At 65.7% G+C, this 52026-nt stretch carries 41 protein-coding genes and 1 pseudogene (1 of these 42 running past the window's edge); 15 read left to right on the plus strand and 27 right to left on the minus strand.

Going from position 1 to position 52026, the window contains the following annotated elements; all coding sequences use genetic code 11:
- The 4 genes from recB to E0702_RS05880 form a co-directional block, all read right to left on the minus strand.
- On the minus strand, positions 1-94 hold the 5' portion of the coding sequence (gene recB / locus E0702_RS05865) for an exodeoxyribonuclease V subunit beta (protein ID WP_132042044.1). 3995 nt of this gene lie to the left of the window's left edge; the window shows 94 of its 4089 coding nt (coding positions 1-94); the start codon lies at positions 92-94; its stop codon lies off the left edge, out of view.
- Complete coding sequence (gene recC, locus E0702_RS05870) at positions 91-3798, minus strand: exodeoxyribonuclease V subunit gamma (protein ID WP_132042045.1); 3708 nt, start codon at positions 3796-3798, stop codon at positions 91-93. The genes recB and recC overlap by 4 nt, the downstream gene beginning before the upstream one ends.
- A gap of 155 nt (positions 3799-3953) precedes the next feature.
- Entirely contained in the window at positions 3954-4541 is a 588-nt protein-coding gene (locus E0702_RS05875) for an NADPH-dependent FMN reductase (protein WP_132042046.1), read from the minus strand.
- Positions 4542-4626: 85 nt separating this feature from the next.
- Positions 4627-5316, minus strand: a complete 690-nt coding sequence (locus E0702_RS05880; protein ID WP_132042047.1) for a pirin family protein — start codon at positions 5314-5316, stop codon at positions 4627-4629.
- Between the two features lie 254 nt (positions 5317-5570).
- Between E0702_RS05880 and E0702_RS05885 the strand changes: the two genes are divergently transcribed.
- Positions 5571-6221 carry a flavin reductase family protein gene (locus E0702_RS05885; protein WP_132042048.1) on the plus strand — a complete coding sequence of 217 codons (651 nt, stop codon included), beginning with the start codon at positions 5571-5573 and terminating at the stop codon, positions 6219-6221.
- Positions 6222-6226: 5 nt separating this feature from the next.
- A complete protein-coding gene (locus E0702_RS05890; RefSeq protein WP_132042049.1) occupies positions 6227-6556 on the plus strand; it encodes a hypothetical protein in 330 nt (109 codons plus the stop codon).
- Positions 6557-6602: 46 nt separating this feature from the next.
- Here the strand turns inward: E0702_RS05890 and E0702_RS05895 are convergent, their stop codons facing one another.
- The 5 genes from E0702_RS05895 to E0702_RS05910 form a co-directional block, all read right to left on the minus strand.
- Complete coding sequence (locus E0702_RS05895) at positions 6603-8120, minus strand: malonate--CoA ligase (protein ID WP_132042050.1); 1518 nt, start codon at positions 8118-8120, stop codon at positions 6603-6605.
- 53 nt (positions 8121-8173) lie between these two features.
- On the minus strand, positions 8174-8662 hold the full coding sequence (locus E0702_RS05900; protein WP_132042051.1) for a methylated-DNA--[protein]-cysteine S-methyltransferase: 489 nt from the start codon (positions 8660-8662) through the stop codon (positions 8174-8176).
- Positions 8663-8799: 137 nt separating this feature from the next.
- Positions 8800-8928, minus strand: a complete 129-nt coding sequence (locus E0702_RS19905; protein WP_237561934.1) for a putative transporter small subunit — start codon at positions 8926-8928, stop codon at positions 8800-8802.
- 63 nt (positions 8929-8991) lie between these two features.
- Positions 8992-10695 (minus strand): sodium:solute symporter family protein, encoded by a 1704-nt coding sequence (locus E0702_RS05905; RefSeq protein ID WP_132042089.1) that lies wholly within the window; start codon positions 10693-10695, stop codon positions 8992-8994.
- A 484-nt stretch (positions 10696-11179) separates the two neighbouring features.
- The gene (locus tag E0702_RS05910) at positions 11180-12115 is read right to left on the minus strand and encodes a DMT family transporter (RefSeq protein ID WP_132042052.1); all 936 of its coding nucleotides are present in this window, start codon (positions 12113-12115) and stop codon (positions 11180-11182) included.
- 122 nt (positions 12116-12237) lie between these two features.
- On the opposite strand from E0702_RS05910, the gene E0702_RS05915 reads away from it, so the two are divergent.
- A complete protein-coding gene (locus E0702_RS05915; RefSeq protein ID WP_132042053.1) occupies positions 12238-13134 on the plus strand; it encodes a LysR substrate-binding domain-containing protein in 897 nt (298 codons plus the stop codon).
- A gap of 77 nt (positions 13135-13211) precedes the next feature.
- Positions 13212-14696: a protein adenylyltransferase SelO gene (locus E0702_RS05920; protein WP_132042054.1), complete on the plus strand. Its 1485-nt coding sequence runs from the start codon at positions 13212-13214 to the stop codon at positions 14694-14696.
- Positions 14697-14830: 134 nt separating this feature from the next.
- Here the strand turns inward: E0702_RS05920 and katG are convergent, their stop codons facing one another.
- Together katG and E0702_RS05930 are read right to left on the minus strand one after the other, a co-directional pair.
- Positions 14831-17011: a catalase/peroxidase HPI gene (gene katG / locus E0702_RS05925; protein WP_132042055.1), complete on the minus strand. Its 2181-nt coding sequence runs from the start codon at positions 17009-17011 to the stop codon at positions 14831-14833.
- A gap of 290 nt (positions 17012-17301) precedes the next feature.
- Positions 17302-18249 (minus strand): LysR family transcriptional regulator, encoded by a 948-nt coding sequence (locus E0702_RS05930; protein WP_132042056.1) that lies wholly within the window; start codon positions 18247-18249, stop codon positions 17302-17304.
- 253 nt (positions 18250-18502) lie between these two features.
- On the opposite strand from E0702_RS05930, the gene E0702_RS05935 reads away from it, so the two are divergent.
- The 4 genes from E0702_RS05935 to E0702_RS05950 all read left to right on the plus strand — a co-directional run bounded on the left by E0702_RS05935 (position 18503) and on the right by E0702_RS05950 (position 24743).
- Positions 18503-20002 (plus strand): CoA-acylating methylmalonate-semialdehyde dehydrogenase, encoded by a 1500-nt coding sequence (locus E0702_RS05935; protein ID WP_132042057.1) that lies wholly within the window; start codon positions 18503-18505, stop codon positions 20000-20002.
- Between the two features lie 171 nt (positions 20003-20173).
- Positions 20174-23290, plus strand: a complete 3117-nt coding sequence (locus E0702_RS05940) for a DUF3427 domain-containing protein (protein ID WP_132042058.1) — start codon at positions 20174-20176, stop codon at positions 23288-23290.
- A gap of 102 nt (positions 23291-23392) precedes the next feature.
- Positions 23393-23980: a peroxidase-related enzyme gene (locus E0702_RS05945; RefSeq protein ID WP_132042059.1), complete on the plus strand. Its 588-nt coding sequence runs from the start codon at positions 23393-23395 to the stop codon at positions 23978-23980.
- 106 nt (positions 23981-24086) lie between these two features.
- On the plus strand, positions 24087-24743 hold the full coding sequence (locus E0702_RS05950) for a DsbA family oxidoreductase (RefSeq protein WP_132042060.1): 657 nt from the start codon (positions 24087-24089) through the stop codon (positions 24741-24743).
- Positions 24744-24911: 168 nt separating this feature from the next.
- Here E0702_RS05950 and E0702_RS05955 read toward each other — a convergent pair whose 3' ends face one another.
- The 8 genes from E0702_RS05955 to E0702_RS05990 form a co-directional block, all read right to left on the minus strand.
- Positions 24912-26210, minus strand: a complete 1299-nt coding sequence (locus E0702_RS05955) for a TRAP transporter large permease (protein WP_132042061.1) — start codon at positions 26208-26210, stop codon at positions 24912-24914.
- A complete protein-coding gene (locus E0702_RS05960) occupies positions 26207-26719 on the minus strand; it encodes a TRAP transporter small permease (protein WP_132042062.1) in 513 nt (170 codons plus the stop codon). Before E0702_RS05960 ends, E0702_RS05955 begins: the two co-directional genes overlap by 4 nt.
- 61 nt (positions 26720-26780) lie before the next feature.
- Positions 26781-27770 (minus strand): TRAP transporter substrate-binding protein, encoded by a 990-nt coding sequence (locus E0702_RS05965; protein WP_132042063.1) that lies wholly within the window; start codon positions 27768-27770, stop codon positions 26781-26783.
- A gap of 65 nt (positions 27771-27835) precedes the next feature.
- On the minus strand, positions 27836-28414 hold the full coding sequence (locus E0702_RS05970) for a peroxidase-related enzyme (RefSeq protein ID WP_132042064.1): 579 nt from the start codon (positions 28412-28414) through the stop codon (positions 27836-27838).
- The gene (locus E0702_RS05975) at positions 28411-28941 is read right to left on the minus strand and encodes a CMD domain-containing protein (RefSeq protein WP_132042065.1); all 531 of its coding nucleotides are present in this window, start codon (positions 28939-28941) and stop codon (positions 28411-28413) included. The genes E0702_RS05970 and E0702_RS05975 overlap by 4 nt, the downstream gene beginning before the upstream one ends.
- Positions 28942-29032: 91 nt before the next feature.
- The gene (locus E0702_RS05980) at positions 29033-30487 is read right to left on the minus strand and encodes an NAD(P)-binding domain-containing protein (protein WP_132042066.1); all 1455 of its coding nucleotides are present in this window, start codon (positions 30485-30487) and stop codon (positions 29033-29035) included.
- Positions 30484-32202 (minus strand): aminotransferase class V-fold PLP-dependent enzyme, encoded by a 1719-nt coding sequence (locus E0702_RS05985; RefSeq protein WP_165927491.1) that lies wholly within the window; start codon positions 32200-32202, stop codon positions 30484-30486. Before E0702_RS05985 ends, E0702_RS05980 begins: the two co-directional genes overlap by 4 nt.
- Entirely contained in the window at positions 32132-32599 is a 468-nt protein-coding gene (locus tag E0702_RS05990) for an Lrp/AsnC family transcriptional regulator (protein WP_202597180.1), read from the minus strand. Before E0702_RS05990 ends, E0702_RS05985 begins: the two co-directional genes overlap by 71 nt.
- Positions 32600-32757: 158 nt before the next feature.
- Here E0702_RS05990 and ilvD point away from each other — a divergent pair, with 158 nt between their 5' ends.
- Positions 32758-34443: a dihydroxy-acid dehydratase gene (gene ilvD, locus E0702_RS05995; RefSeq protein ID WP_132042067.1), complete on the plus strand. Its 1686-nt coding sequence runs from the start codon at positions 32758-32760 to the stop codon at positions 34441-34443.
- A 12-nt stretch (positions 34444-34455) separates the two neighbouring features.
- On the opposite strand, the gene E0702_RS06000 is transcribed toward ilvD, so the two are convergent.
- The 7 genes from E0702_RS06000 to E0702_RS06030 all read right to left on the minus strand — a co-directional run bounded on the left by E0702_RS06000 (position 34456) and on the right by E0702_RS06030 (position 43160).
- Positions 34456-35943 (minus strand): PhnE/PtxC family ABC transporter permease, encoded by a 1488-nt coding sequence (locus E0702_RS06000; protein ID WP_132042068.1) that lies wholly within the window; start codon positions 35941-35943, stop codon positions 34456-34458.
- Between the two features lie 2 nt (positions 35944-35945).
- A complete protein-coding gene (locus E0702_RS06005; RefSeq protein ID WP_132042069.1) occupies positions 35946-36599 on the minus strand; it encodes an ATP-binding cassette domain-containing protein in 654 nt (217 codons plus the stop codon).
- On the minus strand, positions 36599-37465 hold the full coding sequence (locus E0702_RS06010; protein WP_132042070.1) for a putative selenate ABC transporter substrate-binding protein: 867 nt from the start codon (positions 37463-37465) through the stop codon (positions 36599-36601). Before E0702_RS06010 ends, E0702_RS06005 begins: the two co-directional genes overlap by 1 nt.
- A gap of 135 nt (positions 37466-37600) precedes the next feature.
- A complete protein-coding gene (locus E0702_RS06015) occupies positions 37601-40693 on the minus strand; it encodes a molybdopterin dinucleotide binding domain-containing protein (RefSeq protein ID WP_132042071.1) in 3093 nt (1030 codons plus the stop codon).
- Complete coding sequence (gene nrfD, locus E0702_RS06020; RefSeq protein ID WP_132042072.1) at positions 40686-41867, minus strand: NrfD/PsrC family molybdoenzyme membrane anchor subunit; 1182 nt, start codon at positions 41865-41867, stop codon at positions 40686-40688. The genes E0702_RS06015 and nrfD overlap by 8 nt, the downstream gene beginning before the upstream one ends.
- Positions 41851-42627, minus strand: a complete 777-nt coding sequence (gene dsrO, locus E0702_RS06025; RefSeq protein ID WP_132042073.1) for a sulfate reduction electron transfer complex DsrMKJOP subunit DsrO — start codon at positions 42625-42627, stop codon at positions 41851-41853. The genes nrfD and dsrO overlap by 17 nt, the downstream gene beginning before the upstream one ends.
- Positions 42628-42881: 254 nt before the next feature.
- The gene (locus E0702_RS06030) at positions 42882-43160 is read right to left on the minus strand and encodes an XRE family transcriptional regulator (RefSeq protein ID WP_132042074.1); all 279 of its coding nucleotides are present in this window, start codon (positions 43158-43160) and stop codon (positions 42882-42884) included.
- Positions 43161-43385: 225 nt separating this feature from the next.
- Here E0702_RS06030 and E0702_RS06035 point away from each other — a divergent pair.
- The 6 genes and pseudogenes from E0702_RS06035 to E0702_RS06060 all read left to right on the plus strand — a co-directional run bounded on the left by E0702_RS06035 (position 43386) and on the right by E0702_RS06060 (position 51004).
- Positions 43386-44828, plus strand: a pseudogene (locus E0702_RS06035) (APC family permease).
- Positions 44829-45074: 246 nt separating this feature from the next.
- Positions 45075-46055, plus strand: coding sequence for a glutarate dioxygenase GlaH (gene glaH, locus E0702_RS06040; RefSeq protein ID WP_132042075.1), 981 nt, complete (start codon positions 45075-45077; stop codon positions 46053-46055).
- Positions 46056-46157: 102 nt separating this feature from the next.
- Entirely contained in the window at positions 46158-47354 is a 1197-nt protein-coding gene (lhgO, locus tag E0702_RS06045) for an L-2-hydroxyglutarate oxidase (protein ID WP_132042076.1), read from the plus strand.
- Between the two features lie 156 nt (positions 47355-47510).
- Positions 47511-48473 carry a TAXI family TRAP transporter solute-binding subunit gene (locus E0702_RS06050; protein WP_132042077.1) on the plus strand — a complete coding sequence of 321 codons (963 nt, stop codon included), beginning with the start codon at positions 47511-47513 and terminating at the stop codon, positions 48471-48473.
- A complete protein-coding gene (locus E0702_RS06055) occupies positions 48442-48990 on the plus strand; it encodes a DUF1850 domain-containing protein (RefSeq protein WP_374708634.1) in 549 nt (182 codons plus the stop codon). The genes E0702_RS06050 and E0702_RS06055 overlap by 32 nt, the downstream gene beginning before the upstream one ends.
- Positions 48991-49000: 10 nt before the next feature.
- Positions 49001-51004 (plus strand): TRAP transporter permease, encoded by a 2004-nt coding sequence (locus E0702_RS06060; protein WP_132042078.1) that lies wholly within the window; start codon positions 49001-49003, stop codon positions 51002-51004.
- A gap of 100 nt (positions 51005-51104) precedes the next feature.
- Here E0702_RS06060 and E0702_RS06065 read toward each other — a convergent pair whose 3' ends face one another.
- Positions 51105-51821: a hypothetical protein gene (locus E0702_RS06065; RefSeq protein WP_132042079.1), complete on the minus strand. Its 717-nt coding sequence runs from the start codon at positions 51819-51821 to the stop codon at positions 51105-51107.
- Positions 51822-52026: the final 205 nt, after the last annotated feature.

The following is a 52026-nucleotide window of genomic DNA, read 5'->3' on the forward strand; positions in this document are numbered from 1 at the left end:
TGCCGGTGCCGGCGCTGGCCTCGATCAGCCGACTGCCGGTGAGCGGCAGATGGATCGGGTCCAGGGTCGGGGGCGTCTGGTCCTGTGGGGTCATGTCCTGTCTCCTTTGCCCTTTCCGGTGCTTCCCCTGGTGCTCTTCCCTTTCGGCTTCTTCACCGCACGCAGCAGCGGGGCGTAGAGCCGTTCGGCCAGCTCGGCGAAGCCCATGGGGTCAGACCCCATGATCTCGGGGTCTGACCCCATGGGCGATAACGCGTCACCCAGCATGATTTCCAGCTGCGGCCACTGGCGCATCAGATAGGCATCACGGCCGCGCTCGCCATGATCGTCGTTGAAGCCGCTGCCGTAGTAGGCGGTGACGAGGGCTCTCCAGGCCTTGGCGTCCTCATCGCCTGCCTCACCGGCGAGGCAGCGTTGCATGGCCTGGGGCGTGCCGCCCTTCTCGAGCCAGGCGAAGGCGGCATCCCGGGCCAGCGGCAGGGGCATGGCCATGCCGTGCTGCCAGGCGGCGACGATGGTTGTCAGGTGCGCGCGGGCCTTCTCGGCGGGCAGCGGAGCGAGGGTGCCACCACCGGCGCGGGAGAGCAGCCGAGTGGTCATGGGCCCTTCCAGCTGGCCGGCGAGATGGGCGACCCAGGGGGTGAGCCAGTGCTTCCAGTGGTACCTGCCCTTGTTGACCAAGCTGCTGGTGGTGAGCAGCACCCGGCAGCGCTCCATGGCATCGTTGACCCGCAGCTCGCCCAGCCAGTCCTCCAGTGCCGGGGCGTCGCCCGGTGTCTCACGGAGGTCGAGCGAGATGTCCAGCGGCTCCTGCATGGCGTGGGGCCACTCCTCGAGCACCTGACGATACTCGGAGAAGAGACTCTCCATGGGCTCGACGAGCTCGTCACGCATGCGCTCGGCGAAGCCGCCCATGGCCAGGCGCCCCTCGCGTTCCAGGCGCTCCAGGGTGGCCAGCATGGCGGGCTCATGAGGCTCACCGACCTCCACCGCCGCGCGGCTCGCCTCGATCAAGGCATTCTGCAGCTGCCAGCGGTCGAGGCCATCCAGGGTGAAGGGTTCGCTGTCGAGGGACTCGGTGGCCTCGGTGTCGAGGTGGACCTTGAGCCGAGTGTTGTAGAAGGCCTCCACCGGTGCCTTGAGGAAGTGGCCGAGCTGGGCCAGGGTCAGCGGATTCTCCTGGTGGAATGGCGCCAGCGGTGTCGCCGTGGTCGAGTCGGCCTCGGGCTCGGCGTCGGAGCGATGCAGCTCGCGCCACTCGTGGGCATAGGTGGCAAGCCCCGAGCCCTCGCAAAAATAGTCGATGCTGAAGGGTTGCAGCGGGTGTTCGGTGGTCAGCGCGGCCAGCAGGGCGTCGCCGCTGGCCTTGTCCTCGCTTCCGGCCAGGCGCCAGCCCCGGGCGAGATGATCGCGCAGCTGGCCGAGCAGCACCGAGGGAGGCTGCTCCGTGTTGTCGATGATGCTGCGTCCCACCCAGCTGATGCTCAGCCGGTCGCGGGCCGAGAGCAGCGCCTCGAGGAACAGGTAGCGGTCGTCCTCCCGGCGCGAGCGGTCGCCGGGGCGGTAGTCCTGAGCCATCAGGTCGATATCCAGCGGGCGCTGTACTCGCGGGTAGTCGGCATCGTTCATGCCCAGCAGGCAGACGTGGCGGAAGGGGATGGCGCGCATCGGCATCAGGGTGGCGATGTTCACCGCCCCGGCCAGGAAGCGCTGGGAGAGGCTCGCCTCGTCGATCTGGGCAAGCCAGTGCTCGCGCACCACCGAGAGCGGCAGGGGTTCGCTGAGCTCGGCCTCCTCGGCGCTCTCCTGCCAGCTTTCCAGTGCCTGCTCGAGTCGCGTCAGCGCCATCAGGTCCTGGTCCGAGTCGGCCAGGAAACAGGCCTCCAGCAGGCCGCGCAGCCGCTCGCCCCAGGTGGCCACATCACAGGGCTCGGCCAGGGTGCGCCACTGGGTTTCCAGGGTATCGACAAGGTCAATCAGCGGGCCGGCCAGAGCCGCCTCCAGTCCGCCGATATCGTCATAGGGTTCCACATCCTGCCAGGGCCCCTCGGCGGCATTTCCCACCGCATAGCCGAGCAGCAGCCGGCGCAGGCCGAAGGACCAGGTGTTGGCGGTGAGGCCCTCCGGCAGGTCGAGGCTCTGGCGCTGATGGGCGTCGAGCCCCCAGCGGATGCCGGCACCCTCGATCCAGCGGCGCAGGGTGGGCAGGCCACTCTCCGGGATGCCGAAGCGTGCACGCAGCGCCGGCACCTCCAGCAGGTCGAGCAGGTCGCTTACCGAGAGGCGCAGCTCCGGCAGACGCAGCAGCGACTCCAGGGCGATCAGCAGCGGCAGGCGGTGACGGCTGGCCTGGTCGGAGAGGGTGAAGGGGATATGGCGCGGATCGTCGGCGTCGAGGCGACCGAATACCGCCTGCACCGCGGCGGCGTACTGGTCCACGTCGGGCACCATCACCAGGATGTCGCGAGGCTTGAGGGTCGGGTCCTCGCTGAAGGCGGCGAGCAGCTGGTCGTGAAGGATCTCCACCTCACGCAGGGCGCTGTGGGCCACCTGAAAGCGCAGCGAACGGTCGCGGGCCGGGTCCACCACAGGCCAGGTGTCGCGGGTCTCCTGGAGAGGGCGCAGTTCGAGGATATCGTCCTGCAGCTGGCGAAGCAGGCTGGGACCCATCTCCCGGGAGGCCACCGCTGTCTCGCTCTCGCCCAGGGGGGATTCGAACAGGTCGATGCGCAGTGACTCGCCCTCGAACAGACGACGATAGACCTGGGCCTCGTCGAACTCATCCAGCAGGCGCAGGTAGTCGCGGCCCTGCTTGCCCCAGGCGGCCAGCAGCGGCTGGGCATGCAGATGCAGCTCGGTCTCGGCCAGATCCGCCGGCATGCCGGGGCGCCGCTGCTGGCGCCGGCGCTCCGCGCGAAGGAGGTCCTTGTGCTCGATGATATCCGCCCAGTAGTGGCGGCAGGGGTTGTGCACGCAGAGCAGCACCTGGCTGACCCGCGCCATGGCGGCCAGCGCCTCGAGGGTCTGGGCGGGCAGCGAGGAGATGCCGAAGACGATGACCCGGCGGGGCAGGCCGTGCGGACGATGCGTTGTGTCGAGCTCCTGGCATGCCGCCAGAAAGCGCTCGTGCACCGCCGCGCGGCTCGAGGCGAGGCCCGCCTCGCCATGGGCCCTGGCGATGTCTTCGCGCAGTACCCGCCACAGCTCGGCCTGCCAGCACTGCTCCTCGGCGAGGGGGCGCGCCTCGCCCCGGGCGGAGATCAGCACATCCTCCCCCTTCGCCCAGGCGGCGAGCCAGTCGGCGCGATAGACCTGGTACTGGTCGAAGAGATCCGCCAGGCGCTCGGCGAGCTGATGGCGCTTGCGCAGGTCGTCGTCGCCTTCCAGGAAGCGGGCCAGCGGCGCGAAAACGGGGGAGTCGAGCAGGGTCGGCAGCAGCCGCATCAGCCGCCACACCAGGCGCGGCTTGTCGAAGGGGGAGACCGTCGGCACGGCGTCTTCGCCTTCTCGTTGGGTGAGAACGGCCCGATAGACCTGCCACAGGAAGCGCGCGGGCAGGGTCACGTCCAGGGCCGCGGCGATCCCGGCGCCACCCTGGTCGCGGTCCTCGGCGAGCGCCAGCTTCAGCCACTGGCTGATGCCGTTGCTCTGCACCAGGATCGTCTCGTTCTCCAGTGGCGCAAGCGGGTGGCGGCGCATCCATTCGACCGCCAGGCCTCGCAGGGCCTCCAGGCGGTTGCCATGGATCACCATGAACCCGGGAGTAAGCTCGGTTTCCTGGAAGAGGCATGAGGGCATGGCGAGTCCTTCGCGACGATAGGCGGGCCCTCATGGTGCCGTAAATCGGCAGGGGCATGAAGCGAGTCACGCCCCCGCCGATGTCGCGCTGTTTCGAAAAGGGGCGAGGCACGGGCCTTGCAGTTCGTCATGGCCCGATTGAGTGTCTCGTCAGGCTAGCGGGCTTGGGGGCTCAGCGCCTTTTCTCCCGCCTGAAGCTGCCGGGTCCAGTCGCCCAGGGCCGTTACCAGCTTGGCGATGAACTCGCGGGTGGTCTCATCGGCAAGACGGCCTTCGGCATCGAAGCGTTGATGGGCAGAGGAAATCATCACTTCCGGCTTGTTCACGCAGTGCATGTCCAGGGCGACCATGGTACGCCGCAGATCATATTGCGCACGCACCCCGCCCAGCAGGCTCATGCTGGCGCTCATGATCGCGGCGGGCTTGCCGGCGAATGGCTGGGGCCGTTCGCGAGAGACCCAGTCGATGGCATTCTTCAGCACACCGGACATCGAGTAGTTGTATTCCGGCGTGGCAAACAGCAGCGCGTCGGCCTCCTTGATCTGCTCCGCGAGCCTGGCCACGGCAGCGGGGACTTCCTGATCACGCTGGTCCTGGTCATAGAGGGGGATCCGTGACAGATCGGCGAACTCGATGCTGATGTCGGCAGGGGCCGCTTCCCTGGCCGCACGAAGTGCCGCGGTATTGTAGGAATCCTTTCGCAGGCTGCCGGAAATGGCGAGAACCTTGAGCGTGTCAGTCATGAAGCCTCCCTAAACGGTCGTGAATGCATTCGGGGTCGATCCAGCGGTAGTCGGTGACACCGCTGGTCGACACTATCCCGATGCGTCATGCGAGATCAAACAGCAGGACCTCCGAGGCCTCGATACCGGTCACGTCGATGGACTCGCCGGGCTCGAAGGCGGCGGCGTCGCCGGCCGAGAGCCGCTGGCCGTTGACCTCGGCTTCGCCGCGGACCACATGTAGCCAGGCATGGCGTACTGTCGGTGTCGCAGCCTGTTCGCCGGCATCGAACAGTCCGGCATGGAGGTTGACGTCCTGGTTGATGCTGACCGAACCATCGCGGCCCGCTTCGGAAACGACCAGTTGCCACTCACCCTGCCGCTGCTCTTCCGGAAAGCGCTTCTGCTCGTAGCTGGGAGCGATACCCTGCAGCTTCGGCTCGATCCAGATCTGCAGGAAGTGAAGCTCCTCACTCGAGGAGTTGTTGAACTCACTGTGCACCACACCGGTACCCGCCGACATGCGCTGCACATCACCGGGGTGCATGACCGCCCCATTACCCATGCTGTCCTTGTGGGCCATGCTGCCCGACAGCACGTAGGAGATGATCTCCATGTTCCGATGTGGGTGGGCACCGAAGCCGGCCCCGCCCTGGACTCGGTCTTCGTTGATGACACGCAGCTTCCTGAACCCCAGATGGTCGGGGTCGAAGTAGTCGGCGAACGAGAAGGTGTGTCGGGAGCGTAACCAGCCGTGATTGGCATGACCACGTTCATTGGCGCGTCGCAGGATCATCTTGTACCTCCTGGAGTGGTGAGATAAGTCGGATGGAGAGCGTCGTTGCGGGCTCGGTCCCGTAGCGATGTGTGCATGTTAGTTGTTCATTTTAATCGATTGAAAGCGGCATTTTTTGCATTAAAATTTCGATTTATACGAAAATTTTGATCCGAGTGTTTCAGCTTGCGCTGCCAGTCACATTCCCTTCAGGGGCGGGACGCACTCCGGAATGGGGTACCATCGGGAACAGGTTCGATAACGGGGATACGGTCATGAGTGACTATCTGCTGGAAGAGCAGGAACTAAGCGCCGCGAAGATCTACCGGCTGTTTTCGGGCAGCATCTGTCCCCGGCCCATCGCCTGGGTCTCGACTCTGGACGGTCAGGGCAATGCCAATCTGGCACCCTTTTCCTTTTTCAATGTCGTCAGCGTCAACCCGCCGGTGCTGGGGTTTTCGCCCCTGCTAGATGGAGACGCCAACCCCAAGGACACCATTCGTAACCTGGAGCAGGTGGGTGAGTGTGTGGTGCATATCAGCGGTGAGGGATTGGTGCAGGAGATGAATGCCACCAGTGCGGGACTCGAGCACGGTGATGACGAATTCATCCATGCCGGACTCGAGAAGGTGGCCATGGCAGGCGTTTCGGTACCCAGGGTGGCCGGGGCACCGGTGGCCTTCGGCTGTCGGCTGCGCGAGATCATCCGCTTCGGTGATCAACCACTGGCCGGCAACCTGGTGCTCGCCGAGGTGGTGTCGATTCATGTCGACGATGCCGTATGGGATGGCCGGCACGTCAGCGTCGAGGGGCTGCGCCCCCTCGGGCGAATGGCCGGCAATGATTACGCCCGCTGCAGCGACCGCTTCGCGGTGGAGCGCCCTGCCTCGGGTAGCGCCATGAGCTCCCAGCAGCGCGGCGGTTAAGCCGGATGGTGAGCTCGACGCCACTCACAACGCCTGACGGTCGCTATATCGTCGTTCGTGGCCGGCTGTGGCGCTGCAGTGACCCCTCCCTGCCGGAATCCCAGCGCAAGGATGAGGTACAGCGGCTGATGAAGGCCCGTCGCGATGTCGGCCAGGCCCGCCGCACCGGTGACACCCGTGCCGAGCGCGAGGCACGTGAACGGGTCGATGCTGCAAAGCGGGCGCTGGGCGAGCGCGGCCCGGTGTGGTGGGAGGACAATGCGCCGGACTATACTCGGCGCAAGGTCGAGAACACTCCCTATGCGGACTGGTTCGCTGGCTTGGGGGCTAGGTGAGGATGCCCCCCGTTTGGCTCAAGCCTGAGGCCGGCAGGAGCGCCCCTCAGCGGTAGGTGTCATCGAACTGCTGGCGCAGCTGGTTCTTCTGCACCTTCCCCATGGTGTTGCGGGGCAGGCTGTCGATGAAGAACACCCGCCTGGGCTGCTTGTAACGGGCCAGCCGCCCCTCGAGATGACCGAGCACTTCAGCCTCGTCGAGACTGGCCCCGGGCTGGAGTACCACCACGGCGGTAACGCCCTCGCCAAGATCGGGGTGGGGCAGGCCGATCACCGCCGACTCCACCACGCCTGCATGCTCGTCGATGACCTCTTCTACCTCCCTGGGGTAGACATTGAAGCCACCGGAAATCACCAGGTCCTTGTCACGGCCGACGATCTGCACGTAGCCATGATCGTCGATCATGGCCAGGTCGCCGGTAATGAAGAAATCGTCATCCAGCAGCTCCTCACGGGTCTTCTCGGGCATGCGCCAGTAGCCGATGAAGACGTTGGGGCCGCGCACCTGCAGGATGCCGATCTCGCCATCGGCCACTTCCCGGCCGGTCTCGCGATCGATGATGCGGATCTCCACCCCCGGTAGCGGCCGACCCACGGTGCCGGCCCGGCGCGCGCCATTATATGGGTTGGAGATGTTCATGTTGGTCTCGGTCATGCCGTAGCGTTCGAGGATGGCGTGACCGGTCTTCTCCTCGAAGGCATGGTGGGTCTCGGCGGTCAGCGGTGCCGAACCGGAAACGAACAGTCGCATCCTGGCGGTAACCTCGGGAGTCAGGCGCGGGTCTGCCACCAGGCGGGTATAGAAGGTGGGTACCCCCATCAGCACCGTGCCGTGGGCCATCGCCTCGACGATCATGTCGGCATCGAACTTGGCCAGGAAGAGCATGCTGGCGCCCGTCATCAGGATGACGTTGCAGGCCACGAAGAGGCCGTGGGTGTGGAAGATCGGCAGGGCGTGGATCAGTCGGTCCGTTTCGTTGAAGTGCCATGCCTCGGCCAGGGTGGCGGCATTCGAGCCGAGGTTGCGGTGGGTGAGCATGGCTCCCTTGGAGCGCCCGGTGGTGCCGGAGGTGTAGAGGATGGCGGCCAGATCATTCTCGTCGCGGGGCTCCACGCCTTCTCGCGGGGTAGCCGCGGCGGCCGCTTCCATCAGGCTGCCGTCGGCGGCGGTGCCCAGGGTCTGTACCGCAGGGCAGCCGGTCTCGGCGGCGAGAATGCGCGCCTCTTCCACGGCGGCGGGGCGACAGACGAACAGCGCCGGCTCGGCATCACCGAGGAAGTAGCGGATCTCGTCCCCGGTGTAGCCGGTATTGAGCGGCAGATAGACGGCGCCGATGCGCAGGGTAGCCAGGTAGAGCAGAATCGCCTCCGGGCTCTTGTCGACCTGCACCGCCACCCGGTCGCCGGGCGTCACGCCCAGCTCGATCAAGGCGCCGGCCAGGCGTGCACTCATGGCCAGCGCATCGGCGTATGAATAGTCGCGCCCCTCGCGGGTGGTGATGAAGTCGGCGTCGCCACGCTCGTGCATGCGGCGGGCAAAGGTCTCGAACAGGTTGTGGCTCATCCTGGTCACGGCTCCCTGAGTTGTTGTCATCCGATTTTGTTGCCGCCGCCGCATCACAGCCGCATCGGCACCTCGCCCGCCTCGAAGGCGAGCAGCCAGCGCTTGCGACCGATGCCGCCTGCGTAGCCGGTCATGCGACCGTCACTGCCGATCACCCGGTGGCAGGGCACCACGATGGAGATAGGGTTTCTGCCATTGGCGGCGCCTACCGCGCGCTGGCCGCCCTTGCTGCCCAGCTGCTCGGCGAGTTCACCGTAGTTGCGGGTCTCGCCATAGGGAATCTTCTCGAGAGCGGACCACACCCGGCGCTGGAAGTCGGTGCCCGAGGGGGACAGCGGCAGGTCGAAGTCGCGGCGGGTGCCGGCAAAGTACTCGGCCAGCTGCTCGCGGGCCTGGTCGGTCAGCGGGCCGGGGTGGGGCGGTTCGGTCTCGGTATCGACGAAATCGATCTCGGTGATGCCGGTTGCATTGGCGCGAAGGCGAATCAGGCCGAGGGCGTCGGCCGCCGGTGGGCGATAGTAGTCGAGGGTGTCGCGGCTCATGGGGTGCTCCTGGCAGTGCGAAGGCCTCCCCGGAGTCTACCCGCTTTGATGGGGGGGACTACAGAGTGAAACGGCCCCGCGGGCAGCTCGTGCGCGCGGGGCCGTTGCGAGTGATGCCTGAACATCACCTCTGGGCGTTATACCAGTTCGCGATTCTCTTCGCGCGCCTGGCGACGATCGCGGATCACGGCGCGGCAGATCAGTGCCAGTACGCCCAGGGTCAGGGCGGGCCAGATCAGTACATAGAAGGCAAACAGCGTAGTCATCATCGGTCTCCTCTGGATGAGGTCGGCGCTGCCGGCCTCATCCTCGTGGTTGATGGGTGGATATCAGCGCTGGGTGGCGAGGCCGGCGGCGGCAGGTGCTTCTTCCGGTGCCGCGGTCGGCTTGTCGTTCTGTGCCGAGTCGCTGTAGTTGCCCACCCGTTCGGCGATGGTGTCGAAATCGAAGCGCTCGCGGCTGCTCAGGCTCATCACCACGCAGACCAGGGTGCTGGTGCCGTAGGCGGTCAGTGAGGCCAGCAGCACGGTGTAGTCGCGCAGGAAACCGGTGGCGAAGATCAGCATGGCGATCAGCGCCAGGGTGCCGGCGATAAAGCCGACGGTGCGGCCGAAGAAGCCGAATGCCATCAGGCCGATGATCACGCCACCACCGATGCTGGCCAGCAGTTCGAAGAACAGGCCGCCGGGACCGGCCAGGTCGACCAGCTCGAAGCGCGCGACACAGAACAGCACCATGGCGACCAGTACCGAGACGGTAAAGGCCTGGTTGGTAATGCGGTCCCAGAAGCAGCTGGCGATCACCGGGAAGACAATGGCCCCCCACAGGGCACCGACGAAGACCAGCATCACCAGGATATCCAGCGAGAAGCTGGCGAAGACGATGCCGACGACCGTGGCGGTGATCATGGTCAGCCGGCCCACCAGCAGCATGCGCTGAGGATCCACCTTGCCGCGGGCGATATTCTTGCCGTAGACGTCGGCCATCATGATCGCCGACAGTGCCGAAAGGTCGGAGTCGGCGGTGGAGGAGAGCGAGCCGATCACCAGGATAAAGAACAGCGCGATGAAGATTGGCGGCAGGTAGCCGGAGACCATCTGCGGGATCAGGTTGTTCATGTTGCCGTTCAGCGGCTCCATGCCCAGCGTCAGTGCCATCAGGCCGATCATGCCCAGGCCGATGACGATGGCGCCGTACCCCACGGTGGCGGTCAGGAAGGTCGGCTTGATGTGGTCTTCGTTCACCGCGAACAGGCGCTGGGAGATGGTCTGGTTGCCGATGGCATAGGCCAGCACGGCGACGAAGAAGGGCGCGCCCTGGTTGAGGATGGCGTCGCTGGAGAAGAAGTTGGTCTGCTCCGCGGTCAGGTTGTCGAGACCGGCGACCAGCTCGGAGGGGCCGCCCATGGCGAAGAACACCGCGGGAATGATCACGATGGCAATGGCCATGAGCGCCACCAGCTGGGCGAAGTCGGTGAGTACCGAGGCACGAAATCCCGACCACAGGGTATAGAGCAGCACGCCGACACCGGAGATGATCACGCCGGCCTGGAAGGAGAGCGGGGAAAGCACCGAAACCAGCGCGCCGGCGGCGGTGAAGTTGACCATCAGGCTGATGATGCTGCCCAGCACGTTGGAAAACGCCAGGATCAGCTGGCTGGAGCTGCCGTGACGGGCGTGGATCAGCTCGCCCAGGGTGGCGGCGTTGGGGGCGAGCTTCCTGAAGCGCCGGCCGAACGGGTAGATGAACAGGATCATCAGGGCACCCCACAGGCCATAGTGGATGGGGCCCGAGACGCCATAGGTGTAGCCCGAGGTGGCGGCGGCGTAGAAGGAGGCGGCCCAGATCCAGGTGGCGGTCATGCTGGCGGCGCCGATGCCGAACCCGATGCGATGGTTGGAGACCATGAACTCGTCGGCACACTCCTTCTTCTTGCGGATGCCGAGCGTGAGCAGGTAGGTGCCGCCGTAGAAGGCCAGCAGCAGCAGGATCACGGTCAGGGTGGAGAATTGGTATAGAGATTCGCTGTTCAAGGGCAGTCCCTCGGTGGGTGGATAGAACACGTCCTGGGCACTTCTTGTCGGTGCTGTCAGCAGGACGCAGTGGGTCGAGCCGGGCAAGATCCGAACGATAGACAGGGGCTTGCGCGCACAGGAGGTCCTGGGCGGCGGCAGCGGCGCTGTAACGGGTGGTCGGCTCTATGGCGGCAGGCGAGTGCCGCGACAATACGGTATTACCCCAGCGCGGGGGGAGCAGGTGGAGGGCGTGACGGCATGCGCCTGCCCTTGTTGGCAAAGTGTAGCGACATGGATTCCTTCTCTTTCGATAACGTCATCGACGATCGGCCGAGGTAACGGCGATCCAGTCTGCGATGAGGCAAGACCAGGTGGGCGGGGCGCAGGGGCCATCGCCCGTCAGAGAGCCGCTGGAGGCACGGTGGCCTGATCCAGGGCCCACTTACCCTACCCACACAAGCGGGATATGTCCAATCGGTCTCGAATCAGAAGGCAATTGTGCTCAGCTACGCCGAAAAGCTCGCCTGAAGAAGGAGGGGGCCACGCGCTTCGGCTCCGCGGCGGCGACCACGCTGCCCGCGACCACCAGCACGGCCGCCAGCGGCAGTCGCCAGTACGGTACGCTGACGCCCGCCAGTACCAGGAAGAGGGTGGCCACCACCGGCACGCCATGGGCCAGGTTGCCGACGCGGTGGGCCAGGGGATCGCGCATGGCGCGGTCCCAGGCCAGCATGGCCAGCCCGTAGGGGCCCAGCCCCAGGGCGACGACGATCACCAGGGTGTCCCTGGCGGGCAGGGCGATGGTGCCCTCCAGGGCCAGGCTGGCGGTGCCGGTCAGCAGGCTGGCGATCAGCAGCAGGTGTGGCATGCGATCCCCCAGGCGCCAGGCCGCGACCTGTCCCGCCAGGGAGTAGAGCGCCCAGCACAGCGCGCCCAGCGCAGCCAGCAGGTAGCCCACCCAGGAACCGGAGGCACCGCCGTTCAGTGCCTGGGGTCCCACCAGCAGCGCGGCGCCGGAGAAGGCCAGGCTGGTACCGAGCAGACAGTTCCCCGGCAGGCGGCCCAGGGCTCGCCACTGACTGGCCAGCAGAAACAGCACCGGCCAGGTGTAGAGAATCAGCGCGACCTGTTCGGCCGGCGCCCGGTTGAAGGCAGCGAAGCAGGCGCCTACCGCACCGGCGGTCAGTAGTGGCACGCCCAGGTAGACGACCCCCCCCTCCAGCGGACGCAGAGCGGCATCCCGGTGGCGGCGACGGCGTGCCATGGGCAGGGTGCCCAGCGCACCGGCCAGCAGTGCCAGCGCCGAGAGGCGCAACGGCGGCAGGTCGCCCGCCTGATTGGCCAGCAGCGGTACCAGCGCCCACAGCAATACCGCCAGCGCCGCGGCGCTACCGCCGAGCCAGGGAGAGTGTGTGAGGTGTGGGCGCTGAAGTTGCATGGTCGCGGCCTCCCGTGAAGCGTGGATGGAGTCAGGCTGGATGTTGACCCCATGCTAGCCGTGCCATACTCATCACAATATCGATCTTAATTGATCATTCTCATCAAGAGGATTGATGAATCATGCGTGCCCCGACCCTCGACCTCGCCCTGCTGCGTACCCTGGTGGCGGTGGCCGATACCGGCAGCGTTACCGCCGCCGCAAGGCGCCTGGCCTTTACCCAGTCGACCGTGAGCATGCAGCTCTCGCGCCTGGAGGCGGTGCTCGAGGTGTCGCTCCACGAGCGGCAGGGGCGGCGCATCCGTTTCACCGCCGAGGGGGAGCGGCTGCTGGAGCATGCCCGACGGCTGCTGGCGCTCAACGACGAGGTGCTGGCCGACATGCGTACACGGCGTGTCACCGGCGAGCTCAACCTGGGGATTCCCGAGGACTATGCTCCGCTGCTGACGGCGGTGTTCTCCTGGTTTCATCAGCTCTATCCGGATGTCGGTCTGCAGGTCACCTGCGGCGTCAGTGCCGAGCTGGTGGAGCGCGTGCGTGCCGATGAACTCGACCTGGCGCTGGTCACTCGTCAACGCCGTTCGCCGGGCGGCGAGGTGATCCGCCGTGAACCGCTGACCTGGGCGGTGGGGCTGGAGCGTCAGCCACCGCTCTCCGACCCCCTGCCGCTGGCGCTCTATTCGCCCGGCGCGGACCTCTTTCGTGAGTCGGCGGAGGACGCTCTGGCCGCCGCGGGTCGCGACTGGCGGGTGGCCTATACCAGCCAATCCATGGCCGGGCTGGCACCGGTGGTACAGGCGGGTCTGGCCATCGTGGTGGTCACCCGCAGCATGCTCGGGCCCCAGCTGCGTGCCCTGGACGAATCCAGTGGAATGCCGCCGCTGCCGGCCGTGGAGCTGGCTCTGCATCGTGCCGCCCGCCGCCCGACCGAGCCCGCCCGGCGCCTGGCCGAACTGATCCGTGAAGAGCTGGCGCCGGCCAGAATGAGCTGGGTCAGCCGGGACGAGTTGGGTCGATAGGGAGATGTCCGAGCGTTATACTCGGGTATTTACTCCTCTCTTTCCCCCGGCCACGCTGGCCCGCGACTGGAGCCGCCATGTTTCCCGAGTTCACACTGCGCTTCGCGCGCCTGCCCGAACGTTTCTATCTGCGCTTCGATCCCGTGCCGGTGCCCGAGCCTCGACTGGTCGCCTTCAATCGGCCGCTGGCGGAGGCGCTGGGCTTCGATCTCGACGCCTTCGAAGCGCAAGGCGCCGCCCAGTGGCTCTCCGGCAATCGTGTGCCACAGGGCGCCGAGCCCCTCGCCCAGGCCTATGCGGGCCACCAGTTCGGGCACTTCAACCCGCGTCTCGGCGACGGCCGGGCGGTGCTGCTCGGCGAGGTGACCGATCGCCAGGGACGCCTGCGGGATATTCAGCTCAAGGGCGCCGGCATGACCCCCTTCTCACGGGGTGCCGACGGGCGTGCACCGCTGGGACCGGTGCTTCGCGAATACCTGATCAGCGAGGCGATGCATCGGCTCGGGGTGCCCACCACCCGGGCGCTTGCCGCGGTGACCAGCGGCGAGCGGCTGTTTCGCCGCGTGCCGGAGCCGGGGGGCGTGCTGACCCGGGTGGCGGCGAGCCATCTGCGGGTTGGCACCTTCCAGTACTTCGCCGCACGTGATGACGGTGAGGCGGTGCGAATGCTGGCCGATATGGCCATCGAGCGGCACTATCCAGGCCTGCTGACCGCCGAGCAGGGCGAGAGCGAGGGCGAGCGTTATCTGGGGCTGCTGGAGGCGGTGGCCGATCGGCAGGCGTCGCTGGTGGCGAAGTGGATGGGGCTCGGCTTTGTCCACGGGGTGATGAATACCGACAACTGCACCATCTCCGGGGAGACCATCGACTACGGGCCTTGCGCCTTCATGGAGGCCTATTCGCCGACCATGGTGTTCAGCTCCATCGACGAGCAGGGGCGCTACGCCTATCGCAATCAGCCGTGGATCGCCCAGTGGAACCTGGCGCGACTCGCCGAGACCCTGATCCCGCTGATCGACGATGATCAGGAGTCGGCGGTCGCGAAGGCCACCGAAGTGATCAAGCGCTATGAGCCGCACTACGAGGCCGAATGGCTGGCGGTGATGCGTGCCAAGCTGGGGCTGGAGCGGGAGGAGGAGGGCGACCGTGAGCTGGTCGAGGCCCTGCTCGAGGCGATGCAGGCCGGGCGCGCCGACTTCACCCTGACCTTTCGTCGCCTGAGCGAGGCGGTGGAGCAGGATGCTCCCGCGCTGTTCGAACTGTTCGAGACCGGCGACGGCCTGGCCGCCTGGCTGCCGCGCTGGCGCGAGCGCCTGGCTCGGGAGTCGGCCGATGCCGGCGCGATCGCCGTGCGCATGAATGGCGTCAACCCGCTCCATATCCCGCGTAACCATCAGGTGGAAAGGGTGATTGCCGCCGCCGTCGAACACGCTGACTTCGGCCCCTTCGAGGTTCTGGGTGAGGTGCTGGCCGACCCCTTTGTCGAGCAGCCCGGTCGAGAGGAGTATGCGCAGCCTGCCCCGTCCACCGAGCGAGTCTTTCGGACCTTCTGCGGGACCTGACCCCATTGCCAACAGGCAGAAACAGAACGCCCGGGGCTTGGCACCCCGGGCGTCTCTTTATTCAGGCCTCAGGTCTCAGTCATCAGGCCTCAATCATCGACCGAACCGGGCGAAGCGCCCGGCGCGGGGCACGATCAATGCTGGAGCGGCTCCAGGTCGAAGCGGTCGGCGTTCATCACCTTGCACCAGGCAGCCACGAAGTCATTCACGAACTTGGCCTCGTTGTCGTCCTGGGCGTAGACCTCGGCGTAGCTGCGCAGGATGGAGTGAGAGCCGAACACCAGGTCGATGCGGCTGGCGGTCCACTTCACCCGGTCGCTCTGGCGGTCGCGGATCTCGTAGATACCGTTGCCGGCGGGCTTCCAGGCGTTGGCCATGTCGGTCAGGTTGACGAAGAAGTCGTTGGTCAGCTGGCCCTCGCGGTCGGTGAGCACGCCATGCTTCGTTCCGCCGTGGTTGGTGCCCAGCATGCGCATGCCGCCGATCAGTACCGTCATCTCCGGCGCGGTCAGCCCCATCAGCTGGGCGCGGTCGAGCAGCAGCTCCTCGGGCTTGACCGCATAGTCCCTCTTCAGCCAGTTGCGGAAGCCATCGGCCACCGGCTCCAGCGGCTCGAAGGAGTCCGCGTCGGTCATCTCCTCGCTGGCATCGCCACGGCCGGGGATGAACGGCACCAGGATATCGTGGCCGGCGGCCCGGGCGGCCTGTTCGATGCCGACGCTGCCACCCAGCACGATGATATCGGCCAGGCTGGCACCGGTCTCGGCGGCGATCTTTTCGTAGACCTCGAGCACCCTGGCCAGGCGCTGTGGCTCGTTGCCTTCCCACTCCTTCTGGGGGGCCAGGCGGATGCGGGCACCGTTGGCACCGCCGCGCATGTCGGAGCCGCGGAAGGTACGCGCGCTGTCCCAGGCGGTGCTGACCATCTCGCCGATCGAGAGGCCGCTCTCGGCGATCCTCTTCCTGGCCTTCTCGATGGAGTAGTCAGTACTGCCGGCCGGTATTGGATCCTGCCAGATCAGGTCCTCCTGCGGAGCGTCCGGGCCGATGTAGCGGGTTCTGGGCCCCATGTCGCGGTGAATCAGCTTGAACCAGGCGCGGGCGAAGCACTCCTTGAAGTACTCGGGATCCGCCATGAACTTCTCGCAGACGGGCCGGAAGTCGGGGTGCATCTTCATCGCCATGTCGGCGTCGGTCATGATCGGGTTGCGGCGAATGGACGGGTCGCTGGCGTCGACCGGCTTGTCCTCCTCCTTGATGTTCACCGGTTCCCACTGGTTGGCGCCGGCGGGGCTCTTCTTCAGCTCCCACTCGTAGCCGAATAGCAGGTCGAAGTAGCCCATGTCGAACCGGGTCGGGTTCGTGGTCCAGGCCCCTTCGATGCCCGAGGTCACGGCGTTGGCGGCCTTGCCGCCCATATTGGGGTTGGTCCAGCCCAGACCCTGCTCCTCGACACCTCCGGCCTCGGGCTCCGGACCCAGCGCATCGGCGTCGCCGTTACCGTGACACTTGCCCACGGTGTGTCCTCCGGCAGTCAGGGCGGCGGTCTCCTCGGCATTCATGGCCATGCGAGCGAAGGTTTCCAGCACCTGATCGCCGGTCTTGATCGGGTCCGACTGGCCGTTGACGCCCTCGGGGTTCACGTAGATCAGGCCCATCTGCACCGCGGCCAGGGGGTTTTCCATGGTCGCGGGATTCGAGACATCTTCGTAGCGCTCATCGGAGGGCGCCAGCCACTCCTTCTCGGCACCCCAGTAGATGTCCTTCTCCGGGTGCCAGATGTCCTCGCGGCCGAAGGAGAAGCCGAAGGTCTTGAAGCCCATGGATTCATAGGCCACGTTGCCGGCCAGGATGATCAGGTCGGCCCAGCTGATCCGGTTGCCGTACTTCTTCTTGATCGGCCACAGCAGACGGCGCGCCTTGTCCAGGCTGGCGTTGTCCGGCCAGGAGCTGATGGGCGCGAAGCGCTGGTTGCCGGTGCCGCCGCCGCCGCGGCCGTCGGCAATGCGGTAGGTGCCCGCCGCGTGCCAGGACATGCGGATGAACAGGCCGCCGTAGTGCCCCCAGTCGGCCGGCCACCACGCCTGGCTGTCGGTCATCAGGGCGTGCATGTCCTTGTTCAGCGACTCGAAGTCGAGCTTGCGCACCTCCTGGCGGTAGTCGAATGTCTCGCCCATCGGATCGGTCTTGCGATCGTGCTGGTGCAGGATGTCCAGGTTCAGGCTTTCCGGCCACCAGTTCATGTTGTCGCGCCCCGTGGCGGTATTGCCGCCGTGCATGACCGGACACCTGCCTGACTGCTGTTGATCACTCATCTGCACTTCCTCCTGCCAAGGGTGTTGAGACGCTGCCAGCTCTGAGAGGACGGTGGCATCCCGGATGAGGTAACGCGCTGTCACCTCTCGACCACGGTCACTCGGTGGGCTGACTCGCTCCCTGTTCTCCTCTACAAGTTAGTCGCTGTTGGTACATAAGCACCAAGCGAGATTGCCGACCAGGATGATAGACAATCCCTATAACGATGCGGTGGCCGCGCGAGTGGCACTGCCGGGGGCCGGCAAGGAGGCTCCGGGCCTGCCGCGACGCAGCCCCATGGCAAGGCGCCTCAGCCGGCGTCGGTCGCGGGGATCACCATCTCCTTCGCCTTCCCCATCAGAAAGGCGCGGTTGGCCTCCAGCGCCTCGCGCAGGTAGTCCCACAACAGGCGCACCCTGGCCAGCCGGCGCTGCTCCTGGCGGGCGGTGATCCAGAACTGGCGGTCCACCGCGACCTCCTGCTCCAGCACGTTACACAGGGAGGGTGTGGTGCTGGCCATGAAGCAGGGCAGGATGGTGAGCCCCGCGCCGTGGACGCAGGCGGCGTGCTGGGTGGTCACACTGGTACTGCGCATGGCGAAGTGGGGCGGCTTGCCGATGGCCGACGGCTCGAGCAGCGGCTCCAGATAGCTGAGCTGTTCGCTGAAGATCAGGTCGTCGACATAGCCCACCAGGCGGTGGGCACTCAGCTCGGCGAGATGCCGTGGCGTGCCGTGGCGGGCCAGATAGCCTTCGCTGCCATAGAGCCGCAGGCGATAGTCACATAGCCGCGAGATCACCAGGCCCGGGCTGACCGGGCGCTCCACGGTGATCGCCAGGTCTGCCTCGTGGCGGCTCAGATTGACCACCCGGGGCAGGGCGAGCAGATCGAGGGTGATCCCCGGATGGCGCTCGCAGAAGGCCGAGAGCAGGGGGGCGATCACCCAGGTGCTGAAGCCTTCGGTCACGCCGAGGCGGATCTGACCGCTGATCTGGTGGTTCTTGTCGGTAAGGCTCTCGCCGGCCTCGAAGGCGTGACGGGCCATCTCCTCGGCGTGGGCGAGCAGCTGCTGGCCGGCCTCGGTAAGGTGATAGCCATGGGTGCTGCGCTCGAAGAGCTGGGTGTTGAGCTTCTGCTCGAAGCGCCGCGTGCGCCGCGACAGGGTGGAGTGGTCCAGGCCCAGGCGTCGAGCGGCATCGGTAAGCCGCTGGCTGCGGGCGACCTCGAGGAAGATCTGGATGTCGTGCCAGTCGAGCATGATGGCTCCCCGTCGCATGGCTTGCTTGTGCATTAATGCACAAGCAATGTGCCCGAGTACCCGTTGTCACGCCATGCGACCTGTGGATAGACTCATCTTCATCAACTTGCGTGTATTTCTACACACAAAGTCTAAAGACGGATGATGGCAACGGCCGTTGATGCGGCCCACAACGACAAGCCTTCCTCCGCCAGCCACAGCATGACGCCGGCACGACCCGGTGCCGGTAGCGACAATCCCGAGGAGCACGCCCATGTCAGTCCGCGAAATCCCGATGTACATCGACGGCCAGCCCATCCAGTCCGCCAGCCAGGAGTGGCGCGATGTGGTCAACCCCGCGACCCAGGAAGTGGTGGCACGGGTACCGTTCTGTACCGCCGAGGAGGTGGAGCGTGCCGTGGCCAGCGCCAAGGAGGCCTTCAAGACCTGGCGCAAGGTGCCGCTCGGCAAGCGCATGCGCATCATGCTCAAGCTGCAGGCGCTGATCCGCGAGCATACCGATGAGCTGGCCGCGCTGATCACCGAAGAGCACGGCAAGACCCTGCCCGATGCCGTCGGCGAAGTGGGCCGTGGCCTGGAGGTGGTCGAGCACGCCTGCTCGATCACCTCCCTGCAGCTGGGCGAGCTGGCCGAGAATGCCGCCAACGAGGTGGATGTCTACACCATGCACCAGCCGCTGGGTGTGGGCGCCGGCATCACCGCCTTCAACTTCCCGATCATGCTGCCCTGCTTCATGTTCCCGCTGGCCATCGCCACCGGCAACACCTTCGTGCTCAAGCCCTCCGAGCAGGATCCCAGCTCCTCCATGCGTCTCGTCGAGCTGGCCCACGAGGCGGGCGTGCCGGCCGGCGTGCTCAACGTGGTTCACGGTGGCCCGGACGTGGCCAACCAGATCGCCGACCACCAGGACATCAAGGCGCTCTCCTTCATCGGCTCCACCCACGTGGGCTCGCTGCTCTACAACCGCGCCGCGGCCGCCGGCAAGCGCATGCAGTCGATGATGGGCGCCAAGAACCACTGTGTCGTGATGCCGGATGCCAACCGCAGCCAGGCGATCAACAACCTGCTGGGCTCCGCCTTCGGTGCCGCCGGCCAGCGCTGCATGGCCAACTCCGTGGTGGTGCTGGTGGGCGAGGCGCGCGAGTGGCTGGACGATATCGTCGAGGGCGCCCGCAACATGAAGGTGGGCCCCGGCACCCAGACCGACGCCGATCTCGGTCCGCTGGTCTCGCCCCAGGCCAAGGAGCGTGTCGAGCGCCTGATCACTGCCGGCGAGAAGGAGGGCGCCAGGCTGGTGGTCGATGGCCGCGGCTATGAGGTGGAAGGCTACCCGAACGGCAACTTCGTCGGTCCGACCCTGTTCGCCGACGTGACCCCGGAGATGACCATCTATCGTGAGGAGATCTTCGGACCGGTGCTCTGCGTGGTCAACGTCGAGACCCTGGACGAGGCGATCGAGTTCATCAACGCCAACCCCAACGGCAACGGCACCTCGATCTTCACCAACTCCGGCTGGGTGGCGCGACGCTTCGAGACCGATATCGATGTAGGCCAGATCGGCATCAACGTGCCGATCCCGGTGCCGGTCGCCTACTTCAGCTTCACCGGTTCGCGTGCTTCCAAGCTCGGCGACCTGGGCCCCAACGGCAAGCAGGCCATCGCCTTCTGGACCCAGACCAAGACCGTCACTGCTCGCTGGTTCGAGCCCGAGAACGTCTCCAGCGGCATCAACAGCACCATCTCTCTGGGCTGATCCCTTCGGCGCAGTGAACGGCGGCCCCGTCTCGAAAGAGGCGGGGCCGCTTGCGTTCAAAGTAGACGCTGGCAGCGAACCCAGTAAGTGGCCCGGCTCGGGCTCGCAGTGAGGGTGGACCCTATAGCTGCTACCCTGGGTAGCCGTCGACAGGGCAGGGAGAGGAACACCATGGAACGGTTACCGGAAGGTCTCTATGAGCGGCTTCTCGATGAAGAGCTAAGGGAACAGTTGGACGCCCAGCCTGATCTCAAGCCAGTGTTGCGGAAACTCGATGATGAGACGGCTCCCCACGCCTACGCTCAGTTCCTCGGCCGGCTGCTTCAGCAAGCCTTGCGAATCGTCGATGACGACCATCGCCTTCCACTTGTTAATCGCCTTATCGAGCTGATATCGGCCACCGATGGTCTCGACTATCTGGCGCGAAAGAAACTGCTGGAGACGGATAAGCCGGTGCTTGGCGAGCTGGTGCAGGGAGCCCAGCGTCTGCCCCGACCGGCTACGCCATTAGCGACCAGCGCTCTGTTGACCGGGCTGGGTCATGATCCGCCCTTGGAGCACGAGCTTCGCGCCGAAATGGCCACGGCCGATGGCGTCGATATCCTGGTGTCATTTATCAAGTGGTCAGGGTTAAGGCTGTTGATGCCCGCCTTCGAGCACTTGGCCGATCGAAATATACCGGTTCGCCTGATTTCCACCAGCTATATGGGGGCCAGTGACCCGACGGCGCTGGAGTGGCTGACCCAGCAGTCCAATGTCACCGTGCGTGTCTCATACGATACCGGTGGCACGCGACTTCACGCCAAGGCCTATCACTTCCGGCGTGCCAGCGGCTTCTCCACCGCCTATATCGGTTCCGCGAACATGTCTCACTCGGCGATGACCCAGGGGCTTGAGTGGACCGTCAAGGTTACCGCCCAGGACATGCCGCATATTCTTGAGCGCTTCGAGGCGGAGTTTGCCGCCTATTGGGAGAGCGACGAGTTCGAAGCCTATACCCCAGCTGATTTCCTGCGGTTTCGGCGTGCGATCGCGGCCCATAAAGAACGCGCGCAGAGAGGGGCAACGTTCTTTGCCGATATCACACCACGGCCTTTTCAGCTCAGAATTCTTGAGGCGATCGATGCCGCACGCCAGCGCGGCTCGTATCGTAATCTGGTGGTCGCGGCCACCGGTACCGGCAAGACGGTGATATCGGCGCTGGATTACCGGCGGATCTGCGAGCGAGAGGGGCGTCAGGTGCCTCTGCTATTTGTTGCCCATCGCAAGGAGATCCTGGAGCAGGCTCAGTCTTGTTACCGCACCGTGCTTCGCGACCAGAACTTCGGTGAGCTCTGGGTCGGTGGGTACGTGCCGACGGAACATCGTCATTTATTTGCCTCGGTTCAAATGCTGAACAGACAGCGGCCATGGGCATCATTGGGGGCCGACCACTTCCACTATGTGGTGATCGACGAGGCCCATCATGAGACCGCCAGCAGCTATCGGGCACTCCTCGAGGAGCTTGAGCCGGCCGTGCTGCTTGGGTTGACGGCCACGCCCGAGCGAATGGATGGAAGCAGCATCCTGCCGGACTTCGATGGCGATTTTGCTGCGGAGATTCGACTCCCCGAGGCCCTCGAAGAGAAACTGCTGTGCCCCTTTCACTACTTCGGGGTCAGCGATAGCGTCGATCTCAGCGATGACAGCCTGTGGCGTAACGGCCGATATGATGCTCGTCAGCTGGAAAATCTGCTTACCGGAGACGACTTCCGAGCCAAGCAGCGGGTGGATACGGTTGTGCAGGCTTTGGAGCGTTATCAGCCCGACCTGCACAGTGTGCGCGCCGTAGGGTTCTGTGCCGGGGTACGCCACGCCGAGTATATGGCGGAGTGCTTCAATCGGCTGGGCGAGGCGTACCGTGCCGCCGTGATTGTTGGTGACACGCCGACCGAGCTGCGCGCCGAGCGGCTGCGCGAGTTCCGCGAGGGAAAACTCCCCTTTCTCTTCACCGTCGATGTACTGAGTGAAGGGGTCGATGTTCCCGATATCAACCTAGTGATGTTCTTGCGTCCTACCGAGAGTCTGACGGTGTTTCTGCAGCAGCTGGGTCGTGGTCTTCGCCATGCGCCAGGTAAAGAGTGCCTCACCGTCCTGGACTTCGTTGGACAAACCCATCGTCGCTACCGACTGGATACTCGGTTTACGGCCTTGCTAACCGGGCGGCGCCAACGCCTGGATCGAGAGGTGGAAGCCGACTTTCCCAGCCTACCGCCCGGCTGTAGCATCCAACTCGAGCGGGTAGCGCGAGAGCGGGTGCTTGGCAAAATCCGCTCGGTACTGGCCGACCTCAACCATTATATTCCCGAGACTCTGCGTACCTGGTCGGAAGAGGTGGGGCAGCCGCTCACCTTCGGACGCTTCCTGGAGGCAACCGGGCTGACGCCTGTCCAGGTGCTGTCACGCCGTAGCTGGTCCGAGTGGAAGGCGTTGGCGGAGCGGCGAGCGATGCCCGAGGACCCTGATCTCGATCAGGCGCGCAAGTCGCTGCCGCGTATCGCACTGCGTAGCGACCCCGAACTGCTCACGGCCATCGAAACCCTGGGGCAACCCGAGGGCGTCGAGGAGGCGCTGGGGCGCTACGACACCGCGCAACAGACGGCGTTGCACTACCTGCTGTGGGGAAGGAAGGGCGGTCTGGTGGGCGTCGACACTCTCGAGCAGTCGCTGCACAAGTGGCGTGATAACCCCAGTGTGGCGGCAGATGCCGCCGAAGTGGCTGCCTGGCGTCGCGGCCACCAGCAGGTGCCGCTGCGTCCCCTTAATGACCTTCCGTTCGACTGTGGGCTGCTATTGCATGGCGCCTACGGGATGGCAGAAATCAAGGCAGCACTTGGCCTAGCAAGCTTGGAGAAGCCGGGCTCGACAGGCGTGGGGGTGATCCATGCTAAGGAGATTCGCGCCTATATCCACCTGGTGACCTTCCAGAAAGATGACAGCGATTTTTCCCCCACGACGCGTTATCGCGACTACCCCATCAGCCGTACGCTACTTCACTGGGAGAGCCAGTCGAACACCACGCAGCTTAGTTCTACGGGGCAGAACTACCTTCATTTTCAAGAGCGTGGCTATACCATTCTCTTCTTCGCACGCTTGACCAAGCGAATCGAGGGCGAGACGGCACCCTTTATCTTCCTGGGGCCAGCTAAGGCATTGACGAGCCTTCAGGGGGACCGGCCCATCGCCATGACCTGGGAGTTGGCCCACCCCATGCCGGCCGGGATGTTCGAGGAGGCGAGGCCGGCATAGCCGAGGCCTCGACAAACCGCATGCGACTTTGGCAGGCGTGTTGACGTTAACGTAAGCTGATATCGTGAGCGAGGCGACAACAACCACAAACCAGGACTCACCATGACCAGTTCAATCAGCCGCTTCCCCGTACCGGAATCGATCCACGACCTTCCCGACGATATCCGCGACGCCATCCTGGCGGTGCAGGAGAAGGCCGGCTTCGTGCCCAATGTCTTCCTGATGCTGGCGCACCGCCCGGCCGAGTTCCGCGCCTTCTTCGCCTACCATGACGCCCTGATGGAGCGTGAGTCCGATACGCTGACCAAGGCGGAGAAGGAGATGATCGTGGTGGCCACCAGCGCCCGCAATCGTTGTCTCTACTGTGTGGTGGCCCACGGCGCCCTGGTGCGGATCTACAGCAAGGACCCGTTGCTGGCGGACCAGGTGGCGATCAACCATCGCACCGCGCCGATCAGCGAGCGGCATCGCACCATGCTCGACTTCGCGATGTACTGCAGCCTGGAGGTGGGGGAACTTACCGAGGAGTGGGAGACTCGCCTTGAGTCGGCCGGCTTCACGCGTGACGACATCTGGGATATCGGCGCCGTCGCCGCCTTCTTCGGCCTCTCCAACCGCCTGGTCACCCTGACCGGCACGCCACCCAACGAGGAGTTCTACCTGATGGGGCGGGTACCGCGGGAGAAGTAGGCCGCGAACTCCAATAATTGATTGGCGCGATCTATAGGCTGGTAGGCTAATCGTCGAAAAGGGTCATATACCGGGCGAACAATCAGTTATTGGAGGTGTAACGGTCATGAAGAAGATCGATATAGATATTGTTTCGGATATAGCCTGCCCCTGGTGTGCCATCGGCTATGCTCGCCTGGAGCTGGCCATGCAGCGGCTGGCGGCAGAGTTCTCGTTCACGATCCGCTGGCACGCCTTCGAGCTGAATCCTGAGCAGAGCGGAGAGGGGGAGCCGATCCTGCCGGCGCTGGCGCGCAAGTATGGGCGCAGCGAGGAGGAGATGCGCGCGTCTCAGGGGCAGATGATGACCATCGCGGAGGAGCTCGGCATCAACTTCGCGAAGCTCCAGGAGCGGCGCACCTGCAACACCTTCGATGCCCACCGGCTGGTGAAGTGGGCCGGTGAACAGGGCGAGGCCACCGCCATGAAGCGGGCGCTGTTCGAGGCCTATTTCGGCAGGGCGGAAGATGTCTCGGACCCCGATGTACTTGTCAGCTGCGTTGAGGCCGCGGGGCTGGCCCCGGAAGGCGCCCGGGAAGTGCTTGCGTCGGGCCAGTACGCCGATGCCGTGCGCGAGGATGAGGCCCGCTATCAACAGGCCGGTGTCTCGTCCGTGCCGGCCTACATTATCAACGAGAAGTACCTGATTGCGGGGGCTCAGGAGCCCGACACGCTGGTGAGTGCGCTGCAGGAGATCGCCGCGGAGTCGCCATGGTCGCGATAGTCGGCAGCGTGCGGTTATTGCACTGACGCGGCCCTGAGGACGGCCCTTGGCGTTATCCGGTCGGCACCGATAACCGGCCTGGTATCTGTAGCCCCCTGAAACCAACGACGCCCTGCCGGGGATAACCGGCAGGGCGTCGCTGGTGTCAGGGGTGCCGCAGGACGGGGGTCAGCGACCGCCGAACGCCTCGGGCATGATCGTCTGGGGCAGGATCAGGAACAGGTCCGGAATCAGGATGCCGGCCAGAATGATCAGCATCACCAGGCCGATCAGCGGCAGGATGGCGACGAAGGCCCTGGGGGTGGAGACCTCACCGATCTGGCTGGCGATCAGCAGGCAGATGCCGTAGGGCGGCGTCACCAGGCCCAGGGTCAGCGACAGGATCACGATCAGCGCCATATGGATCTGGTTGATGTCGGCGGCCACGCAGATGCTCTGAATGATCGGCAGGAAGATGATCACCGCGGTGACCGGGCTGAGCACGGTACCGATGATCAACATGAAGGCCATGATCATCAACATGATGCCGATGCGCGCGTCGGTGACCGAGAGGATGAAACGGGCCACCTCGTCGGCAATGCCGAGATAGGAGATCAGCCAGCCCATGATGCCGGCGGCGGCCACGGCGAACATCGGCAGCGAGTAGGCGATCACCGACTCGGCGAGGATGCCGGGCAGGGCGCGCAGGCGGATGGCGCGGTAGAACACCACCGCCAGCAACAGGCCCACCAGCACCGCCACCGAGGCCGCCTCGGTGGCGGTGAACACTCCGGCGGTGATGCCACCCAGCACCACGATGGGCAGGATCATCGGCGGGGCGGCCACCAGACCGGTGCGGGCGACCTGGCGCAGCGAGAACTCGCTCTCCGCCTGCAGGTTGAGCCGCCGGGCCACGCTGTAGGCGTAGCCCATCTGGGCCAGGCCGATCAGCAGCCCCGGTACCACGCCGCCCAGGAACAGCGCGCCTACCGAGACGTTGCCGAAGGCACCGTAGATTACCATCAGGATCGACGGGGGGATGATGCCGCCCAGCACCGAGGAGGCGGCGGTCAATGCCACCGCGAAGGGTGAGGGGTAGCCGGCCTTCTTCATGGCCGGGATGAGCACCGCGCCGACGCTGGCCGTGTCGGCGGCCGCCGAGCCGGAGAGGCTGGCGAACATCATCGACACCATGACGTTGATATGCCCCAGGCCGCCGCGGATATGGCCGACGGTGCTGTCGGCGAAGCGCAGCAGACGATCGGTGATGCCGCCGTCGTTCATCAGCCGGCCCAGCAGCAGGAAGAAGGGGACCGCCAGCAGCGGGAAGGAGTTGATGCTGGCGAACATCTGGTTGACCACCGAGGTCAGCGGAATATCGAGCTGCCAGATGGTGATGATGGAGGCCAGGCCGATGGCGAAGGCGATGGGGACGCTCAGCGCGATCAGCAGCAGGAAGCTGGCGATAAGCGTGACGATGGGACTCATGAGCAGGTGCTCTCCTCGGCTGCGGTGGACGTCGAGGCGGGTCGACCGATCAGGGCGCGAACATCCTCGTGGAGCACCTCGAGGGAGAACAGCGCCATGGCCACCCCGGCGATCGGCATCGCCATGAAGACGTAGGCCATGGGGGTGCCCAGCGATACCGAGCGGCGCCCCCAGCCCATGTCGGTGAGGATCTGACCGTGGACCACCAGCACATAGATCAGCGGCAGGCAGGCCAGGCCGCCGAACAGGCGCAGGGCCCGATTGGTGATCGCGAAGCGAGGGGGCAGCATCTCGATCACATAGTGGCTGCGCCGGCGTAGTGCCACCGCGGCGCCCAGGAAGACCGACCAGATGAAGCAGGCCATGGCCACCTCGTCGGACCAGGCCACCGAGATCTTCAGATAGTTGCGTGCCAGTACCTGATACAGAATGGTGGTGATGAAGACCGCGAACAGGGTCCCGCTCACCAGCAGGAACAGGGTTTCGATAAGGTTGTTGAGTCGCCGCATGTCGTGTTGCTCTCCCGAAACGACACGACCGCGGCGGCATGCCGCGGCCGTGTCGGCACTGTTACAGCTCGCGAATCAGTGTCAGCAGGTCGGACACGCCACGCTCGGCGGCATATTCGTCGTGCAGCGGCACGCTGGCATCGATGAAGGCCTGCTTGTCCACCTCGGTGACGGTCACGCCCTGCTCCTTCAGGGTATCGATCAGGGCGGCGTCGTACTCCACCCCCTTTTCGGTACCCAGCTCGCCGGCCCGCCGGGCGGCGGCCAGCACGATCGCCTGGTCCTCCTCGGAGAGGCGCGAGAAGCTGCGCTCACCGATGGAGAAGTGGCTCATCATCACCTGGTGTTCGGTCTTGGCGTGGTAGGGCGCCACCTCGTAGAGCCGGCTGGAGTAGAAGCCGCTGATGGTGCTCTCGAAGGCACCGATGACCCCGGTCTGCATGCCGGTGTAGATCTCGGTCCAGGGCAGCGAGGTGGTCAGCGCGCCCACCGCCTGCCACATCTTGGCGTCCAGCTGCGAGCCGGTGATGCGCATCTTGACGTCATCCAGGTCGGACGGCTCGGTGACCGGCCCGGTGTTGGTGCTCAGGTTGCGGGTGCCGCCGCCGGTCAGGGCCAGCAGCTTGAGGCCGGTACCGGTGCTCTCCATTTCCTCGGCAAAGTGGGCGAATACCGCCGAGTCGGGGTCGGTCGCCGCGCGGAAGGCGTCCATGTCGTCGAACAGGTAGTTGAGACTGAAGATCTCGAAGTCCTGCACGTAGGGGGCGATGTTCTGCACCCCGCCGATGATCATGTCGGTGGTGCCGATGCGGATCTCGTCGACCACGGTCTGGTCATTGCCCAGCTGGCCGCCGGGGAAGATGTCGACGGTGATGCGCTGGTCGGTCGCCTCCTCGACCTCGGCCTTGAAGGCCTCGGCGGCATCGACCCAGGGGTGAGGAGCGCTGACCACGGTGGCCAGGCGCAGCTTCTGGGCCAGGGCGGGGGAGGCGGCCAGCAGGGTGGCGGCGGAGAGCAGGGCAAGCTGGGTGAGGCGTGTTGTTATGGCCATCAGAGGGGCTCCATTGGTCGTCAGTGGGGAGTGCGCCGGCAGGCCGACGCGGGTGTTGTTGCTTCTCAGCGGGCGGCTACCGGCTCGCCCAGGGTGTGCATCAGGCGATTGGCCCAGCCAAACAGGGTGGTCGCCAGGGTCAGATCGAGAATCTCCAGCTCGTCGAGGCCGGCCTCGCGCAGGCTGGCGATGTCATCGGCGCCTACCTTCGGCGGGCATTCGGACAGGCCCACCGCGAAGCGCAGGATGGCCTGCTGGCGGGGGTCGAGCCGGGCCTTCTCGCCGTGGAAGAAGATCTCCTGCATCACGGCATCATCGCCAGTCAGCTGGTTGTAGCGCTGGGCGTGCACCGCGGCGCAGTAGATGCAGCGGTTCACGAACGAGGCGGCCACGGCACCCAGCTCGCGCTCGGCACGAGACAGGCCGTCGGGGTCATACATGATGCCGTTGAACAGCGCCGTGCGAATGCGCAGCGACTCGGGGTCGTGGGCCAGCACCAGCACATAGTCGGAGACCTTGGTATTCGACGGGGTCTCCTTCAGGGCCTCACGCTGGGCCGGGGTCGCGTTGTCGAGATCCACCGGGGTCAGGTGCGGACGCCACTGGGGCACACGGGTGGTGAACTTGCGGATCACACGGCTCATGTCGGCTCTCCCATCACGGCCAGCACCGCGGCCACGCGCAGCTGGTAGTTGACGAAGGCGACCAGGCCCGCCAGGCGCACGATATCGCTCTCGGCGATGCCGGCCTGCTGCAGGCGCTGGATATCCTCGGGGCTGGCATCGCGGGGCGACTCGGTGACGAGGTCCACATAGGCGACGATGGCCGTGAGCCGAGCGTCCTCCGCCGGAGGCTGGGCGCCTGGCGTGGACAGCGCGGCCAGCTCGTCAGCGGCGTCCTTTTCGGCGAGCAGGGCGGCGTAGTGCTCGGTCAGCCCGGCCTGCTGACAGACCCGTGCCATGCGGCAGGCCAGCACGGCGCGCTCGGCGTGGGACAACCCGCCCGGATCCTCGGGCAGCAGGGCGGCCTCGTAGGAGGCCTGGGTGCGACTCATCAGCGCCTGGCGCCGTGCCAGGGCGTCGCCCAGCGGGCCCTGGGCCGTCGCGACGCCGGCGGCCTGCTCGAGTACGTGCTGCGGGGTCGAGTCCGCGGCGTTAAAGGAAGAGGTCATGACGACTCCTTGTCGATAACGGGGCAATGATTCACTGGGGAAAGGCTCACTGGACAATCGTTCACGGGGCAGTGGTTCACCGAGCGCGGCGTCAGGGCAACGGTTCGGGCTGCCACTCGTCGCCGAGCAGCTCGGGGGTGTCGTAGGCCTGCAGGGTCTGCCAATGGGTCTCGATATCCTCCCGATAGAGCTGGGCGGCGATGGCGCTGGCCAGCCAGCTGGCGCCCTCGCTGATGCCGGGGATATCACCGCTCACCTTGCCCATGCTCAGCGAGGCGCCGTAGTTGAAGCAGTGAATGTTCTTGAGCCAGGGAGCCGTGCCGGGTTCGCGTTCCTGGAAGGCGAAGTCGCGACCCACGTAGGGGAAGTTGCCCAGTTCGGCGTGCTCGAGTTCCGCGGGCGGACGGTAGCGATCCTTCCACAGCAGGATGCGATCGGCATAGCCGGCCAGCTCGGTGCGCGCCATGGGGTCGATCTCGAAACCGGTACCCAGGATCAGGAAGTCGCAGCGCAGCGCCTTGCCCTGGGAGGTCTCGATGACGATCTCGTCGCCCTCCATGCGCGTGGCGGTGACGCCGGCATTGAAGTGGAAGTGGGCATTGGGGTGGCGGCTGACGCGCAGGGTCGAGCCGCGGGGCGGCGGCGTCTGGGTGACGAAGGAGTAGTGCATGAAGCGCCAGCGCCACGCGTCGGGCAGGTCGGCGTAGCCATGGGTGAAGCCGAACGAGCCGATGCCCATCATCTTGTTGACGGTCGGCATCGCCGGCCGGCGAATCAGATGGCGGACCTCCCGGGCACCGTGCTCGAGCGCCTCGGCGGCGTTGTCCACCGCCGAGGCGCCGACGCCGACCACCACCACTCGCTTGTCGGCCAGGGTGGCGAAGTCGATCTCGTCGGCGGAGTGGGCCCAGACGTGGCGTGGCAGCGGGTCGACGAAGGTCGGGATCTTGGGGCCGCCGGTGCCTTCCCGGCCGGTTGCCATGATCAGCTTGCGGGTGAGCAGTGGCTCGTCGGGGGCGTTGCGGCCGGAGAGCTCCAGCTGCAGCAGGTCGCCCTCGGGACGCACATGCTCCACCGTTACCTCGTTGTCGATGGGTAGGTCGAGTACCTGGCGATACCAGCGCAGATAGTCCATCCACATCGGGCGCGGGATCTTGTCCAGCGTCTCCCAGGCGTCGCTGCCGAACTGCGCCTCGTACCAGGCACGAAACGTCAACGAACCCATGCCGTAGCTGGGGCCGGGCAGCGTCTTGGGGGAGCGCAGCGTCTCCATGCGTGCATAGTCCAGCCAGGGCCCTTCATGGCCCGCGGGACTGCGATCAAGGATGCGAATGTTGCGGATGCCGCCGGAGAGCAGGGCAAAGGCGGCCACCATGCCGCACTGCCCGCCACCGATGATCACCACATCGTGGACGTGCCTGCCACTGGCGGTGTGCCGGGAGGGCACCCAGTTGGCGGCGGGCAGGTTGAGACACGCCAGGTCGTGGCGTACCCGGGCATTGAGCTGGTCGAGGCCGGCGGTGGCGAAGGACGGCGTCTGGGTCATGGGATCATCTCGTCTTGGGCGGAAGCGGCCTCGTTGGACTCGTGCGGCCACCAGAACCAGCGCAGCGCTTCCTCTTCGGCGCAGGGGCTCGTTGGCGGCTCGATGACTGACGTGCGGGCGTGCTCGACCAGCGCCCGGGCCTGTGCGAAGCACTCGGCGAAGTCCGGCGGAGTCGTTTCAGGGTGGGGGGCAACGGGGCTCAACAGAGCGCTCAGCGAGGGCGTTTCGCCTGGCACCTGTGCCTGGCGAGCACGCCAGGTACCACTCTGCACGTCGACACGATAGAGCCGCATCAGCACGGCGGCATGACGGGCGATAAATTCGACCGCGTCGATAATATAGCAAGCCGTCTCACTGTTAAAGAAGTAATTAAAACCGAGCCTTACCCAGCCTGGACGGAATAAGCTTTTTCCCTTATGGACTAATTCGGCATGCTGCCGGGCCTGGGTGTCGTCGATGTTCAGCAGGGCGTGAGCATAGGGGCCGGCGCAGGAGCAGCCACCGCGAGCCTGGATACCGAACAGGTCGTTGAGCAGTGCCACCACCAGATTGTGGTGCAGCATCCGCGGCCCGGCCGAGAGGTTGAATGAGAGGATGCCCAGACGCGGCGTGTGCTGGGGCCCCAGGAGGTGCAGGTTGTCGAGCCTCGACCAGCGCTCCATGGCCTGTCGGGTCAGTGCCGTCTCGAGCTCGGCGATGTGTGTAGCACCCACCTGCTGCTTGAGCGTGAAGACCAGTCCGGTGCGGATATTTTCGACGATGCCAGGGGTGCCCCCCTCCTCGCGTCGCTCGGGGTCGCTGACGTAGTGATGTTCGCCTTCGGTCACATAGGAGACGGTGCCGCCGCCGGCCACGCCGGGCACGGTGTTGCGGCACAGGGCACGATCGATGACCAGCACTCCGGAGGTGCCGGGGCCGCCGATGAACTTGTGGGGCGACAGGAAGATGGCATCGAGATGATCGTTGGCGCCGGGGGCACTCTGTGCCATGTCGATCGGCACATAGGGGCCCGCGGCGGCATAGTCACAGGCCAGGATGCCGCCGTGGCGGTGGACCAGCGCGGCCAGTTGGCGTACGTCGGCCAGCACGCCGGTGACGTTGGAGGCCGCGGAGAAGGCCGCCACCTTCAGAGGCCGCTCGGCATGGGCCTGCAGCGCGTGCTCCAGTGCGGCCAGGTCGGGCAGGCCGTCGGCATCCAGGGGGATGCGTACCAGGTCGGCATCCGCCTCGCGCCAGGCCAGATCGTTGGAGTGGTGCTCGAAGGGGCCGATGAAGATCACCGGGCGTGCCGCCTTGGCAGGCCGGTGCAGGCCAGGGAGGTCGAGAATGCGCGAGAAGCGGTCGATGGCCGCGGTGGCGCCGGCACCGGCGAAGATGACCGCATGCTCTGGGCCGGCCCCCACTCCCTCGCGCACGGCCTGGCGGGCCGCCTCGCGCAGCCGGGTGGTGCGCATGCCGGTGTAGGAGGTCTCGGTATGGGTGTTGCCGTAGTCGGGTAGCACCGTCTCCTGAATTACCCGCTCGATCATGTGCAGGGCACGGCCCGAGGCGGTGTAGTCGGTGTAGACCAGCGGGCGCAGCCCGAAGGGGCCGGGAATGGCTCGCCCCTCGCCGATGATGTCGTTGCGAATGCGCTCGACCCACTCACTGGCCCGAGGGGAGAGGGAGGGCGTGGGTGCGCTTGACGTGTTCCATGGAGAAACAGGATGTGACATTGCTCAGCTCGATTCTTGAAATGAGTCGCTTGTAGAAGGCATCGAAGGACTGGTTGTCACGGGTGATGACCTTTAGCAGGTAGTCGTACTCGCCGGCCAGGCGATTGACCTCGATGATCTCATCGAGCGCCTGGGTGGCCGCCTGAAAGCGGTCCAGCCAGGCCTGATTGTGCTTGTCGGTCTTGATCATCACGAACACGGTCAATCCGAGGTCCAGCTTCTCGGGGTTGAGTACCGCGACACGCCGTTCGATGAAGCCTTCCTTTTCCAGGCGCTGGATTCGCCGCCAGCAGGGGGTCGGCGACAGGCCGATGCGATCTGCGATTTTCGCAACGGATAAGCTAGCATCGCGCTGAAGTTGATCAAGTATTTTGGAGTCGAAGCTGTCAATTGGCATTTTTATTTCTCTTTTGTGCTGTTTGTGAGAGTTTTATTCCATCCAATGAGGGCCGTGACGTCAAGTGACGGTATTGCCGACACGTCGCCATGGACAGCCGCTGGCTTCACGGTCCACTCTAGTGAGCTGTCCAAGTTTGCATGCCCAGGAGGCCCGCCATGTCCGATAACCCCAAAGATCTTCGCCGCCACTCCGCCCAGGTGGTGGATGGCCCCGGCAAGGCGGCCAGCCGGGCCATGTTGCGGGCGGTCGGCTTTCAGGACGAGGACTTCGCGAAGCCCCAGGTGGGAGTCGCCTCGACCTGGAGCAACCTCACCCCCTGCAACAGCCATATCGACGAGCTGGCGCGTCACGCCAGCGACGGGGCGGACAGCGCCGGCGGCAAGGGGGTGATCTTCAACACCATCACCATCTCCGACGGCATCGCCAACGGTACCGAGGGCATGAAGTATTCGATGGTGTCGCGGGAGGTGATCGCCGACTCCATCGAGACGGTGGCCGGCTGCGAGGGCTTCGATGGCCTGGTGGCCATCGGTGGCTGCGACAAGAACATGCCCGGCTGTCTGATGGGCCTGGCGCGCCTCGATCGTCCCAGCGTGTTCGTCTACGGCGGTACCATCCAGCCCGGCAAGAACCACACCGATATCGTCTCGGTGTTCGAGGCCATGGGCGCTCACAGTCGTGGCGATATCGATCTGATCGAGCTCAAGCAGATCGAGGAGACCGCCATTCCCGGCCCCGGTTCCTGCGGCGGCATGTATACCGCCAACACCATGGCATCGGCCATCGAGGCGCTGGGCATGAGCCTGCCGGGCAGCTCGGCTCAGAACGCCGTCTCCAACGACAAGCGCGAGGATTGCGAGGCGGCCGGTGCCGCGGTGCTCGAGCTGCTCGAGCGCGACCTCAAGCCCTCGGACATCATGACCCGCCAGGCCTTCGAGAACGCGATCAGCGTGGTGATCGCCCTGGGCGGTTCCACCAACGCGGTGCTGCACCTGATCGCCATGGCGCGCACCATCGGCGTCGAGCTGTCACTTGCCGACTTCACCGAGATCGGCAAGCGCGTGCCGGTGGTGGCCGACCTGCGCCCCAGTGGCCACTACATGATGAGCGAACTGGTGGCGATCGGTGGCATCCAGCCGCTGATGAAGATGCTGCTCGATGCCGGCCTGCTGCACGGCGATTGTCTGACGGTGACCGGCAGGACCCTGGCCGAGAACCTCGCCGATGTGACCCCCTACCCACAGGACCAGCAGATCATCGCGGCGCTGGATGCACCCATCAAGGCGGAGAGTCATCTGCGTATCCTGCACGGCAACCTGGCGCCGGAAGGGGCGGTGGCCAAGATCACCGGCAAGGAGGGCACGCGCTTCGCCGGCACGGCGCGGGTGTTCAACTCCGAGGAGGAGGCCCAGAAGGGCATCAACGATGGCAGCGTGGTGGCGGGCGACGTGGTGGTGATCCGCTACGAGGGGCCGCGAGGCGGCCCCGGCATGCGCGAGATGCTCACTCCCACCTCGGCGATCATGGGCCGGGGGCTCGGCAGCGAGGTGGCGCTGATCACCGACGGGCGCTTCTCCGGCGGCAGCCATGGCTTCGTGGTGGGCCATGTGACCCCCGAGGCGTTCGACGGTGGTCCCCTGGCCCTGGTGGAAGATGGCGACCGGATCACCATCGATGCCGAGGCCGACACCATCGACGTCGCCCTCACCGTCGAGGAGCTGGAGCGCCGCCGCGCCGCCTGGCAACAGCCGGCCCCGCGCTACACCCGTGGGGTGCTGGCCAAGTACGCCCGGCTGGTCAGCTCGGCGAGCACCGGGGCGCTGACCGACCTCCCTGAGTAGCGTCGGTCGGCGTCAGGGCTCGCAGCTGGCGGTATGCCGCAGGCGTAGCCGGTTGCGCAGGCGGCGAGCCAGGATATCCACACCGATATTGAGCAGGGCGGTGATCAGGATCAGGATCATCGCCCGGTCGAAGCGGATCTCCTGGATGGCGCTGTCGACATGGAAGCCCAGGGTGGCGATGCCGAGGATGCCGAGGATGGCGGTCTCGCGCATGATGATCTCCCAGCGGTAGAACAGCAGGGCCAGGAAGGGCCCGTAGAGCCGCGGCGTCAGCTCGAAGGCGTAGCGCTCGATGCCGTGGGGAGCGTCGGCGCGCAGGGCGATCGCGTTGCTGCGCTGGCCCACCAGGTGGCCGATGATGCCGCCGTTGTGGATCGCCAGCGCCACCACCGCCGGCAGCATCGACGGGCCCCACAGCTGCAGCAGGATAAAGGCCAGCAGGTATTCCGGGGTCGAGCGCAGGACCACCAGCACGCCGTGACCCAGCGCACCGCGTATCCGGCCGCTGGCGTGGCGTCCCGTGAAGTGCTGCGAGACCAGCGGATAGAGCATGAGCGCCAGCAGCCCGGTCGCCACCAGGGCGATCTGGGTCAGCAGCAGGGTGTTCCAGATGCCCGGCAGCGCCTCGTCGACCAGCAGCTCGCCCAGCCAGGGAACGAGCCCGGCGACCCCGTCGCCCTGGCGCAGTGGCTCGGGAACGATGTCCTCGGTGAAGAAACGCGAGACGCTCTGCCAGCGAATCGGCAGGCCGTCGCCGAGCAGGAAGGGGGCGGCCAGCAGGTAGAGCGGCAGCAGGCGCGGTCGGACCCAGAGCCTGAGGGTGCCGATCAGCCCATAGAACAGCAGCAGCAGCGCACCCACCGTGGTGTAGTGCCCCTGGGCGAACGAGGATTCGAGGTAGAAACCCAGGGTGGGCATGCCCACGAAGCCCAGCACGGCGCTTGAGCGCAGGCCGCACTCCAGCCGGTAGGCGGTGTAGGTCACCAGGTGGGGCAGTGCCTGGCTGAAACGGGTGTAGAGGAGAGCCGAGACCATGCCGCTGCCGTGGGGAATCACCTTCGACGGCTGGGGGTCGCTCTCGTCGAGAATCTCGGCATACACCTTGGCGAAGATGCCGGCATAGGGGATGGCGATGGCGAGCACCCCGGCCAGTGGGTGCAGGCCGAAGAACTGCAGGAAGATCAGCGCCCAGAACAGCTCGTGAATGGCGCGGACAAAGGCGCAGGTGGTACGTACCGCGCGATGCTGAAACAGCAGCGCCAGCAGCAGGCCTGCCGCGGCGCCTGCCCCCACTCCGACGAAGGCGAAGGCCAGGGTGCGCACGACCGCCGTGCCGAGAAAGTCCACCGCCGTGAAGTCCGGATGGATCAGCCCTCGCATCAGGCGGCCCAGCTCCGCCCAGGGGTCGTGGGCGCTGATCTGGAGGTCGGCCAGGGCGAGGCAGGCGATGGCCAGTACCACCAGAGTCAGGCTGGTGCGTACGGTTTTCGATTGCCACATGGTCAGTAGATTACCAGCAGATCCTGAGCCTTGAGTCGGTGGCTGGCCTCGTCCAGGGCGATCCTGCCATCGGCAATGCCCACCACGCGGTCGGTAAAGCGCAGGGCCAGCTCCACGTCGTGCAGGGCCATCACCGAGGTGGGGTAGGCCTCGCCCAGGGCGGTCAGCACCCGCTCGGCCAGCGGGCCGTCGAGCGCCGATATCGGCTCGTCGGCCAGCAGCAGATCGCCCCGCTGGTGGATCGCGCGGGCGGCCGCGACACGCTGGCTCTGGCCGCCGGACAGCTCGCCGGCCGCGGCCCAGCACTTGTCGGCGATATCGAAGCGTTCGAGCAATGGCATGATGGCGTCGATATCACGGCGGAAGGGGCGCGCCAGGGTGACCAGGTTGTACCAGGTGGGATGCCGGGCGAGCCCGCCCATATAGACGTTGTGGAACACGCTCAGCGAGGGCACCAGGCCCAGCTGCTGGGGCATCAGGGCGGCACCGTGATGGCGCCAGCGCTGCTGCATGACGCCGAGCAGCGTCGACTTGCCGGCGCCGCTCCTGCCCACCAGGGCGACGCGTTCGCCGCGGGCAAGCGTCAGATCGAGCGGGCCGATCACGCGCTCCCCGCCGTAATCGGCCACTACATCCGCAAGAGCCAGCGAGGTCATCAATCGAGGATATCGAGCTGCTGGCCGACCTGACGGATGATCTCGTAGTCGTCATTGTCCACCGGGATAAAGCCGGAGCGCGGGAAGCTCTCCAGCAGGGCGGGATCCTCCATGCCGAGCAGCGCCTGCTGGACGCGGTCGGCGAAGCCCTCGCCGAAGCGCTCGTCGACGTCGCCACGGATCGTCCACTGGTAGTCGGGATAGGCCGGGGTCTTCCATACCACCCTGACGCTGTCGGTATCGATATTGCCGGCGTCGAGCTCGTTCTCCCACACGGTGTAGTTGAGGGCCCCCAGCTGGTAGGCGCCGGAGGCGACCAGCGAGGCGGTGCGGCTGTGGTTGCCGCTGAAGCCGACGCGGGAGAAGAGCTCCTCCGGGGCCTCGCCGAAGGCCTCGCGCAGGTAGTGTTCGGGCATCAGGCGTCCGGAGGTGGAGCCCTTGGCGCCGAAGGTGAAGGTCATGTCGCGCATGGCCTCGACCAGCCCCGCGTCCTCTTCCAGGCCGGTGCTCTCGTGGGCGATGAAGTAGGTCCGGAACTCGGCGTCCTCGACGCCCTGGGCCAGGGCCCGGGAGCCGGGCACGCGCTCGCGGGCCTGGACCCCCGAGAGCCCGCCGAACCAGGCCAGCTGCACCTGGTCGTTGCGAAAGGCGGTGACCGCCGCGGCGTAGGACTTCACCGGCACGAAGCGTACCTCGACCTCGAGCTCGTCGGCGAGATAGTCGGCGACCTTCTGGAAGCGCTGTTGCAGGCGTGTCTCGTCCTCGTCGGGAATGGCGGTGAACACGAAGGGAGCGGCAGCGGCAACCGAAGTGGCAAGCAGTAGCGGCAGAGCCACGGGCAGCACGAGAGCGAGGCGTCGGAGCATGGGAGTGTCCTGGTCGGAAATGGTCCGTCGCCATGATACCGAAAAAACGCCGGGCGTCCGATGTCGGTGCGCCCGGCTATCGGGTCGAGTGCATGGGGCGGCGTTTCGATCTCGGGAAGGGTGAAGCGCCGTTCCTCAGGCCTCGATACGGGAAACCCGAATCGGCAGGCCCTGACGCACGGAGGCACCGCTGACGCCCTCGAGCCAGGTGCCGGCGACCTCGCGAGTCGGGTCGGCGAAGCCCAGGTCGTTGATGTTGACGCCGGCGCCGACCCACTCATTGCCGGAGAAGGCTTCACCGTCGATGAAGTGCTGGCTGGCGCCCAGCTCGGTGTGGCCGTAGCTGTGCTCGATGCCCAGGGCTCCCTTCATCACGCCGTCGCTGACCAGCGCGAGGGCGGTCAGGGTGCCGCCGGGACTTTCGATGCGCACCGTATCGCCATGCTGGATACCGTGACGAGCCGCGTCCTCGGTATGCAGCAGCACCGGGTTGTAGGGCTTGATCATGCGCAGGCGCTCCAGGCCGATGGCGTAGGAGTTCATGACGTTGGACTTGTAGGAGAACGCCAGCAGCGGCCACTCCTCCTCGGGGTAGACCTCGCGCATCAGGCGCCCGTCGGCCATCTCGGCCTTCTGGAAGCGGGGGGTGCCGGCCAGGCGCTTGCCGGTCTGGCTGTTGATGGCGGTACCCACCCTGGGGTTGTAGACACACAGCGGCCGTGACCAGGCGTGGCCAAGCTTCTTGTTACCCTTGTAGGCGGCGCTGTGCTCCTCGAAACGTCCGCCCCGGGCGTAGAGATAGGCCACCGGGCCGCGTTCGTTTTCCGGCAGGGTGCGCTCGAGCTTGCCGAGCAGCGGCTCGATGCCACCATGCCGAATATCGCTGTCGCTCGCCGCGGGCAGCGGTTCGCCCTGGTAGGCAATATTGGCCGCCGCGCGCAGGAAGAAGTCCTCGGCGCGGTTGAGCGGATACAGCTTGCCGTCGGCGCCGGGAATGGCTTCGTCGCCGAAACCGGGCAGTCCCAGCCGCTTGGCCGTGGCGATGAAGAAACTCTCCATGCTGACCGGCTCACCCTCCGCGGTCTTCTGCTGACGCGGCTCGACGATGGGCCAGCAGGCGGTGGTCATCCTGGTCAGGGTGCCGCTCCAGGCGCCGGTGAACCCCCATACCTCGTACATCACCGAATCCGGCACGATGTAGTCGGCATAGCGGTTGGTCTCGTTGATGAAACCGTCGATGGCCACGTAAAGCCCCAGGTTGCGAGGATCCTTGAGCTTTTCGCCGATGGTGCTCTCGAGACCGGCCTGACCGTAGAGGGGGTTGGCCATGCAGCCGATCACCGCCTTGATCCTGTAGGGGTAGCCATCCAGCGCCGAGGAAAGCTGCTCGGTGAGAATGGGCGGTGCCAGCGAGCGCCACGGTGCCTTGGCCGGATAGGGGTTCTCGCCGGCTGCCACCTTGCGCTTGTATTCCGAGGTGCTCTCGTAGGCAAAGCGGCTGCGCGACACGAACACGCCCCGGGGGCCGCGCTTGCCGGGAAAGTCCGACAGGTCATAGCGCGGGCCGCTGCCGGTGCCGTTGAACTTGCCACCGGCCAGGGCGGCGCCGCCCTGACGGTTGAAGCTGCCCGCCAGCAGATTGAGCATCATGATGCCGTAGGCGCCGTAGAAGCCGGTGGCATTCATCATGCCGCCGTGAGTGTCGACCACGGCGTCACGGCCGTAGGCGGCGAAGCGCTCGGCGATACGCTGAATGAGGCGGGCATCAATGCCGCAATGTTCGGCGTACTCCTCCAGAGTGTACTCGTTGGCCGCTTCGCGCAGCTTGGTCAGGCTGCTCTTGACCCGGAGAGTGCCATCCGGGCCCTCGATGTCACGCTCGACGAACAGCATCGCCCTCCGCACCTCGGCGCTGGGCTTGAGCTCGCCGTCGGCGTCCACCACCAGCAGGTCGTCGACATCGCTGTCGGCCTCGGCCCGGCCCAGGTCGGAGAGGCGCAGGAAGTGACCCTGGCGCGGATGGCCGTCGGTCTCGATCACCAGGTGAGTGGCGTTGGTATGGCCGCTCTCGTCGGCCGCTTCGGCGGCCTGAGGGCTGGGGATGGCCAGATAGTCGGCGGCGTAGGCCTCATGCTCGATCAGCCACTGGATCATGGCCATGGCGAAGGCGGTGTCACTGGCCGGGCGAATCGGCACCCAGCGGCTGCGCTCGCCGGCGGCATGTGATGCCGCCGCGTTGAGGCCCGGGTCGATGACGATATAGTCCAGGCTGCCGGTGGCGCGCGCCTCGGCCAGCAGCCGGCCCTGGCGCTTGAAGGGGTTGCCCGCCTGGCTGGGTGCGGTACCGATGAACAGGGCAAACCTGGCGTTGGTGTAGTCCGGCTTGACGTGGGCGTTCTTGGCCAGGTCGTCCATCAGTGCGCCGGAGCCCATGCGAAACGCCAGGCCGCAGTAGGAGCCGTGGTGGCCGTAGTTGCGGGTGCCGAAGGCGTTGAAGGCGAAGCGCTTGAGCAGCGCCGAGCGGCCGTAGTCGGTGGCCTCCATCATCAGCAGCTGATTGGCCCTGGGGCCGTATTCGGGGTTGTCCGGGTCGATCAGCTCGTCATGGCTGTGGATGGCACGCAGGCCGTCAACGTGGCCCTCACCGAACAGGTCACCCCCCTCGCAGACCTCCTCGATCAGGCGCTCGAAGGAGATACGCTCCCAACGTCGCTCGCCACGGCCGCCGACCCGCTTGAGGCAGTCGGTGACTCGGTGGGGGCTGGTCATCTGGGCAATCATGGCGTTGCCCCGGGCGCAGGCGGTCGAGCGTCCGGCCAGGCCCTGCTCCTGATAGGCGCTGACGCTCTTCAGCGCATCAACCACCGGGGTGTGCATCGGCAGGTGCGGGTCGGAGGAGAGCGGGTGATAGGGGTTGCCGATGGTACGCAGTACCTCGTCGCTCTCGTTGTCGATACGCACCCGCACGCCACACTTGGTAGTGCAGCCGTAGCAGACGGTGAAGGCGGTGCGCTGATCGGGGTTCAGCGTCAGTTCACCGCTTTCCAGGTCGACCCGATACTCCGGCGCCAGGGCGTTGCCGTAGATGTGATGATCCGGCTTCTCGCCGGCGCTGCCGGTCACCCCCTTGGCCATCTTGGCCAGCGGGCCGGAGTAGCCGGCGGCGAAGGTGGCCGCGCCGCCGGCGGCGACGGCACCCTTGAGCAGACGACGACGTGACTTATCCATGGCTGGGGGCTCCTTCAAATGATGCGGAGATGGAAGTGGCCTCGGGCGCGGTGGCGACAGGCTCTGTCTGCGGGTCGCTGGAGGCCTCGCGCCAGGGCACGAACAGATCGATCAGCAGTACGGCAGTCAGCCACAGGCCGAAGATGCCAATGATGCCGAGCAGGCCGTAGGAGCCGAAGGCGACGTGATAGTCGTGGAAGCCGGCGCTGTTGCGGGCCACGGTCTGGACGTTCATCAGCACCACCCAGCGGAACATCCAGGCGACGTGCAGGGCCAGCAGACCGAGAATCCAGCCCATGGCCTTGCGGCGCGCCGGTGTGCGGCGCATGACGAAGGCCAGGGTGGCCAGCAGTCCACCGGCGATGCCGCCTTCGATGGCGGTGCTGCGCCAGGCGGCGCTCTGGCTGACCGAATCGAGCGCGGCGGCCACCGAACCCGAGACGGCGTTGACGCCGTCGAGGAACCAGGTCAGGGCGATGAAGCCGGTGACCACGCAGGCGCCGACCAGGATGGCAAGCATCTGGCGGTTGGTGTCAGGATGACGGATGGATGTGATGCGGTTGAGCACCAGAATCAGGCCACAGCCACCGATCACGCCGGTGGCGACGAACATCGGCGGCAGCCAGTTGGTGTTCCACAGCGGACGCCCCTTGACGATGGCCACCTCGAATCCGGTGTAGAGCATGATACCCAGCGAGGCGACCAGTGCTCCTGCGCCGACGAGTGCGAGTACCGCACGCGGCGTCTGCCACTCGCCCCAGGCCAGCCATCCTGCCACGCGGGAGAACCAGCCATCGTTCTGGTGGCTGCGTGCCTTGAGGGCAGGACGCCAGGCCAGCCAGGCCAGCACCACCACGGCACCAAGATATATCGGCAGCAGGAAACTGCCGAGCGACATCCACGACCAGGGTGTCGGGTGGGCGTAGAAGTGCCAGAAGCGCAGCGGCTGGTGCAGATCGGCCAGCAGGGCAACGGGGGCCACCAGGGTGGTGGAGACACAGGCCAGCAGCGCGATGCGTGCGGTGGTCATCCATGCCTTCTTGCCCAGGATCAGCCCCGGGGCGGCCAGCCATAGCGTCGAGTAGGAGAGGGCAATCAGGAAGAAATACTGGACCGCCCAGGGATACCAGGCGATGCCGTAGCGCGGCACGACGACTTCAGTGACCAAACTCATAGCCCACCTCCTTGCCATCCATTCCCAGCACATCCCAGATGCCCGCCTCGGCCTGGGGGCGAGTGGTGAAGCGCTCGTCCATGCCCAGGTAGAAAACCTGCGGCAGGGTGTTCCTTTCCGGTTGCAGCACCATCAGCTCCTCGCGGTGCTTCTCGATCAGGCGGCTGATTTCGCTGTCGGGGTCTCGCATGTCGCCGATGATCCGCGCGCCGCCCACGCAGGACTCCACGCAGGCCGGCAGCAGGCCGGCTTCCAGGCGGTGGGCGCAGAAGGTGCACTTGTCGGCGGTCTGGGTCTGCTCGTTGATGAAGCGGGCGTCGTAGGGGCAGGCGTTGACGCAGTAGGCGCAACCGACGCAGCGGTCGCTGTCGACCACCACGATGCCGTCCTGGCGCTGGTAGGTGGCCTGCACCGGGCAGACCGGCACGCAGGGCGGGTTCTCGCAGTGGTTGCAGAGGCGGGGCAGCATGAAGGTCGCTACCTCTCCGCTGCCTTGCTCCTCCACTTCGAACTGCGACACCACGGTGCGGAAGTTGCCCAGTGGAGCGGCATTCTCGATATGGCACGACACGGTACAGGCCTGGCAGCCGATGCACTGGCGCAGATCAATCAGCATGCCGTAGCGCTTGGTGGGGTCGCCTTCGCGCCGCGGTGGCTGGTCGTTGATGCCGGCGTTGGCGACGCCTGCGAGCGGGATCAGGGCGGCCCCCGCACTCAAGCGGGCCAGTTGGCCGAGAAGGGTGCGGCGTATGGGGTCCATGGCGCCTCCGGTAGCTAGGTGGGGCGGGATCTTCCGCGCATGGAAAGGACAAGGCTGATACCGGAAGGCTACCCTCGGCGGAGGCGACCAGGCTTGATGTTGATCAAGATTTTGTTAGCAAGCTCTTAATGCTGGCTTAATGGTCACTCAAGGTGCTGATGTGACTAAGATTTATTCTGATAGGGGAGGCAATAAAAAACGCCCTGCGCTGTGCAGGGCGTTCGCTGTTCGGGAGAGGGTCATCGATCGCGTCGTCAGTGGGTAGCCCCCTGCTCAGCCACCGTGCGGTGGACGAGGCGTAGCTCATCGATCGAGAGGTGCTCCAGCTTCCCCGCCAGGAGGTCGCTGATTTTCTGCATCGGTAGCCCGGCGCGGCGTGCGATCTCGCGGCTGCCGAGGTCTGACACGGCGATCAGCCGGGTCACGATGCGCATGAGGCGTGTACGTTGTTCCAGGTCCCTGACATCGAGGTCAGGGCTGCTTCGCGGAGGGTCCAGGAGTTCCGCGGGTCGGGACTGTCGTGCCGTGCTCATGATGCTCCATTGGGCGGTTGCGACAGAGACACTATGGCGACTCGTTGCCGTTTTTTCCAGTGGCGATTGCCTACGGCTTTGGTGGGAGGTAGTGGGGAACTGTCGACGAATGTCTACCCCAGGTATGTGGCACGACTATTGCTGTGAGCCGTGGTCTTCTCTATTTTGTCGACGTTAATTCAAAACAGAATTTTTTCCTTAAAACGATAATTTTCGAGGATCCCCATGACTCAAGATGTCGAGACCTCTCAGGGCCAGCTCTCGCGTGTGCTGGCTCGCAAGGACGTTCTCGCCCTGGCCTTCGGGGCCATGATCGGCTGGGGTTGAATCGTGCTGACCGGCAGCTGGATCCAGTCGGCCGGCAGCCTGGGGGCGATCACCGCCTTCCTGCTGGGCGGGTTGATCATCGTGCTGGTGGGCCTGACCTACGCCGAGCTGGCCTCGGCGATGCCCCAGGTCGGTGGCGAGCACGTCTATAGTTATCGCGCCCTGGGCCACTTCGCCTCCTTCCTGTGCACCTGGGCGATCACCCTGGGCTATGTCAGCGTGGTCTCCTTCGAGGCCGTGGCGCTACCCACCGTGGTGGAGCACCTGTTTCCCGGCTACGCGGTAGGGCACCTGTGGACCATCGCCGGCTGGGAGGTGAAGGCCACCTGGGTGGCGGTCGGTGTCATCGGCTCGCTGCTGATGATGTGGATCAACTATGTCGGCGTGCGCACCGCGGCACTGGTCCAGAAGGTGGTGACCCTGTTGATCCTGGCAGTAGGCGTGATGTTCATTACCGGGGCCCTGTTCCAGGGCAGCAGCGATACCATGCAGCCGCTGTTCAGCGTCGAGCAGGGCGTGATGGGCGGCATCATGACGGTGATCATCATGGTGCCGTTCATGTTCGTCGGCTTCGACGTGATTCCCCAGGCCGCCGAGGAGATCAACCTGCCGTTTCGCGAGATCGGTCGAGTGCTGATGATTTCGGTGATCCTGGCGGTGTTCTGGTATGCCTTCATCATTCTTGGCACCTCCCTGATGCTCGACCCCGAGGCGCTGGGCGAGAGCTCGCTGGCGGTACCGGACGCCATGCAGGCGGTCTTTCAGGCGCCCTGGGCGGGCAATCTCATGATCCTGGCGGGTATCGCGGGGATCATCACCAGCTGGAACGCCTTCTATATCGGCGGTTCGCGGGCCATCTACGCCCTGGCGGACTCCGGCATGCTGCCGGCCTGGCTCGGCAAGCTGCATCCGCGCTATCGCACGCCCACCAACGCCATCCTGGTGATGGGGGTGCTCTCGGCGATCGCCCCCTTCCTGGGCCGTCCGGCACTGGTATGGCTGGTGGTGGCTGGCGGCCTCGGGATCGTGATTGCCTATCTGTTCGTCTCGCTCTCCTTCGTCGTGCTGCGCCGTCGCGAGCCCGACATGGAGCGCCCCTTCAAGGTACGCCACGGCAAGCTGGTCGGGGCCCTGGCGGTACTGCTCTCCCTCGGGCTTTCCGCCATGTATCTGCCGGGCAGCCCCTCGGCACTGTCGGCCGTCGAGTGGATGCTCTTCGCCAGCTGGATGCTGCTTGGCCTGGCCCTCTATGCCTGGTCCCGTGTCCGCTACGGTGTCGCCTACAGCGACAGGATGATGCAGCGTGAGCTGGCCGGCGGTGACCCCTACTCGGGACGTTGACGCCCTCCTGCACGAGTAGGCCTTTTAAGCCTGTTTTTCGCCCCGGCCCCGTGCCGGGGCGATGCCATGTATGGCCTGCTCGTGGGTCCTTCTTGTGTGTCAGGGGGCGGATATCGGCAGGGACAGCCAGTGCGCGCAGCCGAACCGGCAGCGGCTTAATAAAAAGTATAAAACCAAATACAGTTGACGCTATTAAAAAGTGTCGATATTTTGGATGGGCAATCCAATATCCCCTGGAGCCCTGACATGACCGTGCTGAGCCAGCTTCCCGAAACCGCCATGCCTCTGCCCGCCGATATCCGCGGCTTTACCCTGGCACCTTCTGCCCAGTCCCCGCGCCTGCTGCAGCTGACCATTTCCCGCGAGGTGGTCGAGGCCTTCCTTGCGGCGGTCAGCGAGTGGCCGGTGCAGGCGCTGGAGTACAAGTCGATGCTGCGGTTTCGGGTCGCCAGGATTCTCGATGACCTGTGTGACAACACCCTGCAGCCGGTGCTGATCAACACCCTGGTGGATCGTGACACCGGTGGCTTCCAGGTGGTGCCGGAAGGTCTGGATGATGTCGAGCAGGCCGATGACATGGTCAAGCTGGCCACCGCCGTGGCTCACCTGATGGGACGTTCCAACTTCGATGCCATGAGCGGGCAGTACTATGCGCGCTTCGTGGTCAAGAACGTCGACAACTCCGACAGTTACCTGCGCCAGCCGCATCGCGTGATGGAGCTGCACAATGATGGCACCTTCGTCGAGCAGGACACCGACTATGTGCTGATGATGAAGATCGACGAGCAGAACATGGAGGGCGGCAACTCCCTGCTGCTGCACCTGGACGACTGGGAGGAGCTGGAGCGGTTCTTTGCTCACCCGCTGGCCCATCGCCCCATGCGCTGGACGGCACCGCCCAGCAAGAACGTGGCCCGTGATGTCTTCCACCCGGTGTTCGATGTCGACCGCGAAGGCCGCCCGGTCATGTCCTATATCGACCAGTTCGTGCAGCCCAGGGACTTCGAGGAGGGCAACTGGCTGACCGACCTCTCCGACTCCCTGGAGAGCAGCCCTGGCATTCTCTCGGTGCCCAATCCGGTGGGCAGCTTCCTGCTGATCAACAACCACTTCTGGCTGCATGGTCGCGACCGCTTCAAGCCGCATCCGGATCTGCGTCGTGAGTTGATGCGCCAGCGCGGTTACTTCACCCACGCCAAGACCCTGCGCGATCCGCGCCAGGTGTAAGGCGTGCCCAGGAGCAACGGGTTACCCTGACGAAGCCACGCCGTGCACCCGGCGTGGCTATTCTATTGCTGGAGCGAGACTGACTGCTGGAGCGAGAACGGCATGCACGACTTTATCATCATCGGCGGTGGCATCCTGGGCATGTCCACCGCCATGCAACTCAAGCAGTCCTACCCCGACCGCAGGATGCTGCTGCTGGAGAAGGAGACGGGACCGGCACGGCATCAGACCGGCCATAACAGCGGCGTGATTCATGCCGGGGTCTACTACACCCCGGGCAGCCTCAAGGCGCGCTTCTGTCTCGAGGGCAATCGCGCCACCAGGGCGTTCTGTGATGAGCACGGCATCGCCTACGACACCTGCGGGAAGCTGCTGGTGGCGACCAGCGGGCTCGAGATGCAGCGCATGGAGGCGCTGTGGGAGCGTACCGCCGCCAACGGCCTTGAGCGCGAATGGCTCTCCGCCGAGGCGCTGGCCGAGCGTGAGCCCAATATCACCGGGCTCGGCGGGATCTTCGTGCCCTCCAGCGGCATCGTCGACTATGCCGAGGTGACGCGTGCCATGGCCGCCGAGTTCGAGCGGATGGGCGGCGAGATCCGCTACAACGCCGAGGTCACCGGCCTCGAGGAGCGCTCCCGGGAGGTGGTGGTCTCCAGCACGGCCGGTGAGTTCACCGGGCGTTACCTCGTCACCTGCTCGGGGCTGATGGCCGATCGAGTGGTCCACATGCTGGGCCAGGATCCGGGCTTCACCATCTGTCCCTTCCGCGGCGAATACTATCGGCTGCCGGAGAAGCACAACCGCATCGTCAATCACCTGATCTACCCGATCCCCGACCCCTCCATGCCGTTTCTCGGGGTGCACCTGACCCGCATGATCGACGGCAGCGTGACGGTGGGCCCCAATGCGGTGCTGGCGTTCAAGCGCGAGGGCTATCGTCGTCGTGATATCTCGCCTCGCGACCTGGCACAGATGTTCACCAATCCGGGGATCCTCAAGGTGCTGGGCAAGAACCTGCGCCCGGGCCTTGTCGAGATGAAGAACTCCCTGCACAAGCGCGGCTATCTCGAGCTGGTGCGCAAGTACTGTCCGGAGCTGACGGTCGAGGATCTCGAGCCCTATCCGGCGGGCGTGCGCGCCCAGGCGGTATCCCGAGACGGCAAGCTGGTGGACGACTTCCTGTTCGTGAACACCCGGCGTACCCTCAACGTGGGCAATGCACCGTCGCCAGCCGCGACCTCGGCGCTCCCCATCGGCAGTCATATCGTCGACCAGGTGAAGACGATGGTTGAGGGGTGAGCCCCAGACCATCGTGGCATTGCCGAAATTCCTCTGAAACGTAGAATTTGCGCCGATAGGTTCTCACGCTGGGTCCGTGCTAGCTTGGGGGCCGTACGCTGTTCAGGCGTCGGAAACGACTACAAGACAACCTGGTTGCAGGACCGGAGGAATGCCATGAAAGCCTTGAAGTATGCCGCTGTCGCCTCGCTGATCGCGACGGCTCCGTTGGCGGCTGCCCAGCAGCAGCTCTCCATCGCCACCGGTGGTACCGGCGGCACCTACTACCCACTGGGGGGTGGCCTTGCCGAGATGATCGGCAAGCATCTCGAGGGTTACGAGGCCGTCGCCGAGGTGACGGGGGCCTCGGTGGAGAACATGGGGCTGGTGTGGCGCGGTGACTCGGACCTCGCCCTGGCCCTGGCCGACACCGTTCACCAGGCCTACAGCGGCACCGGCGACTTCGAGGGCCGCCAGCTCGAGAACATCCGTGCGCTGGCATCGGTCTACCCCAACGCCGTTCAGCTGGTGACCCTGGCCGACTCCGGTGTCGAGAGCCTTGCCGACCTGAAGGGCAAGACGGTGTCGGTAGGGGCGCCGGGCAGTGGCACCGAGCTCAACGCCAGGGCGCTGCTCGAGGCCAACGGCATCAGCTACGAGGATTTCGATCCGCGCCGCCTCAACTTCAACGAGACGGCCGATGCCATCCGTGACGGTGATATCGCCGCCGGCTTCTGGAGCGTGGGACCGCCCACCAGCTCGATCATGAACCTGGCCACCACCCGGGATGTCCGCCTGGTCGGCCTCTCCGACGAGGAGGTGGCCAATGCTCGCGAGAGTGTCTCGGTGTTCGCTCCCTACGAGCTGCGTGCCGGCCTCTATGAGGGCATGGAAGAGGGCGTGCAGACCATCGGTATCCCCAACGTGCTGGCGGTGAGCAGCGAGATGGACGAGGAGCTCGCCTACCAGATCACCAGGATGCTCTTCGAGCGTACCGATGAGCTGATCGAGGTCCACCCGGCGGCCAACGACACCACCGTGGAGTTCAGTGTCAACTCCACCCCCATCGCCTTCCATCCGGGCGCTCTGCGCTACTACGAGGAAGTTGGTGCCGAGATCGCCGACCACCAGCGTCCCTGAGGCGGTGCGTGACTGGCATCTGACTGCAGGGCGGGCCGCCAGGCCCGCCCTGCTGCTGTGTGCAGGCCTGTTTCTGGCCAGCCCGGCGGTGGGTCAGGAGCCGGCCCGCCTGGAGGTAAGCGGCGAGCAGGGGGCCACCCTGGTGTCGCTGCCCATGCCCGAGGGCGAGGACTGGTGCCTGGAGTGGAACCACTCGGTAGAGGGGTTCCCGGTTCTCGACTGCTATCGCCATCGTGATGGACGCATGGTGCTCGAGCGCAGCCACCTGCCGGACTTTGCCGCCGGGCTCGATCATATCCCCGGCCGTGGTCGCCAGGTATCGGACGGCGAAGGGGGGTACTGGATCGAGGATCTCGACGAACCGGTGCCGGGCAATGCCTACCGCCTGCGGGTGGGGAGTCTCGCCGTCGATCACCGCCTGGTGGTGGATGGGCAACGCATCAGTCTGAGCCAGCTGGCCGCCGACCACCGCGTTACCGTGCGCCTGGTCACTCCCGCTGGCGATCCAACACCCTGAGAAAATCGCAATGAATGATTCGGACAACTCTCCTATCGTGCCCGGCAGCCAGGCGAGCCACGCCCGGCCGGTGTTGTGGCTGATCACGCTGGTGGCGGTGGGCCTGTCGCTGTTCCAGCTCTACTCCGCCGGCATCGAGCCGCTGGGGCTCTTCTACCAGCGCAGCATTCACCTGATGCTGATCATGATGCTGGCCTTCCTGATGTTTCCGGTATTCGGCCCGCGACGACCCCGCGGGCTCGTCGGCTGGCTGCTCGATGCCACCTTCTTCGCCGGGGCGCTGGTCACCGGCGGCTACCTGGTGCTCTACCTCGACGAGATCATCAATCGTGCCGGCTTCTGGAGTCAGACCGATATCATGGTCGGCTGCATCGCGGTCATCACCGTGCTCGAGGCGGCGCGCCGTGCGGTGGGTCTGGGCATGACGGTGATCGGGGTGATCGCGCTGCTCTACGCCTTCGCCGGTCCACGCGGTGACCTGCCGTGGCTGGGCGAGTGGCTGCCCGGCATCCTCGAGCACCGTGGCTACAGCCTGGATCGTCTGGTGGGCCAGCTCTACCTGGGGCAGGAGGGCATCTTCGGCCTGCCCATGGGCGTGGCGGCCACCTATATCTTCATCTTCGTGCTGTTCGGCGCCTTTCTCGAGATTACCGGCGCCGGCAAGTTCTTCATCGACCTGGCCTACGCCGCTACCGGCCGTCAGCGTGGTGGACCGGCCAAGGCGGCGGTGATCGCCTCGGCCGGCATGGGATCGATCTCCGGCAGCGCCATCGCCAACGTGGTGACCACCGGCGCCTTTACCATCCCGCTGATGAAGCGTCTTGGCTACAAGCCCCATCAGGCCGGGGGCATCGAGGCGGCGGCCTCCACCGGTGGGCAGATCATGCCGCCGCTGATGGGCGCCGGCGCCTTCCTGATCGCCGAGTACACTCGGATGCCTTACCTCGATGTGGTCAAGGTCAGCATCCTGCCGGCGATCATGTACTTCGGTACGGTCTACCTCTTCGTGCACATCATTGCCCTGAAGCAGGGCATGCAGGGCATGGCCAGGAGTGAGCTGCCGCAGATGCGCGACGTGATGTCTTCCGGCTGGCACTTCCTGCTGCCGCTGGCGGTGCTGGTGTGGCTGCTGGTGATGAACATGTCGCCGATGCGGGTGGGGTATTACGCCATCCTCACCATGCTGGCCGTGGCGGTGCTGCGCTTTGTGGTGTGGATGCTCTTCGTGGCCCCGCAGCAGGGGGAGCCGGTCACCGGCGAACGCCTGGCCACCGCCATCCGCAATGGCCTGCTGAAGCTGATGGAAGGACTCGAGCTGGGGGCTCGCAATGCGGTTGCCGTCTCCATGGCCTGTGCGGTGGCCGGCATCATCGTCGGGGTGGTGGGGCTGACCGGGCTGGGTCTGAAGTTCTCCTCCATGATGCTGGCCTTCTCGGGCGGCAATCTGCTGCTGGCTCTGGTCATGGTGCTGCTGGCCAGCCTGGTGCTGGGCATGGGGCTACCGGTGACCGCCAGCTATATCGTGCTGATCGTGCTGGTCGGCCCGGCACTGACCGCCGAGTTCGGCGTTCCGCTGCTGATCGCCCACCTGGTGGTGTTCTGGTACTCCCAGGACTCCAACGTCACCCCACCCATCGCCCTGGCCGGCTTCGCCGGGGCGGCGATCGCCGGGGCCAAGCCGATGGAAACGGGCTTCCAGGCCTGGAAGTTTGCCAAGGGGCTCTATCTGATCCCGCTGTTCATGGTCTACAACCCCGAGATCATCATGGGGGGGCCCTGGCCGCTGCTGATATGGACCGGCTTGACGGGGTTCCTTGCCCTGGCCGCCTTCGCCGCGGCGCTGGAGGGCTATCTGTTTACCCGCATGGGCTGGCCCTCGCGGGCGCTGCTGCTGCCGGCCATCGTGGCGGTGTTCTACCCCAGTCTGATGGTGGAAGCCGCCGGCGCTGCGATGATGCTTGCCGTGATCGTCGGCAACTGGGTGGCGAGCCGGCGTAGCGCTCTCCCCGCCTGACGCCACGGCCATCGCCCGAAGCGTGGCATGACGAAAGAGGCCCGCTCGGTTTCCCCGAGCGGGCCCCCGTTTGGTGCAGGATTGATGCAAGATGCGTGAGTTACTGGGTCGAGGCTTCCGCTTCGGCCTCCGCCTCGGCTTCTGCCGCCACGTCCGCCGTGGCATTCGCGGCTTCCTTGGTGGCCTCGGCCGTCTCTTCGGTGGCACCCAGTGCCATCTCCTTGGCGCCCTCGACCAGCTCGCCGGTCTTCTCGCGAGCGGCCTCGACTGCGTCGGCGGTCATCTCCTTGGCCGAGTCGACAACATTGGCGGTGGCGTCACCCGCCGCATCCAGGGCGCTGGCGGTTTCGTCAGCGGCCTCGTCACCCGCGGCCTCCAGGTTCTCGCCGGCGGCTTCGGCGGCCTCACCGGTTTCCTGGGCGGCTTCGTCACCCGCTTCCTCCAGGGCCTGCTCTGCCTCCTCGGCGGCCTGTTCGGATTCGGCAGCGGCTTCATCCAGTGCCTGCTCTGCCTCCTCGGCGGCCTGTTCGGATTCGGCAGCGGCCTCATCCAGTGCCTGCTCGGTCTCGGCGGCGGCTTCGTCCAGGGCCTCGCCGGCCTCGCCGGACGCCTCATCGAGCTCCGCTTCCGCGGCCGCTGCGGCCTCTGCGGTAGCGTCGGCCGACTCCTCGACGGCCTGTTCGGCGGACTCGGCTGCCTGTTGCGCCTCCTGCTTGGCGGCCTCCTCGTGCTGAGTCGTCTGGTCGTTATCGGAGTCGCAACCGACCAGCAGCAGCGAGCCGGCGAATGCCGCGGTGAAAATCAGGGAACGCTTCATGGTTAGTCTCCTTCTTTGAGTTTCAGGCGAGCTAGTCCAATCTGCCCACACAGCAGCACTGTAGCAGCCAATGAAGCAGGCAGCATGAAAGCTGCTGTCTGCTCTCGGCAACACCTGAGGCGTGAACCTGGCTGACTGACTCCCCATTCCCGGATAGCAGCCATTACATAGCAAGGCCTTGAACGAAAAAGGCGCAGCCTGTTGG

The organism is Halomonas marinisediminis (assembly GCF_004347715.1).
GTDB classification, from domain to species: Bacteria; Pseudomonadota; Gammaproteobacteria; order Pseudomonadales; family Halomonadaceae; genus Halomonas; species Halomonas icarae.

Coding starts and splice junctions, on each gene's coding strand:
- recC (WP_132042045.1), bottom strand. CDS start 3,798: ATGCCCTCATGCCTCTTCCAGGAAACCGAGCTTACTCCCGGGTTCATG.
- E0702_RS05875 (WP_132042046.1), bottom strand. CDS start 4,541: ATGACTGACACGCTCAAGGTTCTCGCCATTTCCGGCAGCCTGCGAAAG.
- E0702_RS05880 (WP_132042047.1), bottom strand. CDS start 5,316: ATGATCCTGCGACGCGCCAATGAACGTGGTCATGCCAATCACGGCTGG.
- E0702_RS05885 (WP_132042048.1), top strand. CDS start 5,571: ATGAGTGACTATCTGCTGGAAGAGCAGGAACTAAGCGCCGCGAAGATC.
- E0702_RS05890 (WP_132042049.1), top strand. CDS start 6,227: ATGGTGAGCTCGACGCCACTCACAACGCCTGACGGTCGCTATATCGTC.
- E0702_RS05895 (WP_132042050.1), bottom strand. CDS start 8,120: ATGAGCCACAACCTGTTCGAGACCTTTGCCCGCCGCATGCACGAGCGT.
- E0702_RS05900 (WP_132042051.1), bottom strand. CDS start 8,662: ATGAGCCGCGACACCCTCGACTACTATCGCCCACCGGCGGCCGACGCC.
- E0702_RS19905 (WP_237561934.1), bottom strand. CDS start 8,928: ATGACTACGCTGTTTGCCTTCTATGTACTGATCTGGCCCGCCCTGACC.
- E0702_RS05910 (WP_132042052.1), bottom strand. CDS start 12,115: ATGCAACTTCAGCGCCCACACCTCACACACTCTCCCTGGCTCGGCGGT.
- E0702_RS05915 (WP_132042053.1), top strand. CDS start 12,238: ATGCGTGCCCCGACCCTCGACCTCGCCCTGCTGCGTACCCTGGTGGCG.
- E0702_RS05920 (WP_132042054.1), top strand. CDS start 13,212: ATGTTTCCCGAGTTCACACTGCGCTTCGCGCGCCTGCCCGAACGTTTC.
- katG (WP_132042055.1), bottom strand. CDS start 17,011: ATGAGTGATCAACAGCAGTCAGGCAGGTGTCCGGTCATGCACGGCGGC.
- E0702_RS05930 (WP_132042056.1), bottom strand. CDS start 18,249: ATGCTCGACTGGCACGACATCCAGATCTTCCTCGAGGTCGCCCGCAGC.
- E0702_RS05935 (WP_132042057.1), top strand. CDS start 18,503: ATGTCAGTCCGCGAAATCCCGATGTACATCGACGGCCAGCCCATCCAG.
- E0702_RS05940 (WP_132042058.1), top strand. CDS start 20,174: ATGGAACGGTTACCGGAAGGTCTCTATGAGCGGCTTCTCGATGAAGAG.
- E0702_RS05945 (WP_132042059.1), top strand. CDS start 23,393: ATGACCAGTTCAATCAGCCGCTTCCCCGTACCGGAATCGATCCACGAC.
- E0702_RS05950 (WP_132042060.1), top strand. CDS start 24,087: ATGAAGAAGATCGATATAGATATTGTTTCGGATATAGCCTGCCCCTGG.
- E0702_RS05955 (WP_132042061.1), bottom strand. CDS start 26,210: ATGAGTCCCATCGTCACGCTTATCGCCAGCTTCCTGCTGCTGATCGCG.
- E0702_RS05960 (WP_132042062.1), bottom strand. CDS start 26,719: ATGCGGCGACTCAACAACCTTATCGAAACCCTGTTCCTGCTGGTGAGC.
- E0702_RS05965 (WP_132042063.1), bottom strand. CDS start 27,770: ATGGCCATAACAACACGCCTCACCCAGCTTGCCCTGCTCTCCGCCGCC.
- E0702_RS05970 (WP_132042064.1), bottom strand. CDS start 28,414: ATGAGCCGTGTGATCCGCAAGTTCACCACCCGTGTGCCCCAGTGGCGT.
- E0702_RS05975 (WP_132042065.1), bottom strand. CDS start 28,941: ATGACCTCTTCCTTTAACGCCGCGGACTCGACCCCGCAGCACGTACTC.
- E0702_RS05980 (WP_132042066.1), bottom strand. CDS start 30,487: ATGACCCAGACGCCGTCCTTCGCCACCGCCGGCCTCGACCAGCTCAAT.
- E0702_RS05985 (WP_165927491.1), bottom strand. CDS start 32,202: ATGTCACATCCTGTTTCTCCATGGAACACGTCAAGCGCACCCACGCCC.
- E0702_RS05990 (WP_202597180.1), bottom strand. CDS start 32,599: ATGCCAATTGACAGCTTCGACTCCAAAATACTTGATCAACTTCAGCGC.
- ilvD (WP_132042067.1), top strand. CDS start 32,758: ATGTCCGATAACCCCAAAGATCTTCGCCGCCACTCCGCCCAGGTGGTG.
- E0702_RS06000 (WP_132042068.1), bottom strand. CDS start 35,943: ATGTGGCAATCGAAAACCGTACGCACCAGCCTGACTCTGGTGGTACTG.
- E0702_RS06005 (WP_132042069.1), bottom strand. CDS start 36,599: ATGACCTCGCTGGCTCTTGCGGATGTAGTGGCCGATTACGGCGGGGAG.
- E0702_RS06010 (WP_132042070.1), bottom strand. CDS start 37,465: ATGCTCCGACGCCTCGCTCTCGTGCTGCCCGTGGCTCTGCCGCTACTG.
- E0702_RS06015 (WP_132042071.1), bottom strand. CDS start 40,693: ATGGATAAGTCACGTCGTCGTCTGCTCAAGGGTGCCGTCGCCGCCGGC.
- nrfD (WP_132042072.1), bottom strand. CDS start 41,867: ATGAGTTTGGTCACTGAAGTCGTCGTGCCGCGCTACGGCATCGCCTGG.
- dsrO (WP_132042073.1), bottom strand. CDS start 42,627: ATGGACCCCATACGCCGCACCCTTCTCGGCCAACTGGCCCGCTTGAGT.
- E0702_RS06030 (WP_132042074.1), bottom strand. CDS start 43,160: ATGAGCACGGCACGACAGTCCCGACCCGCGGAACTCCTGGACCCTCCG.
- glaH (WP_132042075.1), top strand. CDS start 45,075: ATGACCGTGCTGAGCCAGCTTCCCGAAACCGCCATGCCTCTGCCCGCC.
- lhgO (WP_132042076.1), top strand. CDS start 46,158: ATGCACGACTTTATCATCATCGGCGGTGGCATCCTGGGCATGTCCACC.
- E0702_RS06050 (WP_132042077.1), top strand. CDS start 47,511: ATGAAAGCCTTGAAGTATGCCGCTGTCGCCTCGCTGATCGCGACGGCT.
- E0702_RS06060 (WP_132042078.1), top strand. CDS start 49,001: ATGAATGATTCGGACAACTCTCCTATCGTGCCCGGCAGCCAGGCGAGC.
- E0702_RS06065 (WP_132042079.1), bottom strand. CDS start 51,821: ATGAAGCGTTCCCTGATTTTCACCGCGGCATTCGCCGGCTCGCTGCTG.